General features: G+C 69.7%; 54 protein-coding genes and 2 pseudogenes (2 of these 56 only partly in view). 26 read left to right on the forward strand and 30 right to left on the reverse strand.

Annotation, left to right across the window (positions count from 1 at the left end):
- Both ACFVYR_RS08835 and ACFVYR_RS08840 read left to right on the forward strand, forming a co-directional pair.
- Positions 1-731, forward strand: the 3' portion of a protein-coding gene (locus ACFVYR_RS08835) for an MBL fold metallo-hydrolase (RefSeq protein WP_384252824.1). 214 nt of this gene lie to the left of the window's left edge; 731 of the gene's 945 nt are visible here — the last part of the coding sequence; its start codon lies beyond the left edge, outside the window; the stop codon is at positions 729-731.
- 100 nt (positions 732-831) lie between these two features.
- Positions 832-1,401 (forward strand): XRE family transcriptional regulator, encoded by a 570-nt coding sequence (locus tag ACFVYR_RS08840; protein ID WP_389611547.1) that lies wholly within the window; start codon positions 832-834, stop codon positions 1,399-1,401.
- Positions 1,402-1,429: 28 nt separating this feature from the next.
- Here ACFVYR_RS08840 and ACFVYR_RS08845 read toward each other — a convergent pair whose 3' ends face one another.
- The 3 genes from ACFVYR_RS08845 to ACFVYR_RS08855 all read right to left on the reverse strand — a co-directional run bounded on the left by ACFVYR_RS08845 (position 1,430) and on the right by ACFVYR_RS08855 (position 3,972).
- Positions 1,430-2,509, reverse strand: coding sequence for an aromatic acid exporter family protein (locus ACFVYR_RS08845; protein ID WP_384252818.1), 1,080 nt, complete (start codon positions 2,507-2,509; stop codon positions 1,430-1,432).
- A 286-nt stretch (positions 2,510-2,795) separates the two neighbouring features.
- Positions 2,796-3,659: a SigB/SigF/SigG family RNA polymerase sigma factor gene (locus ACFVYR_RS08850; RefSeq protein ID WP_384252815.1), complete on the reverse strand. Its 864-nt coding sequence runs from the start codon at positions 3,657-3,659 to the stop codon at positions 2,796-2,798.
- Positions 3,660-3,795: 136 nt separating this feature from the next.
- Positions 3,796-3,972, reverse strand: a complete 177-nt coding sequence (locus tag ACFVYR_RS08855; RefSeq protein WP_384252812.1) for a hypothetical protein — start codon at positions 3,970-3,972, stop codon at positions 3,796-3,798.
- A 197-nt stretch (positions 3,973-4,169) separates the two neighbouring features.
- Here ACFVYR_RS08855 and ACFVYR_RS08860 point away from each other — a divergent pair, with 197 nt between their 5' ends.
- A complete protein-coding gene (locus tag ACFVYR_RS08860; protein ID WP_384252809.1) occupies positions 4,170-8,147 on the forward strand; it encodes a hypothetical protein in 3,978 nt (1,325 codons plus the stop codon).
- A gap of 61 nt (positions 8,148-8,208) precedes the next feature.
- Here the strand turns inward: ACFVYR_RS08860 and ACFVYR_RS08865 are convergent, their stop codons facing one another.
- On the reverse strand, positions 8,209-9,537 hold the full coding sequence (locus ACFVYR_RS08865) for an amidohydrolase family protein (RefSeq protein WP_384253017.1): 1,329 nt from the start codon (positions 9,535-9,537) through the stop codon (positions 8,209-8,211).
- Between the two features lie 732 nt (positions 9,538-10,269).
- On the opposite strand from ACFVYR_RS08865, the gene ACFVYR_RS08870 reads away from it, so the two are divergent.
- The 3 genes from ACFVYR_RS08870 to ACFVYR_RS08880 all read left to right on the forward strand — a co-directional run bounded on the left by ACFVYR_RS08870 (position 10,270) and on the right by ACFVYR_RS08880 (position 13,391).
- Entirely contained in the window at positions 10,270-11,052 is a 783-nt protein-coding gene (locus ACFVYR_RS08870; protein WP_384252806.1) for a GntR family transcriptional regulator, read from the forward strand.
- Positions 11,049-12,644, forward strand: a complete 1,596-nt coding sequence (locus ACFVYR_RS08875; protein WP_384252804.1) for an MFS transporter — start codon at positions 11,049-11,051, stop codon at positions 12,642-12,644. The genes ACFVYR_RS08870 and ACFVYR_RS08875 overlap by 4 nt, the downstream gene beginning before the upstream one ends.
- Before the next feature lie 117 nt (positions 12,645-12,761).
- Entirely contained in the window at positions 12,762-13,391 is a 630-nt protein-coding gene (locus ACFVYR_RS08880) for an SUKH-4 family immunity protein (protein ID WP_384252801.1), read from the forward strand.
- Positions 13,392-13,465: 74 nt separating this feature from the next.
- Here the strand turns inward: ACFVYR_RS08880 and ACFVYR_RS08885 are convergent, their stop codons facing one another.
- Both ACFVYR_RS08885 and ACFVYR_RS08890 read right to left on the reverse strand, forming a co-directional pair.
- Positions 13,466-15,781 (reverse strand): glycosyl hydrolase family 18 protein, encoded by a 2,316-nt coding sequence (locus tag ACFVYR_RS08885; protein ID WP_384252798.1) that lies wholly within the window; start codon positions 15,779-15,781, stop codon positions 13,466-13,468.
- A gap of 282 nt (positions 15,782-16,063) precedes the next feature.
- Positions 16,064-17,107, reverse strand: a complete 1,044-nt coding sequence (locus tag ACFVYR_RS08890) for an isopenicillin N synthase family dioxygenase (protein WP_384252795.1) — start codon at positions 17,105-17,107, stop codon at positions 16,064-16,066.
- 123 nt (positions 17,108-17,230) lie between these two features.
- Between ACFVYR_RS08890 and ACFVYR_RS08895 the strand changes: the two genes are divergently transcribed.
- Both ACFVYR_RS08895 and ACFVYR_RS08900 read left to right on the forward strand, forming a co-directional pair.
- On the forward strand, positions 17,231-18,193 hold the full coding sequence (locus ACFVYR_RS08895) for an Lrp/AsnC family transcriptional regulator (protein ID WP_384252792.1): 963 nt from the start codon (positions 17,231-17,233) through the stop codon (positions 18,191-18,193).
- 145 nt (positions 18,194-18,338) lie between these two features.
- Positions 18,339-19,841, forward strand: a complete 1,503-nt coding sequence (locus tag ACFVYR_RS08900; protein ID WP_384252789.1) for a M28 family metallopeptidase — start codon at positions 18,339-18,341, stop codon at positions 19,839-19,841.
- A 71-nt stretch (positions 19,842-19,912) separates the two neighbouring features.
- Here the strand turns inward: ACFVYR_RS08900 and ACFVYR_RS08905 are convergent, their stop codons facing one another.
- Complete coding sequence (locus tag ACFVYR_RS08905; protein ID WP_384252786.1) at positions 19,913-20,542, reverse strand: TetR/AcrR family transcriptional regulator; 630 nt, start codon at positions 20,540-20,542, stop codon at positions 19,913-19,915.
- A gap of 100 nt (positions 20,543-20,642) precedes the next feature.
- On the opposite strand from ACFVYR_RS08905, the gene ACFVYR_RS08910 reads away from it, so the two are divergent.
- Positions 20,643-21,626: a zinc-binding dehydrogenase gene (locus ACFVYR_RS08910; protein WP_384252783.1), complete on the forward strand. Its 984-nt coding sequence runs from the start codon at positions 20,643-20,645 to the stop codon at positions 21,624-21,626.
- Between the two features lie 521 nt (positions 21,627-22,147).
- Positions 22,148-22,780, forward strand: coding sequence for a hypothetical protein (locus ACFVYR_RS08915; protein ID WP_384252780.1), 633 nt, complete (start codon positions 22,148-22,150; stop codon positions 22,778-22,780).
- A 236-nt stretch (positions 22,781-23,016) separates the two neighbouring features.
- On the opposite strand, the gene ACFVYR_RS08920 is transcribed toward ACFVYR_RS08915, so the two are convergent.
- Positions 23,017-23,301, reverse strand: coding sequence for a hypothetical protein (locus ACFVYR_RS08920; RefSeq protein ID WP_384252777.1), 285 nt, complete (start codon positions 23,299-23,301; stop codon positions 23,017-23,019).
- Between the two features lie 738 nt (positions 23,302-24,039).
- Here ACFVYR_RS08920 and ACFVYR_RS08925 point away from each other — a divergent pair.
- The gene (locus tag ACFVYR_RS08925) at positions 24,040-24,693 is read left to right on the forward strand and encodes a TetR/AcrR family transcriptional regulator (RefSeq protein ID WP_384252774.1); all 654 of its coding nucleotides are present in this window, start codon (positions 24,040-24,042) and stop codon (positions 24,691-24,693) included.
- Positions 24,694-24,917: 224 nt separating this feature from the next.
- Positions 24,918-25,250, forward strand: coding sequence for a hypothetical protein (locus ACFVYR_RS08930; RefSeq protein ID WP_384252771.1), 333 nt, complete (start codon positions 24,918-24,920; stop codon positions 25,248-25,250).
- Positions 25,251-25,401: 151 nt separating this feature from the next.
- Here the strand turns inward: ACFVYR_RS08930 and ACFVYR_RS08935 are convergent.
- Positions 25,402-25,626 (reverse strand): annotated as a pseudogene (locus ACFVYR_RS08935) (winged helix-turn-helix transcriptional regulator); the annotation flags it as partial.
- A gap of 101 nt (positions 25,627-25,727) precedes the next feature.
- Between ACFVYR_RS08935 and ACFVYR_RS08940 the strand changes: the two are divergent.
- Entirely contained in the window at positions 25,728-26,129 is a 402-nt protein-coding gene (locus ACFVYR_RS08940; protein WP_384252768.1) for a RidA family protein, read from the forward strand.
- 151 nt (positions 26,130-26,280) lie between these two features.
- Here the strand turns inward: ACFVYR_RS08940 and ACFVYR_RS08945 are convergent, their stop codons facing one another.
- From ACFVYR_RS08945 to ACFVYR_RS08975, 7 genes and pseudogenes are all read right to left on the reverse strand, one after another.
- Positions 26,281-26,832, reverse strand: coding sequence for a hypothetical protein (locus ACFVYR_RS08945; protein WP_384252765.1), 552 nt, complete (start codon positions 26,830-26,832; stop codon positions 26,281-26,283).
- Between the two features lie 183 nt (positions 26,833-27,015).
- Positions 27,016-27,807: an ABC transporter permease gene (locus tag ACFVYR_RS08950; RefSeq protein ID WP_384252762.1), complete on the reverse strand. Its 792-nt coding sequence runs from the start codon at positions 27,805-27,807 to the stop codon at positions 27,016-27,018.
- Positions 27,804-28,808 carry an ATP-binding cassette domain-containing protein gene (locus ACFVYR_RS08955; protein WP_384252759.1) on the reverse strand — a complete coding sequence of 335 codons (1,005 nt, stop codon included), beginning with the start codon at positions 28,806-28,808 and terminating at the stop codon, positions 27,804-27,806. The genes ACFVYR_RS08950 and ACFVYR_RS08955 overlap by 4 nt, the downstream gene beginning before the upstream one ends.
- 128 nt (positions 28,809-28,936) lie before the next feature.
- Positions 28,937-29,263 carry a DUF1048 domain-containing protein gene (locus ACFVYR_RS08960; protein ID WP_384252756.1) on the reverse strand — a complete coding sequence of 109 codons (327 nt, stop codon included), beginning with the start codon at positions 29,261-29,263 and terminating at the stop codon, positions 28,937-28,939.
- Between the two features lies 1 nt (position 29,264).
- Positions 29,265-29,621, reverse strand: coding sequence for a DUF1048 domain-containing protein (locus ACFVYR_RS08965; RefSeq protein WP_384252753.1), 357 nt, complete (start codon positions 29,619-29,621; stop codon positions 29,265-29,267).
- The gene (locus tag ACFVYR_RS08970) at positions 29,618-29,944 is read right to left on the reverse strand and encodes a PadR family transcriptional regulator (RefSeq protein WP_384252750.1); all 327 of its coding nucleotides are present in this window, start codon (positions 29,942-29,944) and stop codon (positions 29,618-29,620) included. The genes ACFVYR_RS08965 and ACFVYR_RS08970 overlap by 4 nt, the downstream gene beginning before the upstream one ends.
- 234 nt (positions 29,945-30,178) lie before the next feature.
- Positions 30,179-30,528 (reverse strand): annotated as a pseudogene (locus tag ACFVYR_RS08975) (hypothetical protein).
- A gap of 106 nt (positions 30,529-30,634) precedes the next feature.
- Here ACFVYR_RS08975 and ACFVYR_RS08980 point away from each other — a divergent pair.
- From ACFVYR_RS08980 to ACFVYR_RS08995, 4 genes are all read left to right on the forward strand, one after another.
- Positions 30,635-31,729, forward strand: coding sequence for an alanine racemase (locus ACFVYR_RS08980; protein WP_384252747.1), 1,095 nt, complete (start codon positions 30,635-30,637; stop codon positions 31,727-31,729).
- Positions 31,730-31,859: 130 nt separating this feature from the next.
- Positions 31,860-32,435, forward strand: a complete 576-nt coding sequence (locus tag ACFVYR_RS08985; protein WP_384252745.1) for an integrase — start codon at positions 31,860-31,862, stop codon at positions 32,433-32,435.
- Between the two features lie 42 nt (positions 32,436-32,477).
- A complete protein-coding gene (locus ACFVYR_RS08990) occupies positions 32,478-32,840 on the forward strand; it encodes a hypothetical protein (protein ID WP_384252742.1) in 363 nt (120 codons plus the stop codon).
- Between the two features lie 71 nt (positions 32,841-32,911).
- Entirely contained in the window at positions 32,912-33,388 is a 477-nt protein-coding gene (locus tag ACFVYR_RS08995; RefSeq protein ID WP_384252739.1) for a hypothetical protein, read from the forward strand.
- Between the two features lie 403 nt (positions 33,389-33,791).
- Here ACFVYR_RS08995 and ACFVYR_RS09000 read toward each other — a convergent pair whose 3' ends face one another.
- From ACFVYR_RS09000 to ACFVYR_RS09010, 3 genes are all read right to left on the reverse strand, one after another.
- Positions 33,792-34,727 (reverse strand): hypothetical protein, encoded by a 936-nt coding sequence (locus ACFVYR_RS09000; RefSeq protein ID WP_384252737.1) that lies wholly within the window; start codon positions 34,725-34,727, stop codon positions 33,792-33,794.
- A 369-nt stretch (positions 34,728-35,096) separates the two neighbouring features.
- Positions 35,097-35,987: a MerR family transcriptional regulator gene (locus ACFVYR_RS09005; protein ID WP_384252734.1), complete on the reverse strand. Its 891-nt coding sequence runs from the start codon at positions 35,985-35,987 to the stop codon at positions 35,097-35,099.
- 132 nt (positions 35,988-36,119) lie between these two features.
- Complete coding sequence (locus ACFVYR_RS09010) at positions 36,120-36,674, reverse strand: hypothetical protein (protein ID WP_384252732.1); 555 nt, start codon at positions 36,672-36,674, stop codon at positions 36,120-36,122.
- A 414-nt stretch (positions 36,675-37,088) separates the two neighbouring features.
- On the opposite strand from ACFVYR_RS09010, the gene ACFVYR_RS09015 reads away from it, so the two are divergent.
- Positions 37,089-37,550: a Crp/Fnr family transcriptional regulator gene (locus ACFVYR_RS09015; RefSeq protein WP_384252730.1), complete on the forward strand. Its 462-nt coding sequence runs from the start codon at positions 37,089-37,091 to the stop codon at positions 37,548-37,550.
- A gap of 216 nt (positions 37,551-37,766) precedes the next feature.
- Here the strand turns inward: ACFVYR_RS09015 and ACFVYR_RS09020 are convergent, their stop codons facing one another.
- The 3 genes from ACFVYR_RS09020 to ACFVYR_RS09030 form a co-directional block, all read right to left on the reverse strand.
- Complete coding sequence (locus ACFVYR_RS09020) at positions 37,767-38,108, reverse strand: hypothetical protein (RefSeq protein ID WP_384252727.1); 342 nt, start codon at positions 38,106-38,108, stop codon at positions 37,767-37,769.
- A 280-nt stretch (positions 38,109-38,388) separates the two neighbouring features.
- Entirely contained in the window at positions 38,389-39,546 is a 1,158-nt protein-coding gene (locus ACFVYR_RS09025; protein WP_384252725.1) for a helix-turn-helix transcriptional regulator, read from the reverse strand.
- Between the two features lie 288 nt (positions 39,547-39,834).
- Positions 39,835-40,419 carry a TetR/AcrR family transcriptional regulator gene (locus ACFVYR_RS09030; RefSeq protein ID WP_384252723.1) on the reverse strand — a complete coding sequence of 195 codons (585 nt, stop codon included), beginning with the start codon at positions 40,417-40,419 and terminating at the stop codon, positions 39,835-39,837.
- Between the two features lie 216 nt (positions 40,420-40,635).
- Here ACFVYR_RS09030 and ACFVYR_RS09035 point away from each other — a divergent pair, with 216 nt between their 5' ends.
- On the forward strand, positions 40,636-41,631 hold the full coding sequence (locus tag ACFVYR_RS09035) for an alpha/beta fold hydrolase (protein WP_384252720.1): 996 nt from the start codon (positions 40,636-40,638) through the stop codon (positions 41,629-41,631).
- A gap of 118 nt (positions 41,632-41,749) precedes the next feature.
- A complete protein-coding gene (locus tag ACFVYR_RS09040; protein ID WP_384252718.1) occupies positions 41,750-43,393 on the forward strand; it encodes an alpha/beta hydrolase in 1,644 nt (547 codons plus the stop codon).
- Between the two features lie 57 nt (positions 43,394-43,450).
- Here the strand turns inward: ACFVYR_RS09040 and ACFVYR_RS09045 are convergent, their stop codons facing one another.
- Complete coding sequence (locus tag ACFVYR_RS09045; protein WP_384253014.1) at positions 43,451-44,482, reverse strand: NAD-dependent epimerase/dehydratase family protein; 1,032 nt, start codon at positions 44,480-44,482, stop codon at positions 43,451-43,453.
- Positions 44,483-44,554: 72 nt separating this feature from the next.
- Complete coding sequence (locus ACFVYR_RS09050; protein ID WP_384252716.1) at positions 44,555-45,289, reverse strand: lysophospholipid acyltransferase family protein; 735 nt, start codon at positions 45,287-45,289, stop codon at positions 44,555-44,557.
- Positions 45,290-45,562: 273 nt separating this feature from the next.
- Here ACFVYR_RS09050 and ACFVYR_RS09055 point away from each other — a divergent pair, with 273 nt between their 5' ends.
- A complete protein-coding gene (locus ACFVYR_RS09055; RefSeq protein WP_384252713.1) occupies positions 45,563-45,952 on the forward strand; it encodes an SSI family serine proteinase inhibitor in 390 nt (129 codons plus the stop codon).
- A 24-nt stretch (positions 45,953-45,976) separates the two neighbouring features.
- Here the strand turns inward: ACFVYR_RS09055 and ACFVYR_RS09060 are convergent, their stop codons facing one another.
- The 5 genes from ACFVYR_RS09060 to ACFVYR_RS09080 all read right to left on the reverse strand — a co-directional run bounded on the left by ACFVYR_RS09060 (position 45,977) and on the right by ACFVYR_RS09080 (position 50,469).
- Positions 45,977-46,138: a hypothetical protein gene (locus ACFVYR_RS09060; RefSeq protein WP_384252711.1), complete on the reverse strand. Its 162-nt coding sequence runs from the start codon at positions 46,136-46,138 to the stop codon at positions 45,977-45,979.
- Between the two features lie 87 nt (positions 46,139-46,225).
- Positions 46,226-47,176, reverse strand: a complete 951-nt coding sequence (locus tag ACFVYR_RS09065; protein WP_384252708.1) for a cytochrome c oxidase assembly protein — start codon at positions 47,174-47,176, stop codon at positions 46,226-46,228.
- 108 nt (positions 47,177-47,284) lie between these two features.
- Positions 47,285-48,310, reverse strand: coding sequence for a 6-phosphofructokinase (locus tag ACFVYR_RS09070; RefSeq protein ID WP_384252706.1), 1,026 nt, complete (start codon positions 48,308-48,310; stop codon positions 47,285-47,287).
- Positions 48,311-48,478: 168 nt separating this feature from the next.
- A complete protein-coding gene (locus tag ACFVYR_RS09075) occupies positions 48,479-49,207 on the reverse strand; it encodes a type 1 glutamine amidotransferase (protein ID WP_384252703.1) in 729 nt (242 codons plus the stop codon).
- Positions 49,208-49,230: 23 nt separating this feature from the next.
- The gene (locus tag ACFVYR_RS09080) at positions 49,231-50,469 is read right to left on the reverse strand and encodes a MurT ligase domain-containing protein (protein WP_384252701.1); all 1,239 of its coding nucleotides are present in this window, start codon (positions 50,467-50,469) and stop codon (positions 49,231-49,233) included.
- 151 nt (positions 50,470-50,620) lie between these two features.
- Here ACFVYR_RS09080 and def point away from each other — a divergent pair, with 151 nt between their 5' ends.
- Positions 50,621-51,178, forward strand: a complete 558-nt coding sequence (gene def / locus ACFVYR_RS09085) for a peptide deformylase (protein ID WP_384252699.1) — start codon at positions 50,621-50,623, stop codon at positions 51,176-51,178.
- Between the two features lie 5 nt (positions 51,179-51,183).
- On the opposite strand, the gene ACFVYR_RS09090 is transcribed toward def, so the two are convergent.
- Positions 51,184-51,828: a TetR family transcriptional regulator gene (locus tag ACFVYR_RS09090; protein ID WP_384252696.1), complete on the reverse strand. Its 645-nt coding sequence runs from the start codon at positions 51,826-51,828 to the stop codon at positions 51,184-51,186.
- Positions 51,829-51,992: 164 nt separating this feature from the next.
- Between ACFVYR_RS09090 and ACFVYR_RS09095 the strand changes: the two genes are divergently transcribed.
- The 4 genes from ACFVYR_RS09095 to ACFVYR_RS09110 all read left to right on the forward strand — a co-directional run.
- Positions 51,993-53,219: an acyl-CoA dehydrogenase family protein gene (locus ACFVYR_RS09095; RefSeq protein WP_384252693.1), complete on the forward strand. Its 1,227-nt coding sequence runs from the start codon at positions 51,993-51,995 to the stop codon at positions 53,217-53,219.
- Between the two features lie 97 nt (positions 53,220-53,316).
- Positions 53,317-53,760 carry a MarR family winged helix-turn-helix transcriptional regulator gene (locus ACFVYR_RS09100; protein ID WP_384252691.1) on the forward strand — a complete coding sequence of 148 codons (444 nt, stop codon included), beginning with the start codon at positions 53,317-53,319 and terminating at the stop codon, positions 53,758-53,760.
- A gap of 140 nt (positions 53,761-53,900) precedes the next feature.
- Positions 53,901-55,292, forward strand: a complete 1,392-nt coding sequence (locus ACFVYR_RS09105) for an MFS transporter (RefSeq protein WP_384253012.1) — start codon at positions 53,901-53,903, stop codon at positions 55,290-55,292.
- Positions 55,273-55,656, forward strand: partial view of an isochorismatase family protein gene (locus tag ACFVYR_RS09110; protein ID WP_384252689.1) — the 5' portion only. It continues 165 nt past the right edge of the window; only the first 384 of its 549 coding nucleotides appear in the window; its start codon is at positions 55,273-55,275; its stop codon lies off the right edge, out of view. The genes ACFVYR_RS09105 and ACFVYR_RS09110 overlap by 20 nt, the downstream gene beginning before the upstream one ends.

A 55,656-nucleotide genomic window follows, 5' to 3' on the forward strand; every position in this document is an offset into this window, starting at 1 on the left:
TGGTCAACACCCATGCGAACGGTGACCACACCTTCGGCAACTTCCTGTTCCCCGACGCGGAGATCATCGCCACCCGTGCGGGCCTCGAACACCTCCATCACGAGCCGACCCCGCAGGAGATGGACGCACTCGTCCACCGTTCGCCGGCCGACGGACCCCTGGGCCAGTACCTGCGGGAGCACTTCGGCGTCTTCGACTTCGCTTCGGCGCGGTTGGCGGCCCCCACCAAGACCTTCTCCGGCCGGTACGCGTTCACCGTGGGCGACGCGGAGGTGGAGCTGTACGAGGTCGGTCCCGCCCACCACGTCGGCGACCTGGTGGCCCGCATCGGGGATGTGGTCTGCACCGGCGACGTCTTCTTCCACGGTGACCACCCTCCGCACTGGGCGGGCCCGCTGCAGAACATCATCAACGCGTGCGAGCTCGTCCTCGGTTTCGACCCGCGGGTCATCATCCCCGGGCACGGACGGCCGACCGACCAGGCCGGTCTCGAGGACCACCTGGTCTACCTCCGCACGGTGCAGCGTGAGGTGCGGCTGCGTCACGAGGCGGGCATGACCGCGGAGAAGGCGATGGAGGACTTGGTCCAACGCGGGTTCTATTCCCACCTGGGGATGACGGAGCGTCTCATGATCGTGATCTCGGTCGAGTACAGCCATCTCGACGGCGGATCCACACCTCCCACCGTCATGGAACTCGCGGGCCGGGCAGCGGCCTGGGCGTACCGGTAAGCCCCCCTTGTGCCGGGGTCCCGGAAGCCTGGCTTCCGTTGCTGGCTAGGCTTGGCACACGAGCTGTGACGCGCTGAGACCTATGAGTGACGCGACAGGGATGGGATGGCAAGTGCAACTGGGCAGGCGGGACTTAGAAGGACGAGCGCCGATATACGAGGCCTGGCGGACCGTCGTCGAAGGGGTCACGGGCGCGATGGCTTACATCGCCGACAGGCACTGGGACGTCGTGGCCTGCAACGCCGAGTTCCGGGCCCTCTTCCCCGACGGCCGGGCGCCGGCGAACATCATGCGATGGATGCTGCTGGACGACCGGGCCCGTGAGGGGACGCTGCTCAACTGGGCCGAGGACTGGGCGTGGGGAGCCTGCCCGGCCGTCCGGCGGGCCGTGACGAACGACCCGGCCGACCCCGAACTGGTGAACCTGGCCCACGACGTCCGGCACGATCCCGTCGCGGGCCCCATCTACCTGGCGACCGCGGCGGCGCACGCCCTGCACCCCGACGGCGCCGTGCGCCGGATCAACCACGCGGTGAGGGGGCCGGGCTGGGTGATCGCGACCGCCGCCAACCCGCTCCCCGAGATCGCCGCCCAGTTCGTGATGATGCAGTACCGGCCGGGACCGACCCGCCCCCACCAGCCCCCACCCCTGCGAAAGCGCGCCGGCTGACGGACGACGGGGGTACAGAGACAGGCTTTCAGTCGTCGGCCGTGTCCTTGAGTACGTCGCAGGCGTTCTGGAACTCCTCCATCAGACGGGTGGCCTCGACGACGAGGACCCCGTACGGGCGGGAGGCGTTGGCCAGCGGCAGCTCGTACTCCTGCGCCGCGGTGAGCACCTCCTGCAGCTGCTCCTGAGCGGCGGTGGCCAGTTTGCGCATCTCCTCGGCCTGGTCGGTGAGGACGTCGCTGTCGAGCTGCGTGGCGACATGAGCCATGTCACGCAGTCGCAGGGCGAAGTCCGCGTACGACTGGAGGAAGGGTGCGTAGTTGTAGGTGTCCTCCGTCTCGCGCCACCGGCTGAGACTGCGGGTGAGTGAGGACAACTGATAGCCCGCACGCTCCATGGCGTCCAGCGCCTGGCGGTAGCGGCCGAAGCTGAGGTAGGCCCGGTGCGCGGGCAGCAGCCGACGAGGGTTGAACGGCACGCTGTTCTCCGCCGTGTCAAGACCGGCGCGCGCCTGTCCGACGGCGTTCACGACCCGTTCCCCCGACGTGCGCCACTGCTCGGCACGCTCTGCGTCGACCTCCCCGCTGCACAGGCCGTCGGCCATGTCGGCCAGCAGGGTCTTCATCTCGGCGGCCAGGACGTGCAGGCCCTGCTCCGCGCTGCGGTAGCGCAGCGGGGGAGCGACGCACATGTTCACGAGCAGCCCGATGCCGCAGCCGACGGCGACGAGAAGGATGATCTGCCCGAGCTGGAGGGCCCTGTCGGCGTTCGTGGTGGCCGTCGTATAGGTGGAGAAGGCGAAGAACGCCGCCGTGGCGACCTGGGACCGCTGCTCGCCCAGGGCGGGCCACTGGCCCACCACCAGCGCGATCACCGCGACCATGACAAACGCGAACAGGTCGGGTCCTGCCGTGAAACCGATGGCCGACTGCACCGCCACCCCGACGATGACCGCGGCGATGTAGCGCAGCGTCTGCCACAACGACTTGTAGATCGTGACGTTCATGGTCAGCGTCGCGGAGAACGGCGCGAACGCCGGTGACGTCGCGTGCAGCAGATCGTGCGCGACCCACCACGCCAGCGTCGCCGCCAGCACACTCTTGCCCACCAGCAGGCTCGTGCTGCGCTCATGCCCGGACGAACTCCACGCGCGTGTCACCCACGCCCAACCGCTCCGCACCCGACCCACCACGCGCTCTGTTCTTCCTCTCCACACCGGGCCCAGCCAGTCAAGGGCCGGAACAGGACAGGTAACCACAGCGAGGACGGTGAAACGGGGAGGAGCCGCCCTGCCGGTTTTTCGCGGCACCGACTTTGACCAGCACAGACGCTGCCCCCGTGCGTCATTGCGCACGGGGGCAGCGGCTGGCTGATAAAGTGGGGGAGGGCCTTGCTTACTCGCTCGTCAGCAGGCCGGCGCGGAGCTTGGCCACCACGCGGCTGATGAGGCGCGAGACGTGCATCTGCGAGCAGCCCAGCGCGTCGGCGATCTGCTGCTGGGTCTGCTCCTCGACGAAGCGGAGGTGGATCAGGGTGCGGTCCCGCTCGTCGAGGTCCGCGATGAGCGGGGCGAGGGAGTGGAAGTTCTCGACGAGTTCGAAGGAGTACTCGTCGACCCCGATGAAGTCGGCCAGCGCCGTGTCGGACTCGTCGTCGGCGCTGTTGACGGCCGCGTCCAGGGAGACCGCGTTGTAGCCGTTGGACGCCTTCTGCGCCTCCGTGACCTCGGCGGGCTCCAGCTGCATCAGCTCCGCGAGCTCCGCCGTGGACGGCATGCGGCCCAGCCGGGTGCGCAGCTCCTCCGTGGCCTTGGAAAGCTCGATGCGCGCCTCCTGCAGTCGGCGCGGCACATGCACGGCCCAGGACGTGTCGCGGAAGAACCGCTTGATCTCGCCCGTGATGTACGGAACGGCGAAGGACGTGAACTCGACCTCACGCGTCAGTTCGAACCGGTCGATCGCCTTGATCAGGCCGATGGTGCCGACCTGGACGATGTCCTCCATCTCCTGCTGCCCACGGTGCTTGAACCGCGAGGCCGCGTACTGCACGAGTGAGAGGTTCACCTCGATCAGGCAATTGCGCACGTACTGGTATTCGCTCGTGCCCTCTTCGAGCTGGGTCAGGCGGTCGAACAACCGCTTGCCGACCTCACGCGCGTCCCTCGGCGCGATGGAAGAAGGGTCCGTGTACGCGCGCTCCACGAGGTCTGTCTCGGTCTGAGTCCCCTGGGCCTGATCCTGCGCCGCCACGGTGATCATTGAGTCCCACCCTTTCGCATTCGGACTTGTTGCTGGCCTCCCCGTAGCGGCGCGGTTACCCGTGAAACCGAGAGGTATACCTGCAACTTGCAGTGACTTTTTCGGCGCCGCCGGATCCGCTGTCGCGGACTGCTCCTCAGCGGGCCGGGCGGCGCACGAGAATCGCGAGCGTCTGGCGCGCGTCCCGGCGCCGCTCCGGGCTGCGGGAGAAGACCGAGGTGGCGGCGGTGACGGCCACGCACCCGGTGTAGAGGACGCCGGCGGCGCCGGCGAGCTGGGTGCCGGTGAAGAGCAGTGCGGGGAGCGTGGACATGGGCTGCGTACCTCCTGGGGTGAGCCACCGGCGCTCGTCTTCGCCGAGTGGTCGTGGCCCCGTTCTCCGCCGTCCGGCGGGTTTCCGGCGATTCCGTGCCGTGCGGGATCATGCCCAGTAGCCTGGCCAGTCCACGTCTACGGGCCTTTCCGGGGGGTTTACGGGCGCCGAGCCCCGGACGGGGGAGGAGGGCGGAATTGACCACCGCTCGGTCGGATCTTCAGGAGTTCCAGGGTGCGCTGCAGCGCCTGTGGGAGGCGGCGGGCAAGCCTCCGTACAGTGCGCTTCTGCGGCTCGATGACCGGGAGTTCGGCGTTCAGACGGTCAGTTCCCAGAGCCTGAGCGACTGGTTCACCGGCAAGAGCGCCCCGTCCGAGCAGCGAACGAAGTACGCCCACGCTCTGATACGTCACCTGGCCGCCCGCGCACCGCGATGGGGCCCCGAGGGCAGGCAGCAGCTGGGCATACGTCAGATGGAGTCGCTGCTGGCGAGGGCGCAGGCCGAGCGGAGACGGAACCGCGGCGGGCGCCCGCGCACGGCGGCCCGGCCCGAGGGACGCGCCCCGACGCGTGCCCCGATGCGTGCCCCTGTGCGGACGGAGAACGACCCGGCTCCGGCGGGACCGGACGGCGCGGGCCGGCAGGACGTATCGCGGGAGCGCCTCGCGGTGGCCGGGCGCGGGGTCGGCCACGCGGGCGAGCCCGGCGACTACTTCGTCGGCCGGACCACCGCCCTCACGTCGCTCGTCTCCTGGCTGAACCAGGAGCACGACCGCAAGGCCCGGGTGGTCACCGGCTCGCCGGGCATGGGCAAGTCCGCCCTGCTGGGCCGGCTGCTCGCTCTCACCGATCCGGCGACCGCCGTGCCGGACACCACGACCGCGGACACGGCCGACGAACGGGCCCCAGACGTGACCGACGACACGGCCGACCCCGACGCCGACCCCACCGCCGTCCTGCGGCCCCGGCCGGTCACCGTGGTCCTCGACGCACACCACACCACCCTCGACGCGCTCACCGGCGACCTGGCCGAGGCCGTCTCGGGCCGACGCGAGACGTCCCCCGACGCCCTCCTGCGGCACCTGCGGACACGGACCGAACCGGTCACGATCCTGGTCGACGCGCTGGACGAGGCGGGGCCCGCGGGCGGTGGCCAGGAGGCCGTCCGCATCGCACACGAACTCCTGCGGCCGCTGTCCGCGATGCGCGGCGTACGTCTCGTCGTCGGCACGCGCCGCCCCCTCGTCGACGCCCTGGGCCCCGCCGTGACCGTGCTCGACCTGGACGAGGAGCGGTGGGCCGACCCGCGGGACATCGCCGACTACGCCGCCCGTCTCCTCCTCGACCGCGCCGACCCGGACAGCCGCTCGCCCTACCGCGACCGCCCCGGGCTCGCCCGGACGGTCGCCGACGGAATCGCCGCACGGGCCGGCCGCTGCTTCCTGGTGGCGCGGATGACGGCCCGCTACCTGGTCGATGGCCAGCTGGCCATCGACACCGAACGGCCGGGCTGGCGGGACGAGTTGCCGTCCGACGTCGGGCAGGCCTTCGCCGCGTACCTGCGTCGCTTCGGGCCGGACGAGCAGCGGGTGCGGCGCCTCCTCACCGCCCTCGCCCATGCCCAGGGCGCAGGCCTGCCCGAGTCCCTGTGGGCGCCGGTCGCCGAGGAACTCTCCGGCAGGCCGTGCGCACACGAGGACATCGACTGGGCCCGACGGGAGCACGCGTCCGCCTACGTCTACGTCACGGCGACCGCGTCCGGGCCGGTCTTCCGGCTCTTCCACGAAGCTCTCGCGGAATACCTGCGCGGGTCCCGCGGGGACCGCGCGGCTCATGTGAGGATCACCGGGGCGCTGCGTCGTCTCGTGCCCGCTCCCGCACAGGGCGCCGCCCGCGACTGGCCCGGCGCCGATCCCTACATCCTGCGCCACCTCGCCGCACACGCCGTCGCGGCCGGGCAGCTGGACGACCTCCTGGGGGACGCCGAGTACCTCGTGCACGCCGACCCGCGCGGCCTCACCCCGCATCTGCACCGCGCGGACACCGCGTCGGGCCGGCTGGTGGCGGCGGTCTACCGCACCTCCGTCCACCTCCACGCGGACGCCTCACCCGGCCCGCGCCGCCAGATCCTCGCCCTCGACGCCGCACGCGCGGGCGCCACCTCCCTGCAACGGCAACTCAACGAACGTATTCCGGCAGGAAATTGGGTCCCCCGGTGGGCCACCGGAGCCGACATCTCTCCCACGCTGCGCCACACCTTCACCGAGCACACCGACATGGCGGACGCCGTGGCGTGCACCGTTCTCGACGGGCGCCCCGTCGCGGTGACGGGAGGCCGCGACGGCACGGTGCTGGTGTGGGACCTGGCCTCGGCGAACCTCGTCCACCCGCCCCTGACCGGGCACACCGACCGGGTGCAGGCCGTCGCCTGTACGGACCTCGACGGCAGGCCCGTCGCCGTGTCCGCGGGCCGGGACCTGACGCTGCGGGTCTGGGACCTCGCCTCCGGCGGACTCCTCGGCGCACCCATGACGGGGAACAGGGACTGGGTGCAGGCGATGGCGTGCGTGGACTGGGACGGCAGCCCCCTCGCGGTGACCGGGGGATACGACGGAACCGTACTGGTGTGGGATCTGGCGACCGGTGCGCTGATCGACCCGCCCCTGACGGGGCACACGGGTCCGGTCAACGCCGTGGCGTGCACGACGCTCGACGGCACGCCCGTCGCGGTGACCGCCGGCACCGACATGACGGTACGCACCTGGAACCTGGCCACCGGCACACCGTTGGGCCCACCCCTGCAGGGGAAGCCCGAGAGTGTCGATGCCGTGGCGTGCACGTTCCTTGACGCCCGGCCCGTCGCCGTGGCCTGCGCGGGCGGCACCCTGCAGGTGTGGGACCTGGCCACCCACGCCCCGCTGGGCGATCCCATGACGGTGCACAAGTACAGGGCGGACGCGGTGGCGTGCTCGACGCTCGACGGCATGCCCGTCGCGGTGGTCGCCAGTGCATACGACGGGCGGGCGCAGATATGGGACCTGACGACCCGGAGCCTGCTCGGCCGACCCGTGACCGGGCATACGCGCCAGGTGCACGCGGTGGCTTGCGCGGTGCTCGACGGGCGTCCCGTCGGTGTGACCGGCGGCGACGACAGGACGGTGCGGGTCTGGGATCTCGCGGTCGCCCCGCCGGCCGGCCGACTCGCAGGTGGCGACAGCGGCACGGTGAAAGCGGTCGCGTGCACCGTTCTGAACGACAGACACGTCGCGGTCTCCGGCGACGACCACGGCGTGGTGCGGGTCCGGGACGTGGCCACCGGCGCGCCGGTCGGACCGCCCGTGACCGACGGGATGACCGACGTTCAGTCCGTGGCGTGCATGGATCTCGACGGCAGGCCGGTCGTCGTGACCGGCGGCACGGAGCGGCGGGGCTTCGCCGAAGAGGGGCATGTACGGGTGCGGGATCTGGCCTCCGGCGCACCTCTCGGCCCGCCCGTGCCCGTAAGAGGTTTCACGGTGGACGCGGTGACGTGTACCCGCCTCGACGGAGTGCCCGTCGCCGTGACCTGCGTGGGGTGGGGCCGGATAAGCATGTTCGGCCTGGTTTCCGGCAGACAGGTCGGCCCGGCCGCCGACCGGATCGGCGCGAGCCGCATCCCCTATGAGTTCATGCAGAGGATGGATTGCACGGACATCGACGGCAGACCGGTCATCGTGACCGGTGGCGACGGAGAAACGGTACGGGTGCGGGACCTGGCATCCAGCGCGCTGGTCGGCCGGACCCGGGGCGGCCCCGAGGGCTCGGTGAGCAAGTACTCGATAACCGCGCTGGTCTGCATGACCCGCGCCGGTCGGCCCGTGGCCGTCACCGGAAGCAGCGGTGGCACAGTACGGCTCTGGTACCTGACGGGTCGCGTCCTGCCCGGCCGGACGCTGGGCGCGGACATCGGCCGTGTGCAGGCGATGGCGTGCGCCGATGTCGAGGGCACGCCGGTCGTCGCGGCGGTCGGCGGGCACGAGACGGTGCACGTCTGGGACTTGGCACGGTGCGAGCTCATGGGCCGCATCGGCGCGAAGGGCGTCCGCTGCGTCACGGTCACCACGGACGGGCACATCGTCCTCGGCATGGGGCGCGATGTCGCGGTGTTCACGTGGCGGCCCCGGCCCGCGCATTGAGCGTCGTACCCGCCCCGACGGCCTGGACGGGGCAGCCGGGACAGGGCCGGTCGGGATGGGATCAGGGGTGCGGCCGCCGCGGGTGGCGGGCGGTGCCGTCGGGGTCCGGGTCCACCCGGACGATGCGGGCACGCCGCACGACCTTCGGCCCCACCTCGGCTGCCTCGCGTACCAGCGCGCGCCCGTCCCACGTGGTGGGCCATCCCTGCCACAGCCGCAGCTTTCCGTCCACGAAGACCGCGCTGATCTGGTCGCGGTCGGCCAGCCGGACCAGCTCCCACGTCAGATCGTAGGACGGGGTGAGTTCGGGCACTTGGAGGTCGACGAGCAGGAAGTCGGCCGCCTTGCCGACGGCGATCTCGCCCGTCACCTTGCCGAGGCCGACGGCGTCGGCGCTCAGGGCGGTGGCGTGGGCGAGCCACACGTTGCCCGCGCCGCACGAGGAGTCGCCGGACGGCAGGCCGTGGGCCAGGCGCTGGGCGCTCTCCGCGGCGTCGACCAGACGGAAACCGCCGCCGCGGGTGCCGTCCGTGCCGGTGCCGAAACGGATGCCCATGGCCTGCCACATCAGGGCGTGCGCGACGGCGTTGCCCTTCCAGGCGCTGGCCACCGGGTTGTAGCTGACCGCGGCGCCGGTGTCGGCGAGCATGCGCATCTCGTCCGGGGTGAGCAGGGTGGCGTGAGCGCCGAGGGTGTGGGCGTTGAGGGCGCCGATGTGATGCAGGTAGGACACCGGGCGGCGGCCCACGCTCTTGAGCGAGCGTTCGACGGCGGCCAGGTGCTCGTTGACGTGGACCTGGAAGACGGCGTCGGCGTCAGCGCACAGCTCGGCGGTCCTCTTCAGCACCTCTGCGGTGGCGTCCTCGGGAACGGGTATCGCCAGCGAAGGATGGATCAGCCGGGAAGTCCGGAAGCGCTCCAGGTGCTCTTTGCCGCCCTTGCCGTCGGAGACGACCTTCGACAGTACGCAGCGCAGCCCGGCCTCCTCGGCGGCCTTGGCGATGACGCCCACGTCGACGGGCGCGCGGGTCCCGGCGTCGGCGGCGGTGGTGAACCCGCCGCGCAGCGCCTCCAGGGCGGCGAGCTTCGCCGAGAGGTGGGCGCTCTCCTCGTCCAGAGCGTGTTCCAGCGGCTCCCAGACGGTCTTGAAGATCTCCGAGGGCTGCCCGAACGCCTGCGCCTTGCCGAAGCTCTGCGTCAGGTGGTGGTGGGCGTCCACGAAGCCCGGCATGAGCAGGTGGCCCTTCAGCCGCACCGTGCGGGCGCCCCGGTGCGCGTCGGTGAGCTCGCGGACAGGACCGACGGCCCGGAACGCACCGTCCTGGACGAGCACCGCGCGGTCCTTGACCGGTCCTCCGGGCAGCAGGACGACGTCCGGTACGAGCAGCAGCCGCTCGGCGCGGAAATCCTCCGGGCCGAAGGAGCCGTGACTGTCATGACTGCCGTGAGCGCCGTGAGCGCCGTGAGCGCCGTGAGCGCCGTGAGGGCCGTGAGGGCCGTGAGTGCTGTTGTCGCTGTGACTGCTGTGACTGCCGCTGTCGGCGGCGGACGCCTGCGTCGTCCCGGTGGCGCCGAGCAGCCCGCCGGTCCCGGCGACACCGGCCCCGACGACGAAGCTGCGACGCCCCACGCCGCGCGCCCGGCCCTGCCGTTCCACAGCACGCGGCCCTCGGCTCTCACGTCCCGTGTCCGCGTCCGTGTCTGTGTTTCGCCCGCCGATGCCGTGCCCGTCGCCCTCGCCCGACGACCCGTCCTGCCACGCCTGCTGCACCACCGCACGCTCCTTCGTGTTCGCACAGGGAAAGCCCGGCCGCGCGGGGCGGCCGGGCCGGGGCGCCGACCCTAGGCGAGCCCGGAGAGCGGAACAAGAGTTTCGACAGACGGAAACGGAGGGCGCGCCTCGGACCGGCGCGCCGACCGGCCCCAGTCGTCCGCACCGTCGCGGTTGCCAGGTGGCACAACGGCTTCGCACACCCTGCCGCGCCGCACGTCACGGGCGTTGTCGCAGGTCAGCGTAGGTGGCGTAACGTGCAGGAAACGTGCGCGCCCTAGGTTGAGCGGGTGCCGAACGGGCACGGCCCACGGTCGATGGCCCCCCGGCTCCGACGCGTAGGGAGGCCCCATGAACGCCACACCCACCGACCCCGCGCCCCCGGGCAGCCCAGTGCCGAGGAGCGGGCGGCGGACCCGGGCGGACCGGGCCCGGCAGGTCGCCGAAGTGCTGCGCCGCCAGATCGCCTCCGGGGCGTTCGTGACGGGTGTGCTGCCCGACGAGCGGGTGTTGATGGCCGACTTCGCGGTGTCCCGCAACACCGTCCGCGAGGCGCTGGGCGTGCTGCGCGACGAAGGGGTGGTCGAGCGGCGCCAGGGCGTGGGCACGGTGATCGTGCGGCGGCCCTACGAACACACTTTGGACCGGCTGACCGGCCTGGCCGAGACGCTGCGTACGCACGGCGAGGTGATCAATCAGGTACGGGTCGCGGACGTGGTGCGCCCGCCCGGCGAGGTGGCGCGCAAGCTGCGCGTACCCGACGGCGGACGGGTGGTCCACATCGAACGGCTGCGGCTGCTGGACGGCGTACCGCTGTCCCTGGACCTGACCTATCTGACGGCGGACATCGGGGAGCCGCTGCTCGCCGCCGACCTGGCGGGACAGGACCTGTTCGGACTCATCGAGGAGTCCACCGGCGGCCCGCTCGGCTCGGCGAGCGTCACCGTGCACGCGGTCGGCGGCGATCCGCACACGTGCGCCCTGCTCGACATCCCGGCCGGTTCCGCCCTGTTCACCGTCGAGCGGCTGACCAGAATGCCCGACGGGCGCCCGGTCGACCTGGAATTCCTGCGCATCCGCGGCGACCGGCTGGCGTTCCGTGCCGAACTCGTCCGCACAGGAGGCGAACGGTGAACCAGGACCCCAGGACCACGGACAGGACGGCGCTCGGCCCCCGGGACCTGCGCGACCAGGACCCCGGGCTCGGGTTCCAGGACCCCGGCGACCAAGGCCTCCCAGGCGAAGCTCAAGGCCCCGGTCCGCTGACCGTCGCGGTGATGTGTCTGTGCGTCACCTTGGTGGTGGGCATGGTCTCCGCCGTGAACCTCGCCATCCCCGCGCTGTCGCGCAGCGCGCTGCGCCCGTCGGCCGAGGCGGTGATGTGGGTCGTCGACGGTTACGTGCTGTTCTTCGCCTGCCTGCTCATTCCGGGCGGCGCGCTCGCCGACCGGCTCGGCCGCAAGCGGGTGCTGACCGCGGGCATGGGCCTGTTCACCGCCGGTTGCGTGCTGTGTGCCGTGGCGCCCGGCATCGGCGCGGTGATCGCGGGCCGGGTGGTCAGCGGCGTCGGCGCCGCCGCGGTGCTGCCGACGACGCTGGCCCTGATGGTGGGCGGCGCGCCGGCGCACCGCAGGCCGCGGCTGGTGGCGGTGTGGGCGTCGATGACGGGCCTGGCAGCCGTGCTTGGCAACGTCGGCGGGGGCGCGGCGCTGCAGACCGGTTCGTGGCGCGCGCTGTTCTGGTGCGTGGTGCCGCTGGCGCTGGCGGCACTCGTCTTGGTGGTGGCGTTCTCCCCGGCGCCGCCGCGGCACGACCGGCCGGTGTCGATGGTCTCCGCGGGTCTGCTGACGGCCGGTTTCCTGGCGCTGCTGTCGGGCATCGTCTCCGGCCCGCAGGCAGGCTGGGGCAGCGCGCGGGTGCTGGGCGGGTTCGGCGCGGCGGCGGTGCTGCTGGCGGCCTGGACCGGCTCGGAGCTGCGGCGCGCGCATCCGATGCTGGACCCCCGGCTGTTCACCGTGCCGGTGGTGCGGGCAGGGGCGGTCGGCATGGCGCTGGTGTTCGTCGGGATGTTCGGCCTGTTCTACGTCAACGGGCAGTACCTGCAATACGCCAAGGGCTACTCCCCACTGGGGGCGGGGCTGCGGTTGCTGCCGATGGCGGGCGCGCTGCTGCTCGCGCCGCGCTGCGCCGTGGCCCTGGAGCGGCGTACCGGTCCGCGGGCGACGCTCGGCATCGGTCTCGCGGTACTCGCGGCCGGTCTGGGCACGGTCTCGCTGGTCGGCCCGGACACCCCGTACGGCCTGTACGCGCTCGGGGCGACGCTCACCGCGGCAGGGTGCGGCCTGACCACACCGCTCCTGTCGCACGGCATGATGTCCGCGCTGCCGGCGCACCGGGCCGGGGTGGGCTCGGGTCTGCAGAGCCTGGCGCGGGAGTTGGGCAGCGCGCTGGGCGTGGCGGTCAGCGGCAGTGTGGTGACCGCGGTGTTCACCACGGGGCTCCCCGCGCCGCTGCGCGGGCCCGACGCGCCGACCACCGTCCCCGCCGCCGAACAGCGCCTGGCCGACCAGGGACTGACCGCACCGGAACTGCGGCACGCCGTCGTCACGGACTTCACCGCCTCCCTCGACACCGCGATGCGGGTGCTCGCCGTACTGGTGGTGGCGGTCGGCGCGCTGGTGGTCGCCTGGTACCCGCGCCGCGCGCCGGAGATGAGGTCGAAGTGAGAGCCTGTCTTTGAAAGTCGCCGTAAGTGCCTCGATCTGCGAGGCTGCCCCGGTGACCGATTCGGTCACCCAGAGTCCCGCGGCGCCCGTGTCGCCGCCGAGTTCGGAGTTCCGGCAGTGCTTTTCGACGTCACCCGCAGCGAGCTGACCGCCATCTTCGGCGAGGACCGGCTCGCGGACCTGCCCGCCACCGCCTTCCCGCCCTCCGTCGCGGACACCGAGGGCGCCCGCCTGCTGCGGACCGTCGGCGTCCCCACCGGAACGTTGTCGCTGCGCGAGTCCGACGAGGACGAGGGCCGGCTGCCGCTGGTCCAGGACGTCGTAGACGTCGAGGGCGTCCCGCAGGACGCGGGCGCATGGCCCGTCATCGGCTGGCTGCTCAACGCCCACCTCGCCCTCGACCCCGCTTCCGGCAAGGTGTACGCCTTCGACACCGACGAGGAGATCGTGCGGGAACTCCACACGGACGTCTCCTCACTCATACAGGTCACCGCCCGGTTCCAGCGTCTGCTGGAGGAGTTCACCTTCGACGGCGACGGCGACGGCGACGGCGACGGTGACGGCGATGAGGAGGCCGCATTCGAGTGCCTGGAGCGCGAGGTGGAGCGCATCCGCCGGGAGACGAGCAGCATCGACCCGCTCCCCTTCCGGGACGACGACACCGTCTGGTCGGTGGTCGGCGAGGAGGTCGCCATGGGCCGGCGCTTCAGCGGGAACAGCCCGGGAGCGCGTTCGCTCTACGGGTGACCGCGCGATGTCGAGGCGGCCCCGCCGACCCGCCACCCCGGACGAGCGGGTGACGGGCGGCGTTCACAGCGGTCCTACTTCAGGCCGCGGTCCAGGGTGTTGAACAGGGTGCTGTCCGAGGTGTCTCCGGACATCTCCCAGATCATCCCGCCGAGCAGGCCCTTGGCCTTGATGTACTGGGTCTTCTTCCCGATGGACCAGGCGTCGTCGAACGACCACCACTGGCCGTTCGCCCCGGTGTAGCCGTACGTCGAGATGGACTGTTCGTCGTGGTAGACGGTGAGGTTCGGGAAAGCGGCGACGAGGTTGTCGTAGCCGCGGGTGCCCGCCTCCTCCTGGAACTGCCCCGGCGCGGCGCCGTTCGCGCTCTGCCACTCGCCGTGCGCGCCGCCGTCGGCGACCTGCTGCCAGCCGCGCCCGTAGAACGGGAAGCCGATGGTCAGCTTGCGCGGCTTGACGCCCTGATCGGTGTACGCCTTCACGGCGTCGTCGACGCTGAAGTCGTTGGCGTACGGACTCTGCGCGTCCTTGTACAGATTGGCCTGGTGGCCGGTGCGGTTGGGTTCCCAGGAGTTGTCGCTGCCGGCGCCGTGGAAGTCGTACCCCTGGACGTTGCCGAAGTCCAGGTGCTTGAAGACCTCCTTGAGGTCCCAGCCGTCGTTGATCTTCTTGGGGTCGGCCGGGGTGAAGGCGGTGAGCAGCCGGTGGCTGCCGCCGAGCTCGTCGAGCTGCTTGCGGAACTCGGCGATCAGCGCGGTGTTGTTGGCCTTGTCGTCCGTGCTCCAGTGGTTTCCCGGGTGACCGTCCGGCGAGCCCGGCCACTCCCAGTCCAGGTCGAAGCCGTCGAAGATCCCGGCGGCGACGCCGTCACCGCCCGCGCCGTTGTACGCGGGCAGATTGCCCTTGATGTACATGTCGATGCAGGACTTGACGAACTTCTGCCGCGAGGCGTCCGTCTTGGCGACGTCGGAGAAGTACTTGGAGTAGGTCCAACCGCCGAGCGAGACGACCACCTTGAGGTTCGGGTGCTTGGCCTTGAGCTTCTTCAGCTGGTTGAAGTTGCCGCGCAGCTTGCCCCAGCCGTCGTCGGCGACGCCGTCCACGGACTGCCCGGCGGGGAAGGCCCGGCCGTAATCGGCCTCGGCGTCACCGGCCCCGTCGCCCTGATTCGGGTCCTGGGGGTTCTGGGTGGTGCCCTTGGTGACGCCGTTGAGGCAGGTGAGGTTCTTGGGGTCGACGTTGGCGAAGGCGTAGTTGATGACGTCGAGCTTGCCCGCGGCACCGGACGTCTCCAGGTCCCGCACGAAGTACTGTCGGCCGTAGATGCCCCACTGCACGAAGTAGCCGACCTTGGCGTAACCGCCCTGGCCGACCGCCTCCTTGGTGGTGACGGACAGGGTGTTGCTCGCGGGCGACGCGTTGTCGGCGGCGTCCCGCGCCCGGACGGTGAAGGAGTACTCCGTGTCGGGCGTGAGGCCGGTCACGGTGCTGGTGAGGGTGTCGGCGGGCAGGCTCTCCACGAGTGCCGTGCCGCGGTAGACGTCGTACGCGGCGACGCGCTGGTTGTCGGTGGCCGCGTCCCAGGCGAGCTTCACGGTGCTCGAAGTGATGTCGCCGACGCGGAGGTTGCGGGGCGCGGTGGGCGGCACGGTGTCGGTCGCCGGGTCCACGGTGGTCGCGGTGACGGGAGCGCCGGCCTCACCGGTGTTGCCGCGCGTGTCCTTGGCCCGGACGCTGAACTGGTAGGCGGTCGCCGGTTGCAGGTCGCGGACCGTGGCCTGGGTGGTGGCACTGGCTGCCACGACGGTGGTGCCGCGCAGCACCTCGTACGAGGCGACGGGGAAGTCGCCCTGTGCGGCCGCCGCCCATTTGAGGCTCACCGTACGGGCGGTGGCGTCGGCGACGCTCAGCCCCGTGGGGGCCTTCGGCGGTACGGCCGCGGTGCCGTCACACTTGTCGCCGTTGATGAGACAACCGGTCGGAGGCTTGAGCTGGCCGCTGCCGCGGAAGGTGTAGCTGTACGGCTCGGTGTCACGGCCCGCCGGGACGCGGGCGTTGTAGTACGCGGGCGTCACGACCACGTGTTTGCCCTTGACCTCGGCGGTGCCGTGGGTGTGGTCGCTGATGGTGACGCCGTCGGGCAGGTCGAACTCCAGGGACCAGGTGTCGACGGCGGTGTCGCCGCTGTTCTTCACCACGAACTTGCCGGTCCAGGACGAGCCGCTGCCCTCGCTGACGAAGGTGGCGGTGAGTTTGGCGGCCGCGCTGGCGGGGGCCGCGAACGAGGTGAGTCCGGCCAGCGCCAGTGCGAGCACGGCGAGGACCGCGACGAGACGCCGGGGGGCGGCCAGGGCCGGGTGGGCCCTGGCTGTGGATCTGAGTGGGGACACGGCTCTCCTTGGGGGGAGGTGAGGCGTCCGTCCGTGCCGGGCCTGCCGGGTGTACGAGAACAGGGGTGGATGCGGGATCGGGTCCGATGGGACGGGGGCGGACGCGCTTGCCTGTGGTACAGACCTATTAGGGAACCACCGCCCGTGAGCATGTCAACGCGGGCGGAGAGGGCTCGGGCCGTACCAATCCACGGCCCTGAACCCTTCGTCCGCGCTCTGGCGTCCGGAAAGGACTGGACCAACTCGCCGAGATTTTACGCCGGCTTGACCCGAGCCCATGGGTTACGCGTACGTAGCTGCCATCATCTTCCGGTACCAACGCCCCGGTGTCGTGAAGGGCATGTCCGGTCCCGTCGACGCGGAGCCCCGGAAACGCGTGAGCGGCTCGACCCGGGTGTCGTGGTTCGGCATGAAGAAGTACGGAAGGGACAAGCGTGAACGCCCGTCGCCCTGGGGCGGGTTGACGACCCGGTGCAGGGTCGACGCCCAATGGCCGCCGGTCCAGAACCGCATCATGTCCCCGATGTTGATGACGAAGCTGCCCGGGACGAAGGGCACGTCGCGCCAGCCGTGGCCTCCCGTGCTCCGATGGCCTTCGTCAGTGTCATGACGCACTTGAAGGCCGCCCGCCGCGTCCTGGTAGAGGATGGTCACGGTGCCCCAGTCGCTGTGCGCACCTTTGCGCATCTGGCCGGGCAGCGGCGGTTCGGTCTGCGGGTGGTAGTAGTTGGCGACGATCGTCGAGATGTGCCGGTCGACCTTGTCGGCGAAGAAGTCCGCGCCGAGGTCCAGCGCGAGCGCGAACAACTCCATCAGCTGCCTGCCCAGGCGCTCCATCGCCCCCATGTAGGCGAGCCAGGTGTCCTTGAACTCCACCGGGGCGGCGGGCCACAGGTTGGCCCGGGCCCAGGGCGCCGAAGCGTCGCCACCGCCCTCGGCGCGCCGCCGCTCCGTGTCGAATTCCCCCAGAGCGTTGGCGGTGAAGACGTCGCACAGGTCCGGCGGTGCTTGCAGGCCCATGCTCTTGGCCGCGCTGCCCGCCGAGGGGCGCAGCCCGCAGGTGTCCGGCCCGCCGAGAACCTTCTCCCGCTCCCGCCGGGGGAGCACGAACAGGTCCTTGGTCGTCGCGTACATGCGGTCGATCAGATCCTGGGGCACTCCGTGCCCCACGACGACGAAGAACCCGGACGTCTCGCAGGCCCGGCCGATGGCCCCGGCTACGGCCGCACGGCCCGGCCGCGCGCCGGCCGCGGCCAGGTCGATGACGGGAACGTATCCGTCCACGACGGTGACGTGGCGGTGCGGGCCGCCGGCATCCGTATCCATGTTCATCACGCTCTCCTGAGGAGGGGAAGGGTGGGTGCCGGACCACCTTCCACGCGCTGCCCCGACCGCCCCAAGCCATACCCTGGTCCATGCAATCAACCGGCCTCAGAAGGGGATGTGACGGTGGATTCCGGCGCACCGTACGGCAGCGACATCGATGACCTCGAGCAGCGCCTCCTCCACCTCCTCCAGCTCGACGGCCGGATTCCGCTGAGCCGCGCCGCACGCCGACTCGGTGTGTCCGAGCGCACGGTGACCCGCCGCTACCAGCGCCTGCGCGCCCTCGGGTTGCGTCTCGTCGGCCGCCCGGTGCCCTCCCGGCTCGACCTGACCCACTGGCTGCTGTGTCTGCGCTGTACGCCCGGCACGGCGGTCGCGACCGCCAGGGCACTGGCCCGCCGACCGGACATCAGCTGGGTGACGGTCGACTCCGGCGGCACGGAGGTCTGCTGCGCTCTGAACACCCGTACCGCCGCCGACCGTGACGCACTGCTGCAGAAGCTGCCCCACACCCCGCACGTCGTCTCCGCCAGTGCGCACTGCGTGCTGCGGACCTTCGTCGGCGACACCACCACGTGGCACGCCAGCCGGTTCCGGACCGGCGGGGCATCCCTTGCCGTGGATTCCGGCGGTCGCCGGGCCCCGTTGCCCCTGGACGGCGCCGACCGTGCCCTGTTCGCGGAGTTGGCCCGGGACGGCAGGGCGCCCCTGCCCGAGCTTGCCGCGGCCACCGACCGCTCGCCGTCCAGCGTTCAGCGACGCCTCCAACGCCTGCGCGGCGAGGGGGCGTTGGCGTTCGCCGTCGATTTCGACCCGCGGCTTCTCGGCTACCACATGAGCACCCGCCTGTGGCTGCGTGTGACCCCGGCCCATCTGCGTACGGTCGGCGAGGTCCTCGCCACGCACCCCGAAATCCCCTTTGCGGCGGCCGTCACCGGCACCTGCAACGTGGTGGCGAGCGGCATCTTCCAGAGCCCCTACGACCTGTACGAGTACATCGACCGGCGCGTCGGGCCGCTGCCCGGCATTCAGGACATCCAGACCACCGCACCCTTGCGGGAGGTCAAACGCCTTGCCGACCCGTGAGTATTGCGTTCCGTGACAACTGCGTGAAGGCGTGGTTGCGAACCCGGCGAAACCATCTGATCTGATAATGCATCGGGTTACGGTCCTTCCGCACTCGCCGGTGATCATCGGCGGGTCTCACCGACCACGCAAGGAAGGACCTCCGTTGCGCGCATCCCGCAGTCGGACGACGGTCGCTCTGCTCTCCGCCGTCGTCGCCGCCCCCGTCCTGTTCGCCGCGGCATCCCCCGCAGGCGCGCAGGACGCCGCCCGGCACGATGGGCACCGGACGACGCAGGCCGACAAGGCCCAACGACTGGCCGAGAGACTGGTGAAGAAGACCACCGGCAAGAGTGCCTACCGTCATCTGGAGAAGTTCCAACAGATAGCCGACGCCCACGGCGGCAACCGCGCCGCGGGCACATCGGGCCACAAGGCATCCACCGCGTACGTGTACGACCGGCTGAAGAAGGCCGGTTACAAGGTCGCGTACCAGGACTTCACCCTCTACGAGTCCCGCACGCTGCGGGAGGGCGCCAGCGTCCTGTCTCCCGAGGCACGCAAGCTGAACGCCCGGGCGTTCGCCTTCAGCAAGTCCACGCCCCAGGGCGGCCTCCGCGCTTCCCTCGCCGCGGCCCGCGTCGACGACACCCCGGGCTGCGAGGCGGACGACTACACCTCGGGCACCTTCACCGGAAAGATCGCGCTGGTCAAGCGTGGCGCCTGCACCTTCGCCGAGAAGGAGGCCGCCGCGGCCAAGGCGGGCGCCGTCGGACTCGTGCTCTACAACCACTCCGGCGACCAGCCCGTCAAGGGCGACCTGGAGTCCCCGGAGAACGCGCACATTCCCGCCGTCGGCATCACCAGGGCCGAGGGCGAGAAGCTGGCCGGGCAGGTCGCCGAGGGGCAGGTGCAGCTCTCCCTTGACGTCGCCACCGAGGCCGTCCCGCACAAGACCCGCAACGTCATCGCGGAGACCCGCGGCGGCCGCGCCGACCGCGTGGTGGCGCTCGGCGCGCACCTGGACTCCGTACCCGAGGGCCCGGGCATCAACGACAACGGCTCAGGCTCGGCCGGTCTCATCGAGGTCGCCGAGAAGCTCGCCAAGGCGACCAAGGGCGGCAAGGAACTCGCCAACAAGGTCCGCTTCGGCTGGTGGTCGGCCGAGGAGCTGGGCCTGCTCGGCTCGGACCACTACGTGAAGACCCTGAGCGCCAAGCAGAAGAAGAACATCAAGCTCTACCTGAACTTCGACATGATCGCCTCGCCCAACGCGGCCGAACTCGTCTACGACGGCGACGACTCCGACAAGACGGGCTCGGGTGCGGGACCGGCCGGTTCCGCCCAGATCGAGAAGTTGATCAACGGCTTCCTGGACAAGAAGAAGGTGCCGCACTGGGGCACCGACTTCGACGGCCGCTCCGACTACGGGCCGTTCATCGACGCCGGTATCCCGGCCGGTGGCACCTTCACCGGCGCCGAGGGCCTCAAGACCGAGGAGCAGGCGCTGAAGGCGGGCGGGAAGGCCGGTCAGCCCTACGACCCGAACTACCACGCCAAGGGTGACGACATCACGAACATCGACCGTAAGGCGTTCGACCTGAACATCGACGTCATCGCGAAGGCGGTGGGCACGTACGCGCAGGACCTGAGCTCGCTCAGGCGCTGATCTCAGGGCCCGGCCCCCGGTGGGCGGTGGGCCGGGCCCAGAAGATCCAGCCTCCGGGCACCTGAGGGTAGCTATGTGAGCCGCAGGCGCGGTGCCGGCGGCAGGGGCGCAGGCGCATCCACCGGATCCGGTGCGGCGCGGAACGCCTCGATCACATAGGCGGCGAAGCGGCGGGAGGCCGCGACCCGGGCGGCGCGCGGCGTGTCCTGGAGGCCCCGGTGGGCCATGAGCACGAGGATCAGGTCGTCGACGACGAAGTCGGGGCGCAGCCGGCCGGTCTCCCTGGCGCGGCGAGCCAGTTCGCCGACCGCGCGCAGCGTCTGCTCCCGGTCGGCGGCGAAGTCCATGGCCTCGGGGAAGGCCGTCATGAAGGCGTCGGCGAACCCCCGGCTGTGCGCGTGCAGTTCGCAGATCCGCTCGACCAGACTCTGGAATCCGTGCCACGGGTCCGGGTCCGCGAGGGCGTCGTGGACGGCGGCGTGGCAGGCCCGCCGCTGCTCGGCGAAGGTCTCCACGATCAGCGCCTGCTTGGTCGGGAAGTGCCGGTACAGCGTGGCGGGGCCGACCCCCGCGTGCCGGGCGACCTCGCGCATGGGCGCCGTCAGGCCCTGCTCGGCGAACACCGACCGGGCGGCGCCCAGGATGCGGAGCCGGTTGTCCCGGGCGTCGGAGCGCACGGTCTGAGGCAGATGGTCCTTCATGGTTTCTCACTTTAGCCAAACGGACGGGGGCGTCCGTTACGGTCCGATGGCGGTGGTGCCGTCCCCTTGCGGCATCCCTTCACCGAGCCGAGGAGCAGAGATGAAAGCCGTCGTGATCAGGACGTTCGGAGCCCCCGATGGCCTGGAGGTCGTCGATGTGCCCGCGCCCGTTGCCGCCCCGGGACAGGTGCGGATCACCGTGGAGGCGATCGGGGTGGGCGGCGTGGACGCCGTGATCCGTCGGAGAACGCTTGTCGTACCCGGCATCCAAGAGGGCCACCTCCTCGGCAGCGAGGTCGCGGGGAGGGTCACCGCGGTGGGGGAGGGCGTGGACGCGTCATGGGTCGGGCGGCGGGTGTGGGCGTTCACCGGCCTCTCCGGCGGGTACGCCGAGCAGGCAGTCGCCGCGGTCGAGGACATCCTCGCTCTGCCCGACGGCCTGACCGGCGAGGACGCGGTCACCCTCGGCGGCTCAGGCGTGACCGCCCACTTCGCCCTGGAGCGGGCCCGTTTCGCGCCCGGTGAGAGGGTGCTCGTGCGCGGTGCGGCGGGCAGCATCGGCATCACGGCGGTCCAGCTCGCGGCAAGGGCCGGGGCCGGCGCGGTGGCAGTCACCACGTCGTCGGCGGAGCGGGGCGCCCGCCTGCGGGACCTCGGCGCGACCCATGTCCTTGACCGCTCCGGCGCGGGCGGCCCGGACGCGCCGACGGGTTTCGACGTGGTGATCGATATCGTGGGCGGACCCCATCTCCCGCATTTCCTCGACCGATTGAACCCCAACGGACGGTATGTGGCCGTCGGGGTGATCGGTGGGCAGCCGCCGGCGGACTTCGGCATGCGGTTGATGGACGCGTTCCGCAAGTCGTTGTCGTTCGCCACGTTCAGCTCGGACACCGTGCCCGGCCCCGACCGCCAGGCCGTGCGGACCTCCCAGTTCGCCGACGCCGCGCAGGGGAGCCTGCGCACGGTCGTCCACGAGGTGCTGCCCCTGGAACAGGCGGCGTCGGCCCACCGCGCGATGGACGCGGGGGAGGTGTTCGGCAGGCTGGTGCTGACGCCGGGTCCCGGCCGTCTCGGTAGCTGAGTGGCCGGGCTCCGCGAAGCCATACGCGGTCCGTGCAGACGATCAGCGGCTTGTGGTGGCCGCGTGCATTCAGGAGGACCGGCTCGAACTTGAGCCCGCTGCTTCCAGGCAGGGATCAGCTCTCTCTGGAGCTCTGCGAGCACGCTGAGCATCCCGAACATGGCTCGGCCTTCCATGGTGGAGGTGTCGATGCCCTGCTCGATGACGTGCAGCCTGCAGGACGAGATCGAGCTTGGGCGGGAGGCTTTCGCGCGGCTGGCGACGTCGATGTTGTCGCGGTCGACGCCGCTGCGGAGAGGTGCGTCGATCTGGTGGTTGGGGCTCTGATCGGCCGTCGAAGTCCGGCAGTAGCCAAGAAGCATGGTCGGAAACCAATCCGACGACCGTTTCCGACGTGGATTTCCGGGCGACCGTAGCGTTGACAGCGTCGAGGGGCCTCTGACGAACTTGTTCAGGTGAAGGGCTTGGACAGTCGCACGGGTGTGGCTACTGGCAGCCTCACGTCGGCGGATTGGAGGGGTATGACCGATACCGGCGCGCTGTACGGACTGCTCGGCGCTGTGGGGGGAGCTGCCGTTGCCGGCCTCGCGGCTGTCTATGGCCCCCTGCGTCTGCATCGGCGGCAAGTCGAGCAGAAGGCGAGTGAGGAGCAGGCTAGCCAAAGTGAGATCGAGATCGCTCGGCTGCTGAAAATGCGAACCACGGGTCGGGCGTGGATCGATGCGCTGGAGCGGTTCGTCCAGGATTTGCAGGCACACCATCCTGTGGGCGTCGACCGATTCGACGAGATCATGCTCCAAGCCAGCCGAGAGGCCACCGAAGCCGGACACGCGCTGGCGCACAGCGGCCTCTGGCTCGAATCACAGGACACACCACCGCACGGCACTCCGCTGGTCCCAGCCCTGGGCGGGGCGCGACCAGACGACGCGGACGGATCAGCGCTCATCGCCCTCTCCCAGCTCCTGGGCCGCTTGCGAGAGGCGACCCGCGAAGTCCGTGCTGATGTCCTGCAACGTCCCTTGCCGCGGGAGGGCCCCGTGCGTAGTGAGGTCCTGGAGGCTCTGGAGCGAGTCAGGGCTGCGCGGGCACAGCTGAATGCAGCCCTTCTCGATCAGATCGGCCAGATCAATGGAGGCCATACACGCCGTCTATAGGACCGGGGCGATGGTCGCGCAGCGGCTCGCGTTGGTGTGGGGCAGGTTGAAGACCAGGGCGAGTTGCAGCGGGTCGGCGCCGACGGTCAGGGTTTCATGCAGGACCCGGTCGCTGCGGATGTGCTCGAGGTAGACGCCTTGGTGCAGTGGGTGCCGCTTAAGGTATTCGGCACTGACGGGCCAGTGCCGAGGGCGGTCATCGCGTTGATCAGGACGTGGCGGTTGGGGGTCTTCGGTCAGGTGGTGCGGCGTTGGTCGAGCCGGGCCCGCAGTGTTTGGTGGGTCAGTTCCCCGAGCCGTTGGGTGTGTCCGGCGATGGTGATGCGCCGGTTGGGTATGTCGATGTCGTCCAGGGTGCGGCAGCGGATAGCTGTGGTGCGGGCGGCGTGGACGGCCGCCAGGGCGACGATCAGCCGTTGCACCGGGGTGGCGGCGATCCGTTCGACGGCGAGCACGTCGGCGGCGAAGCCGGCAGGTAATTGGCCGGTGCGGAGGTCGATCCAGGAGCGGATCGCCGGCAAAGGCGTCGGCGGTCGCCCGAGCGCAAGAACCGTCCCGGTTCTTGCGCTCGGAGGGGAACAGCGGGGCACCAGGTCGGGTGTGGTCAGTGTCGAAGTGGCCCCAGACACCCTCGATGAACCACCGAAGGTTGCGGTCGGTGCCGTTGACCAGCGGCACCAGCAGCGGCTTCGGCCCCCGTCGCAGGGAGCCCACGCCGTGGCGGACGTTGAGCGGCCGAACCGGCCCAGTTCCGACCGGACGTCGTCCCGGTCGAGCATCCGTGCCTCGTTGATCCTCAGTCCCACGTCGGCCGCCAGCCGGGCGACCGCGTAGGTGCGAGCGGCCGGGGCCGAACTTGCGGCAGGAGATGAGTTCCCTCGCCATCCGGTGCACAGTTCCTCGATCCCGGCTTCGCTGGGCGGGATGCGCAGCTGCGGCTCCACCGAGGCTCGCGGCCGGTTCATCTCGTCCAGCGGGCACTCGACCATGCGGCCGGTGAGGTTGTGCAGCTCGACCTCGTGCCGCAGCTCAAGGAACTGGAAGACCACCGCCAGGGCCCCTGCCCGGCCGGTCCGGGGCGAGAGCTTGGCGTCGCGGAGCACTGACGCGACGCGGGACCGAGTTTCGCCATGACAGCCCGAGCCATGCTGTGCATTTCGCGGCTTATGCCCTGTAAGCGGTTATGGTGCCGGGGGAAGTAGGTATGCAGGCGCCAACAGGCGCTGCACCCGCCGCGAGCCGGGCAGAGCGGAGAAAGCGTGCACGAGGAACAGGACGCGTACGCCGGCGGGCGAGACCCTCAGCGTGAGACGGGCGAGCAGCCGGGTGACGAGCGGTTGCTGTGGGCCGTGGCGTCGGCGATGCGAGAACTCGGGCCCCGCGCGACCATGGCGCAACTCGCCCGGGAGGTAGGGGAGGAACCGGCGGTCCTCTACCGTCGTTTTCCCACCATCGACGTTCTTCGGGAGTCTCTGGCCGCCGCCTTCTACGATCGTCTCTTCCACCATGTCCAGCGAGCGCAGAACCTGCCGGTCGATCAGCAGCTTGAGTACTTCCTGCGCACCGTGGGACTTCACCTGGCCGCCAGTCGCGGCGTGCTGCCGGACGAGTTCGGGCAGATGGCCAGCCGCCCCCAGCGTGAACGCGTCTATGCTCTCACCGCGGACCTCCTGGCGACGGCACAGCAGGCCGGCCTCGTGCCCGAGACTGTCTCCCTCTCCGACCTCGCCGCCGTCATCTGGGCACTTCGGGGAATCATCGCCATGACCGAGACGATCGAAGCCGACGCATGGGAACGGCATCTGGACCTGGTGCTCGCCGGCCTGAAGAGCGAAGAGCTGACCTTCACGCGCCCGCCCATGGGCGCCGCGTCTCTTGATGCGGTCATCAATAGACGACGTAACGAACGCTGAGGGCGGGGCACACGCAGGACGGCCTTCGCTCTCCGCCCACCCTCCTCAGCGACTCTTCGCAGCGAGTGCGGCTGGTCAGGGCTGACGGTGGCTCGAAACGGTGAATGTCACTCATTCGGGTACTCACGCGCCAGAAGCCTTCAGACTAACCCAAAAGAGGTAGACCATTTCCTGCATAGGCGCGGTGTCACGCGCCTCGCCGGAAGGGCAGGAGGCTCCTCCTTATGTACGCACTCAAGCGAACGATCCGAGCGGTTCTGATCACTGGTGCGGCCGCCGCGCTGGGCACCGGCCTGGCCACGAGCAGCGCCCAGGCCGCCACGGGCACGTTCTTCTACACGCGGGCGGACAACGGAAGGGAGACGACACTGAACGTCCCGACACCCAACGGCCAGTGCATCGCCGTCAGCGGTGGCGCACGTAACGCCCACAACGACACGGACACCGATGCCAGCATGTACACGAACAGCACCTGCACGGTGTTCGCCGGGTTCGTCGGCTCCAGGAATTTCGAGACGTTCTCGGCTCCCTTCCCGACCTTCGTGAAGTTCGGGTAGGCCCGAGCGAGGTGCCTGCGCCGGGCAGCCGTGCGGCGTCGTCGCGAGTGGGCTGCCCGGCCTCAACCTGTGGCACGGGATGGCTCGTAGCCCGATCACGTGAGACCGATCAAAGGAATCGCGCAACGCGCGAGGGTCTCGCTGCGTGCGGCATGCGCAGGTTCTGGGTGAGCGTCTTGTGGCTGACGCCCTCGACCTCGTTCCGCAACTCGCTGAAGCGCAGGGTGCGCTCGCCGAGCGCCTCGACGATCAGGAGCGCCCACTTGCTGGCGACGTCCGAGAAGACCTCCCGCGCCAGGGAGTCTGCGCGCCGCAGGTCAGCGTCCTCGGGCAGGCCCTTGGTTGAGCCTTGGCGGAGCAGTTTCTCGGTCACCATGAGGTTCCTCAGTCACCGAAAAGTGCGTTCTTCCGGGTCAGTCGTCACTCTCCTACAGTTCCCGAGTAACCACACGAGAGCTATCCGGAAGGGCGAGCAACATGGCCACCATTGATGCCTTCAACTACAACGTGCCGGCCGAGAGCGACTTCGGCTATTCACAGGCGATCAAGTCCGGCGAGCTGATCCACGTCTCCGGACAGCTCTCATTTGATGAGGCAGGCGAGTTCCTCTACGCGGGCGACTTCGCCGCCCAGCTCAAGCAGACCTACGCCAACATGGACAAGGTCCTGGACCACTACGGCGCCACCCGGAACCAGGTCGTCTCGCAGACCCTGTACGTGGTGAACCTGCGGCAGAATGCCGCGGTGACGGCGGAGGGCAACCTCGGGTACTTCGGCGACCACCGCCCGGCCAGCACGGTCTTGGGCATTACTGAGCTGACCTTGCCCGGCCAGGTCATCGAAATCAGCTTCGTCATCGACACGAAACTGCCCGCTTGAGGTCTCCTCCTCATCCGCCACTCTTCGTGCTGTTCCGTCATCCTGGTTCCAGGGTGAGGTTGTTACGGCCATTCCACCTGGCCGTGCTCTCCCGGCCCGGCCCTCGCTCGCTAGCCAAGGGGCTGGGCTGCGCCGCAGCGGAAACGCAGCTCTAAGACCCGGCACATCCGTCTTCGTCCGCCCTGGACAGCGCTTCGGTGACCATGCGGGTGGCGAAGTCGGGGTTGTCCGTGAGGCGGTTGATGTGCTCCGCGAGCAGCAAGGTGGTCGCTTCGAGGGGGGTCAGCTCTTCCTCGGTCCAGTCTCCGTACTGTTGGCGCCACAGATTCGGGCTCAGGCCGGTCCCCGCGGCGACGACCAGGCCGACCATGGTGGGGATGGCCTCGGGGCGGGCGCTCTTGGGCATCATGCGCATCGAGGCAACGAGGTTGGGGACCACGTACTCGATGACGTCCTTGTCGTGGTCCTCATAGGCCGTCCGCAGCCACTGCATGAACAGATAGATGAGCGTGCACGTGCCATCCAGCAGGTCATCGGCCCCGCCGGGGCCCAGGGACGCGATGTACTGGTCGATCATCGCCTGTTGGTCGGGGCCGGTCTCGGTCCTGCCGTCCCGGATCTGTTTGAGCCGTGAGTCGACCATCATGAGCGCTGCGCCCACATCGCCGGCAGGAGCATGCTGGGGGTCACAGGGTGATGGCACAGAATTCCTCCTCGGGCGACCGCGGTGGGAGGCGCGGCGTCTCGGCACCGTAGACCGCCGATGAGGCGGGCGTGTGGCGCGTCCCAGCCCACTCTGGACGATCTTGGGCGAGGGGCGCCCGGGTTCGCTGACGGATGCCTCGATCGGGTGACAGAGCGACCGACTTCGCCACCCCGCCCACCTCTACTTCGGGTCGCGGTTGAACTGCGCCGTTGCCCAGCGGTAGCCGAGCGCGGTCAGGGCGACGCACCAGGCGATCGCGATCCAGCCGTTGTTGCCGATTCCGGAGCCGAGGAGCAGGCCACGGAGGGTTTCGATGGCGGGGGTGAAGGGCTGGTACTCGGCGATCGGCTGAAACCAGCCCGGCATCGTTTCGGCCGGGATGAAGGCGCTGGAGATGAGCGGCAGGAGAATCAGCGGCATGGCCATGTTGCCGGCCGCCTCGGGGTTCGGACTGGCCGCGCCCATGCCGACCGCGACCCAGGTGAGTGCCAGGGCGAACAAGGTGATCAGCCCGAACGCCGCGATCCACTCCAGCGGGGTGGCATCCGTGGAGCGGAAACCCATCGCCACCCCCACAGCGCCGACAAGAACCACGCTCATCACGCACTGCAGCACGCCGCCGACGACGTGCCCGACCAGCAGCGATCCCCGGTAGATCGCCATCGTGCGGAAGCGAGCGGTGAGGCCCTGGGTCATGTCCACGCAGACGGACACCGCGGCCCCGATCACGGTACTGCCGATGGTCATGAGCAGCAGGCCGGGAACGATATAGGCGATGTAGTCGGAGCGGTCCGCGCTGCCGTCACCGATACCGGCACTCATCACGTCGCCGAAGATGTAGACGAAGAGCAGCAGCATCATGATCGGCGTGAGCAGCAGGTTCAGAGTCCCGGACGGGTAGCGCCAGGCGTGCAGCAGGTTGCGGCGCAACATCGTGTGCGAGTCGCGTACGGCGAGAGAGAGGGAGCTCATCGGGCCGTCTCCTTCGGCTGGTTGGGGACGGTGGGCGGGCCGGTCAGGGCGAAGAACACGTCATCGAGGTCGGGGGTGTGGACGGTCAACTCGTCCGCCTCGATACCGGCGGAGTCGAGCCAGTCGAGGAGGGAGCGCAGTTCGCGCTGACTGCCGTCGCTGGGGATGGACAGCGACAGCGCCTCGTCGTCCCGGGCGACGACCTCGCGCAGGGTGTCAGCGGCCGACTGGTACGCGACCGGGTCGGTGAAGCGGAGCCGGATGTGCCCGCCGGGGATCAGCCGCTTCAGTTCCTCCGCGGTGCCCTGCGCCACGATCCTGCCGTCGTTGAGGACGGCGATCCGGTCGGCGAGTTCGTCGGCCTCGTCCAGGTACTGGGTGGTGAGGAAGACGGTCACACCGCCCGTGACCAGCTCCCGGATGATCTGCCACATGTTGTGCCGGGACCGTGGGTCGAGGCCGGTGGTCGGCTCGTCGAGGAAGATGATCCGCGGGTCGCCGACCAGGGTCATGGCGATGTCCAGGCGGCGCTTCATGCCGCCGGAGTAGTTCGAGGCCGGCTTCTTCGCCGCCTCCACCAGGTCGAAGCGCTCCAGGAGTTCGGCGGCGACCCGTCGCCCCTCGCTCTTGGGCAGGTGGTGCAGGTCCGCCATCAGGAGCATGTTCTCCTCACCGGTGATGAGGCCGTCGACGGCGGAGAACTGGCCGGTGACGCCGATCGCTGCGCGTACCGCCTGCGGGTCGGCGGCGAGGTCGTGGCCGCCGACGTGCAGGTCTCCGGCGTCGGGAGTGATCAGCGTGGACAAGATCTTGACGGCGGTGGTCTTGCCTGCGCCGTTCGGGCCGAGCAGCGCGAACACGGACCCGGCGGGGATGTGCAGATCGATACCGTCAAGGACGAGCTTGTCTCCGTAAGACTTGCGTAACCCGGTGGCGGAGATGGCGGTCGGCGACGGATGACCGTCACGGTGACTGGATGTGGGCATGACAGATGGAGGCATGTCTGCTTCCCTTCGGAGGCTGGAGGACTGGCGGCGACCGGTCGGCTTGTGCACGGTCGGCGCTGTGCCGAGGCGAACGAGCCGCGGCGTGCGGGTTGCTGCGCCCGCCGGTATGGGGCGCGCGGGTGCTACTTCTCGGCCTTACCGGCTTCCTTGCTGAGGGACTCCTGGTAGACGTCCGCATAGGTGCGCGAGTCCTTGATCAGGCCATCGCAGAAGGCGGCGACATCGCTCCCGATGAGTTCCAAGACTCCCTTGCCGTCGGCGGCGCCTTCCTCGAAGAAGTCGACGATTCCGGGGAGCAGGGGCCCGTTGAGCAGGTCGATAGGACCGACCTTGAACAGGTACTTCTGCATCTCCTTGTAGACGATCTGGTAGTCCGGCGGGAGCGCCTTGACCCGAGCCAGGTGGGCCCGCCACTGCTTCTTGCCCTCGATGATGTCCTGGATGCTCACGTCAGCCTCCCAGCCGGTTCAGTTTCCTTGCGACGTTCCTGTTCAACTGCTCGCGCCACCGGTCGCGATAGGTGCGGGCCCCTTCCCCGCCGGCCAGCGCCGCACAAAAGCCTGGGATGTCGTCGCCGAGCACCTCGTGGATGCTCTGCCCGTCCGCCGCTGTTTCCTCGAGCAGCCCAAGGCCAGCGTCGAGGATCGGCATCAGGTTGCGGCCGGTGAAGTCCCCATGGGGGAGGAGGTGGACTTTGATCTGGTCCCATGCCGCTCGATGGTCGTCCGGCAGGGCCTCCGCCCTGGCCTCGAACGCTTTCCAATCCCTGGTGAGATCGCTGCCTGTGATGGTCTCCCAGAAGCTCATCTCCCGCCCTCCCTTAGCTTGTCGATGCGTGATGACACGTACTGCCATTTCGTCCAGAACTTCGCGAGTTCTTCGCGTCCGGCGTCATTGAGCGCGTAGAACTTGCGCGGCGGTCCGACCCCGGACGGTCGTTTCGTCACCTGGACGAGCTTGTTCCTCTCCAGCCGCAGCAAGATGGTGTAGACCGTGCCCTCGACCACGTCGGTGAAGCCGAGCTCGTTCAGCTGGCGAGTGATGGCGTACCCGTACGTTTCCTCGCTGCTGATGATTTCGAGCACGCACCCTTCGAGCGTGCCCTTGAGCATCTCCGTCAGATCGTCCATCGCGAGTCCTCCTCGGCCCTAGCGGTACTGCGTAGTACCGAGTACCGCTACACAGTACCACTAAGTAGTGCCCGTGATCGGAGCGCGGCGAAATCGGGCGGCTGTCCGGACCTTGGACCCGGCTCATGCGGCAGCGGGGGGCAAGGCCAGTGCATCGATCGCGAGGTCCTCGTCCGGCAGGTCGCCCGCGGGGAAGCGCCACTCAGGGCGTGATCGAGCGGGAGCGGCCCGGCTTCAGAGCCACCGCTGTGCCGCCTCGACGCTGTCCCCGCCGCTGGTGTTGAACGCGATGGCGGCCTGGGGCGATGGCGCCGGATCAGGTTCACGATCTGTTCGAAGAGCGGGAGCAGCGGCTCGGTCTTGCGGATCCCGCCGCCGACGACCACGACGTCCCACGGATGCCTGGTCAACGATGCGACGAGGGTGGGTTCTGCCGATTCGTCGCACACGATCAGAGCCATGGCCGCGTCGATGCCGTGCTCACCGAACCGGGCCGGCTCCGCGTCGAGCGCCAGACGAAGAGCCTCTCCGTCGACGCCAGGTATCGCTTGCGGGTCGTAGCCGACAACAAGTGCAGAAGGCATGCGGCCAACCTGCTGAACTTGTCGCCAGGGATCCGTGTCTCATGTGTCCTTGACGGGAACCACGCATGATCGTCTGTGCGTGATCTTCCGGTGGAGGTGCATGTATATGAGCACAGATCTTCCTGAAGGTATGGACACACCCGCGTTGTTGGTCGACGTAGAGGTGATGGAACGGAACATCACCCGGATGGCAGCCGCGGCCGGGGCAGGCGGTTTTGCGCTACGTCCTCACGCGAAGGCGCACAAGTGCCTGGAGATCGCCGACCGGCAGATCGGCGCGGGGGCAGTGGGTCTGACGGTGGCCACCGTTGCTGAGGCGGAGGTGTTCGCCCGAGGCGGTGCCACTGATCTGTTCATCGCCTACCCGTTGTGGGTCGACGACGGCAAGGCTCGGCGGTTGCGTCGACTGGCGGAGACCGCGGCCCTGCGGGTCGGCGCCGACTCTGTGGAGGGTGTTCAGCGTCTGGGGCGGGCAGTTCGGGGGGCCGCGTGCCCGGTCGAAGTGGTGGTCGAGGTCGACAGCGGTCACCACCGCACCGGAGTCCTCCCGGCCGATGCCGCCGCGGTGGGCAAGGCGGCCGCCGATGCCGGGTTCGACGTCGCAGGGGTATTCACCTTCCCCGGACACGGCTACGGCTACGACCCGCAGGCCCGGGAAAATGCGGCGCGCGAGGAGGAGCTGGCGCTCGGCGAGGCGGTCGAAGCCCTGAAGGCCGTAGGTCTGTCTGCGCGGGTCGTCAGCGGGGGATCGACGCCGACGGCCGGGCGGTGGCAGCCCGGCGCGGTCAACGAGCTGCGGCCCGGCGTGTATGTCTTCAACGACGCGACCCAGCTGGCCATCGGGACCTGCACCTCAACCGACCTGGCCCTGTACGCCATCGCGACCGTGGTGAGCGTACCGGCCACCGGACGCTTCGTGCTGGACGTCGGCAGTAAGGTACTGGGCTCCGACAGGTCACCGTGGGTCACTGGCCACGGGTACCTGCCCGCCTTTCCGGGCGCGTCCCTCACGTCACTGTCGGAGCATCACGCCACAGTGGTGCTTCCTGAGGGCATGAAGGCCCCATCGCTGGGCACCGTGGTGGCAGTCGTCCCCAACCACGTGTGCACACCGGTGAACCTGGCCGATGAGCTGGTCATCGTGCAGGGCGATCAGGTCGTGGACCGCTGGGCGGTGGCGGCCCGAGGGGCCAACACCTGACGGGCGAGCTGCGACACCAACCAGGCGTGATCGCCCCTGTGGTCGGTGCCGCCGACCGTCGCACAGGCGCGACGTGTCATGAGGCGGAGAACCGCTCGTCTTCTCCCCGCACGACTTCCGCAGGATCTTCGTGACCGAAGCCATCATGAACGGCCTGCCACCGCACATCGCGCAAGTGCTCTGCGGGCATCGGAGTCTTGATACGACGATGGGCTACAAGGCGATCTACCCGGCCGAGACCATCGAGGCCCACCGCGCTTTCATCGCCCGTCGCCGGGCCAGCCGACCCAGCGAAGAGTATCGGACGCCGACCGAGGAGGAATGGGACGCTTTCCTCGCACACTTCGAGAAGCGCAAGGTCTCCATCGGCACCTGCGGTCGCGCCTTTTCAACCCCTTGTGTTCATGAACACGCTTGTGTTCGTTGTTCGCTTCTCCGGCCGGACCCGGCTCAGCGCGGCCGGTTGGAGGAGATCCGCGAGAACCTCGTCGCCCGCATCGCCGAGGCCGAGCGTGAAGGATGGCTCGGAGAAGTCGAAGGGCTCCGGGTCAGCCTGGCTGGCGCCGAAGACAAGCTCGCTCACATGGACCGACAAACTTCCGGCGGTACGGCGATCGACCTCGGCATGCCACACATAGTCCCAGCTCAATTTACCCAGGTGGAGGGAACGGCTTCGCTGGCACAATCACTGGATGACCAGCAATGACATCCGGTTCGACTGCGGCAGCGTGGCGACGGCGGCCCGCTCGTGATCGTTGCCCGCATCGACGGAGCACCACTCACCGAGCTGATCGACGGGTTCGAGATCGCGGCCGGGATGCAGCCCGCAGGCGACGCCTACGGCGGTCTGATCCCGGAGTTCTTCCACTTCGGCCCGATGCTGGAGCACTTCCCCGGACGGTCCACCAACGCGATGGGGCCGAAGACACCGGTTCTGGGTTGTGAATGCGGCGAGTGGGGATGCTGGCCGCTCATGGTCCGCATCACCGCGACAGCCGACCTCGTGATCTGGGATGCTTTCGAGCAGCCCCACCGCACAACGGCGACTACACGGCGTTCGGTCCGTTCCATTTCGACCGCCACCAATACGACGACGCCTTGCGCACTCTGAGCGCGACAATCAGCTCCGCCAAAAGGTGAGTTAACCCGCGCCGTCCCATCATGTTCAGCAGGAGTCGCCGCATGGATCCGGCAGACAGCCACACGGACGAAATCGCTCTGAGCGCTGAAGAGTACGACGCCGTCAGGGCAGCCCTCGCCCGTGTCATCAGCACCGGAGGTGGAGCACAAGCCCACTCCCTCAACTCCCTCCTCGCACAGTGGAGCGCTTTGGTGGACGAGGTGGAGGAGGGCTACTCGTGGTGCGCGCCGGAGCTCGACAACGATCTCTCATGCCGGAACGCACTCGCGGGAGTCTGGCCGTTGCTGCCCTCACGTGTTCGCGCGATCAGGCAACCGGAACTCGATTGCATCGATGTTCGCTATCGCCGCGCGACGATTCCGTGGCCTGACCGCCCCGAAGAAGGTGCTCGATGGTGGACATGGCGTGTTCCCCGGCGCCTTGAGGTCGAGGCCGCAGAGCAACGAGATCCGGACTGGCCCTTGGGATGGGAAATGATGCCGTTCCCCCGACCCGCTTCCGTGGAAGTCGTCACTTGACAGTACGTGCCGATCAGACCCTCAACCAAGCGAATGTAGTTCAGAGAAGCACGAGTGCTCGTGCTGGTACGGGGTTAAGGTCGTGCGCAGTCGCCGAGTTCCAGCTTGCGGGTGTGAAAGTGTTCCTGGAACTCGCGCCATTCGTCGGTCGTGGGTTCACGATATTCCTCTATGGGCCGTGTGGCTCGCCGTTGGTCCGGGAAGGCCCGGTAGGAGCGGATCAGGTCCTCTTGGAAGACGGCGACGTACTCCTCAGTGGTGCTTGTACTGCCATCCGCCGACCGGGAGCTGCCGTGCTCCCCTGCCCGTACTGCCGGTGGCACGGGAGACATTTGGCCCGGTCCCATGGTTCGCCACCGGATGCTCCTGGCCGCCCTTGCTGCGCGGCAGCACTGGCGGACGGTTATCCCTGTACGGGGTCTCGCGGCCCGGCCGCCGGATCCGTTGCGTCCTTTGTCAGGGCGGCCAGCGGGATGGCTGCGATGTCCTCGGCCGGCCGGGACAGGTGCAGTGCGGTGTGGAAGTACCCGTCGGTCTCCTTGCCCTCGGGGCCCTCGTGGGCTGCCGCCACCGCGTCGATGGCGGATTGCTGTTCTTGGGGGCTGGTGAACCGGCGCTGCGGGTAGGTCCGTGCGACGTCCTTTTCGGTGACCAGGCCGAAGGACTCCAGCTCGTGGGAGATGGTCTGGTAGGAGCCGGTACGCAACACAAAGGCGGCCACCCACGGCGGTTTACCGACATCGGCCAGAAAGGGTCGGAAGCTGCGGGGCGAGAGAAAGCTGACCCCGCCGGTGACGGTGATCAGGCGGGTGGCGCTGGTGGCGCTCAGCAGGGCTGCGGAGGGCGGTGTGGTCTCCAGGTTCTCGCAGAAACCCGCGTCCAGGAGTCCGACTGCGCAGGCGTAATCGACGGCGTGGTGGGCCACGTCGAGGCCGATCACGCGGGCCGCTCCGGGGCGGCGGCGGGCCGCGTAGTAGGCGCGGTCGCGTGCAATCAGTTCGGCGGTAGTCAGCCGGGCCACCGCCGGATCCGTGTAGTGCGCGTACAGATCCTGCAGGGTGAGGTCGTGGTTGAGGAGAGCTGCGTTGATTCCGTACGAGCAGCAAATGTCGAGCACGGTGACGGCTCGGTCGCCACGTGCCCCGTCCGCGGCGAGGACGTCCACCAGACGCCGGAAAAACGGCTGGGCGTGATGAGGGGTCTGGTACTGCCACGCGCCCAGCGCGCGGAAGAAGGCCCGGGGGTCGGGAAGGTCGTAGATGTCGTCGAACCGTGTCATGGGCGGGCGCGGGCCGCTCGCGGACGTCGTGGCCTCCGTGCCGCCAGGATGAGCGCTCATGCGTCGTCTCTCCTCTTCCTGTTCGCGCGCACCGGCCAGGCCTTGCGGATGTCTGGCGCGGGGTGATGTCGAAAGACCAGGGACTGCAGTGGCTCCGTCACACGAGTTGAGCCAGGCGGTACGGAAGAGGGGGGCCATGCATCTGACGGTTCGGGGGCCGGTGTGAGCTGGATCGGTGCCGTCGGCGTAGTTTCACACGGCGAGGCGGCCGTCTTCCAGGAGGGTGTCAGCGGCCAGTTCGGAATCCCCACGTACGGCCAGTTGTGCTGTCACCTTTGGTTACGGCCTGGGCTCGACGTCTGACCCGATCGGTCACACGCGGATGAACGCGACCGGTTGTCGGGCCACGCCAGTGCCAGGCACAGGCGATCAGCTGTCCGCGGAGTGTGCGTCGGCAAGGGCCTCGCCGAAGAGCCGTCCGGCGAGTTCCACGCAGCGCATCCGGGCAGGAGAGAAGTCGTAAGGCATCTTGGTCATCGCTGCGGCGGCACTCATCTCTGTGCCCTCCTCCCCTTGCAAATCGGCGTCGTAGATCTCGAAGATCTCCTCATCGGCCGCGTCGAGACCAGCTGCCTCGATGGCCTGATTGAGGGCCATTTGGTGAGCGCATCGCTGTACGGCGAGCTCTTCGACGCGCGGGTCGTCGGGTTCGACGCCGTCGTCGAGGGCGGCCTCGGCCGCCTCAAGACGGTCCTCCTCGGCCCGCAGGTCGGGGCGGCTGGCCAGCACGATGAACGTGCCGGCCTGGATGGCGGCGCCCAGCGGCCCGAAGATCCGTTCCGTGACCAGCAGGGCGTCCAGATCGGAGGGACGCAGCGCGTCCGGGGGCAGGTGGCTGAGTCGGTCCGTGACCAGTTCGGAGAGCAGCCCCAGTGGGCTGCCCACCGCCTGCAGGCGCTGGACAGCCGCGCGCCGACGTTTGATGGCGGCCTCCTGCGCCGCCAAGGTTTCCTCCAGCCTGCTCAGGACCGACTCGATATCCGGGGCTTGGTCCAGGGCTTCGTCTCCACCTTCATCCCGGGCTTCGCCGAAGGCGGCCCGCATGTCGTCCAGGCTGATACCGGCATCAGCCATCTTGCGGATCCATAGCAGGCGGGTCATGTCGTCATAGCCGTAGCGGCGGCGGCCGTCCCCGCCGCGCTCGGGCTCTGGCAGCAGACCGATCTCGTGGTAATGGCGGATGGCGCGTGGGGTGATCCCGGCGAACGCAGCGGCATCACCGATCTTGACCTGCCGGGGAGGCGTGAGGGAGGGGTACATCGCAGACAGAGCCCTTCGTGCTGTGGTGCCCCGACCCCACCACATGCCGCTACGGCATGTGCAACAACCCCATCCAGGCGCCACCGGAGCCAGGTCCTAGGGCTGATCGAGCCCGGAACGTTGTAGTTGGAGCTACTTCCACAAGGTCCTGATCGGGGCAAGAACCACATCCGCACTTTTGCTTGCGGCGAAATATATCATCCATGGCCCTTTATGTTTCTGAATGGGAGATCCCACTGCGTAACCCAGAGTGTTCTCTTCTCCATCTACGCACAGCCAGCTTATCCGCTTCCCGGCGATGTCTCCGGTGGCCCCCCCCATGGTGATGCAGTGCATGTAATTCCTCGGGCTGTCCGGATTCTGAACTTCCAGTGCCCACGGCTGTATTTGTTCGTGCGCTTTGGGGGAGAGGGTCGGCATGGACTTCGGTTTGACGAGTGTGGCTTCGCGGCTCCATGGCGTGCCGGGGCACACTGCGTCCTTCTCCCGGGCCCAGCAGGGATCCAGCACTTGCGAATGCGAGAAACATCGCAGCGTGGACGGATCGCTGCTCAGGAACCCGTCGATGCACTCACCGGAGGCGCGTTTCGTGCTGGCGTATATGGGCTTCAGCTTCTCGTCGATTTCAAAGGGGCGGAAATATCGAATGTTCGTCTCTTCGATCTTTGGCGGCTTGTCCCTGTCCATCCATGTGTTGACCACCCGATCCGCAACGCCTGTAACGATCGTTGTCAGGAGTGCAACGGCGACTGAAGCGACAGAAGCGACCCAGATGGCTATTCGCGACTGGCGAGGTGGGTGTGGCCTGACTTCTCTGCTGCGCGTAGGGCGGCGGGGCACAGCGCCATCTTTCCGCATTGTTCCCCGGAAGGAAATGACGTTGCCAAGTGGCCGCCTGGACCATGCCGGTGCAGCAGCGCTGAACGCACGCGACACTTCGGCCTGAGCGGCCCCGAATATGGCCGCTTGGCCCCTGACCCGCCTCCGCCCGGGCCCCGAGCCTGGGAACGTAGGCAATGACCCCTCGGCCCGGGAGAACGACATGACGACCGGTGCAACCACGGCAGTGCGGAGCGAGGCGGCGGACAAGGAGACACGGCGATGAGCAGTACGACCACGCTGAGCGCTCTTCCCGCCGAGCACCGCGAGCGTTTGATGCGCATCGCGCGTGACGCGTCGTTCCCGGCAGGGACCCGCATTTTCGATGAGGGTGGTCGCGCCGACCGGTTCTGGATCATCCGCACCGGATCCGTCGTCCTCGACATGCACGTACCCGGCCACCGGCTCACGTCGATCGAGACGCTGGGGCGCGATGAGCTCCTCGGCTGGTCCTGGCTGTTCCCGCCCTATATCTGGCAGCTCGGCGCGGTCGCCCAGAGCCCCGTGCGGGCGGCCGAGTTCGACGCCCCGGCGGTGCGCCTCATGTGCGAGGACGACCCGGCCCTCGGCACGGTCGTCGGCCACTGGGTGGGCCGGGTCCTGGCTCACCGCCTCCGGGTGGCCAGGGTCCGCCTCCTCGACCTGTACGCACCGGACGACCGCGAAGGCGGTGCGGGAGATTGACGGGCCTCCCGGTTCCGTACCGGGTCGCCGCTCGCCACTCGCCACTCGCCACTCGCCGCTTGCCACTCGCCGCTCGCCGGGCGCAGTCGCCGGACCCGGCAGCGCTTCGCCCGGAGCCGGTCGGTGAGCTCGCGTCTCCCTTCGCGCCGGGAGTGTGGGAAGAACGCGGGCGCGGGTGGTACGCCCATGAAGGGAATGCCCCCCGGCCCGCAGCCGTCAGGCCAGATAGACGCTGGCGCGAAGGAGAAGGTCCTCGTCCCAGTCGACCTCCCCACGGAGCATCATGTAGCCGTTGAAAGGAACGACGTTGTAGGTGTGCACGGTTGCGTCCCCCAGGAACGGGGTGTTGCTGCCGGGCGAGCACTCGGTGAGGGACACGAACAGCAGGCTCCCGGGTACGACAGGAATGTCGATCCGCTTGTTGAAGATGCGGCTCGCCCTGAAGAAGGCCGTCCACCACGCTCCCGAGGCGGAGACCTCCGCCTCGGGGACCCGCTCCGCCTTGATCGCGGTCACCGCATCGGTCCCGGTCACCTGTTCCGGCCTTTTGGATGTCATCTCGCTCTTCTCCTTCAGGGCATAACCGCCCATGGTCCGCGGCGCGTTGGTGTGCACGCCATGCGGCGTACGTGCGCCTTGTGACCGAGAGTGGGCCAGGCGACGGAGCGGGAGTACCCCTGACATTGGGGGATTGCGGGAGGGCCCAAGCCGCACGCCGCACGCCGCACGCCGCACGCCGCGCGCCGGGCGCCGGGCGCCGGGCGGCTGTCCGCAGGCCGCTCGGAGCAATCAGGTCGGATGACGGTGTCGCATGCCGGGGCCCAGGGGGACCCGGGGGTCACAGCGAGTGGTTCAGAAGGGCCATGAGTTCGTCTCGCCCACGAACTCGCGTCTTGCGGAAGATCGTCTTCAGGTAGTCGTTGACGGTGAAGGGGCTGATGCCCAGCTCCGCGGCCACCTGCCGGCAGGTGCGGGCCTGTGCGAAGTGCTCGACGACTTGACGTTCGCGGGGAGTGAGCCCGTACCAGGCGGCGAACGCGGGCATCAGGAGGCCACCGGTGGCGGCCTGAACGACAACAGCCGTTCCGTCGCCGCTCCCGGGCGCCTGCTTCGGCATCGGTTCCGCCCCCCGGCCACGGGGGCCTGACCGCTCCCGGCGCGGTTCGGTGCCGTACGGGCCGAGAGACTGTGCGTGCAGCGCGACCCAGCGTCCGGCATGCGTCGCAGGTACGCAGACCACCGGCCGCTCACGGGGCCGGGCACTCACGGCTGAGCCCCCCTCACTGGCCAGGGCGACCGCCGACCAGTCAGGAGAGGACAGCCATTCGGACACGCCCGCTGCCCTCAACTCCCCGAGCCACTCCCGGGCCTCGGCGGTGATGCCGCGCACCGTGTGGTCGGCGCCCACCAGGATGACGCCGGGCCGCGGGGGCGGCTTCGCCGGCAGTGACCGGCCTGCCTGTACGTAGGAGCGAAGTCCGGCGATGAGCGCCGGTGCGAGCGCCATGAGCCGGTCCGCGTCCTGGGCTGCGAAGGGACGCCTGCCGCTTTCGCGGAACAGGCACAGCACGCCCCAGGTGTACCGGCGATCGCGCAGCAGCAGCCGCAACTCGCAACCGGCGCCGTGCTCCCGGAGGATCCCACGTGTGCGCACCGCTGCGGTCGGCACGATGGAGGAGCCTTCCGGTACGCACTCCGGGGCAGCGCATGCCATCGCGATCGGTACTCGCTGCCGGGCGAGGTCCACCGGGCGCATCGGATCGTCGCCCCAGTAGCAGTTGAGCATGACCGCGCGGGCCAGATCGGGCGGATAGCGGTGCCAGAAGCCGAAGGAAATCGTTCCGGTGCAGGGGTTGAGCCCCACCAAGTTCATCGCCTCGTGCGGTACGGACGAGGCGACCTCACGGGAGATCAGTTCCCCCACGGCGTCCCGGTCCAACGGCTCCCGTACGGCGGCCGCGAGACGACGTGAGACTTGGTCCGGATACCTGACCACGACCTCAAGCGTAGAACTCGCTCAGCACGCGCGCAGCCACTCCGGCTGACGGCGGCGTTGGTCACCGGACCGGGACGCCCGTCAGGCCAGGTGGACCTGTTCGTGCAGCGGTGGTTCACCGGGGCGTACAGCGAAGCGGTCGACCCGAAGGTTGCACACCTGATGGGCAAGAGGCGCTGCCGTCCACGCGGCAACGTCCACGCGGCGATGCCCACGCGGTGACGCTCAGGCGAGGAGTGTCGGCGCACGCTGTGGGTCAAGAGGAGGAGCAGGTCACATGCCAGCTCGCTACGCGCGCAATGCCTGCGACAGTGCGTCAACGCTCACGCCCACGACGGCCCGGAGCTGCGCCGGGCTCGCCCCGGCCCTGCTCATGACGGCGAGCGACTGGTTCACAGCCGCCACGTGTACGGCGAAGGCCTCGGCGTCCTGGTCGGTCAGCCGGCCGGTCTTCAACGCGGCGCACAGGCGCAGGCGCTGGAAGCCGAGCGCCTGCTTGGTGTGCGCTGCGACGCGCGGGCTCAGCACCGGAATTGCCATGGCTGACTGGGCGATCAGGCATCCATCAGGCAGTTCGGGATCGGCGATGCGCTCGAGGGTGACGTCGAAGAACGCACGGACGGCGGCAACGGGATCCGAGGCCGCGGACGTCAGGGCGGCGTCGTACATCTCGCCGTAGCGTGCGGCGTAGAGATCCAGGCAGCGCAGGAAGAGCGTGTCCTTGCCGCCGAGGGAGGAGTAGATGGAACTGCGGTTCAGGCCGGTCGCCCGGGACAAATCGTCCAGTGAGGTGTCGGCGTAACCGGCGCGCCAGAACTGGATCATCGCGGCGTCGAGCACCGTGTCCATGTCGAACTGCTTCTTGCCTGCCACGCGGCTACTTCCTTGCCGATGCGTCGATGGTTCGGACTGTGGTCCGCACTATTCCATCTTGAACTGATCAGTTCAAGATGTGTTAGCCTCCGAGCGCGGTCATGGCCAGGGCTGTCGCGTGCTTCGCGGCCGAGCGAGAAGCGCACCGCCTGGTCGCAGTCACCGCCGTCAGCTGCACCCTCCCAACCGCACGCCTGAGACCGACGGAGGATCCCCGTGACCGGCCCGACAACCAGCACTCCGCACATCTCCGAGAACAACCCCATCCGCGACCTCCCCCTGCAGCATCTGGCCGGATTCACTCACCGCTGGGTCGACGCGGACGGCGTCCGCCTGCATGCCGTCGAAGGCGGACAGCCGAACGGCCCGGCCGTCGTCCTGCTCGCCGGATTCCCGCAGACCTGGTGGGCCTGGCGAAAGGTGATGCCCAGCCTCACCCACCGGTTCCGCGTCATCGCGATCGACCTGCCGGGTCAGGGCCACTCCGAGCGTTCGGAGTGCGGCTACGACACGCACACGGTCGCCGCGCACGTCCACGTCGCCGTGCAGGCTCTCGGAGTGTCGACCTACACCCTGATCGCCCACGACATCGGCGCCTGGGTCGCCTTCTCCCTCGCCCTCAACTTCGAGAGCCATCTGCGCGGGGTCGCTCTGCTCGACGCCGGAATTCCGGGTATCACGCTCCCGGAGGTGATTCCCACCGACCCGGACCGAGCGTGGAAGACCTGGCATTTCGCGTTCCACACCGTGCCCGAGCTGCCCGAGACGCTGCTTGCCGGCCGCGAACGCGAGTATGTCGGCTGGTTTTTGAAGGCGAAGGCCCTGTCTCCCGACACGTTCGACGCCGCGGAGCTCGACCACTACGCGGCGGCCTTCGCCGTCGACGGCGGCCTGCGCGCTTCCCTCGCGTACTACCGAGACGCCGCGGAGTCGGCGCGCAAGAACCGCGAGGCGCTCGAGCGGCGGCACCTGAGCGTGCCCATCCTCGGAATCTCCAGCAGCCACGGCTCCATTCCGGACATGGCCGCCTCCCTCAGCCCATGGGCCGACCACACCACCGGAGTCGTCGTGCCCGACGCCGGCCACTTCATCCCTGACGAGCAGCCCGACGCTGTCGTTGCCGCGATAACGGACTTCATCGGGGCCGTGGCTACTCAGTCGGACACGCAACGAGTGCCGGTGGACCGGGATGAGGCCCCCGACCTGCCGTAACCGATGACCGGTATCACCCGCACCGTTTATCGGATTGGCAAAGATCTTCCATCGCGTCTGTTCTCCGCACCCCCGCAAGCGCAAGGATCCCTCGTACTGATCGAATCTGCTCGAATCGATGTACGGGAGGCCCCACTTGCGAAGGACCCCAGGGACCAGACGGACGGCGGTGCTCGGATCTGCGGGTGCCCTCGTCACGGTGACGCTCATAGCCGGTGCCGTCGCGGCTCCCACGGCGAACGCCGATGCCAAGGCGGGCGCGCAGAGCGCCGCCGCCTCCCGCTCCGGGAAGGACCGTGAGGCCCGCGGTGCCGCTCTCGCCGCCCAGCGCGCCGCGCGGGCCGGCATCGACTGGCGGGACTGCCCCGCCGACTGGGGCCTGGAGAAGCCCATCCAGTGCGGATGGGTGACCGTACCCCTCGACTACGCCAAGCCGAACGGCAAGAAGATCAAGCTCGCAGTCGACCGCATCGGCAACACCGGTGGGAAGAGCGAGCGGCAGGGCGCCCTCGTCTACAACCCGGGCGGCCCCGGCGGCTCAGGCCTGCGCTTCCCGCGCCGCGTGACCACCAAGAACGAGCTGTGGAAGAAGACCGCGAAGGCGTACGACTTCGTCGGCTTCGAGCCCCGCGGCGTCGGCCACTCCGCGCCCGTGTCCTGTGTGGACCCGCAGGAGTTCGTCAAGGCGCCGAAGCTCGACCCGGTCCCCGACAGCGAGGCCGACAAGCGTGCCCAGCGCAAGCTCGCCGCCGAGTACGCGGACGGCTGCCAGGAGCGCAGCGGCCACCTCCTGCCGCACATGACGACGCCCAACACCGCCCGCGACCTGGACGTGATCCGCGCCGCGCTCGGCGAGAAGAAGCTGAACTTCCTCGGCGTCTCCTACGGCACCTACCTCGGCGCCGTCTACAGCACCCTCTTCCCCGCCCATGTGCGCCGCATGGTCTTCGACTCCGTGGTGAACCCCTCGACGGACAAGATCTGGTACGAGGTCAACCTCGACCAGGACGTGGCCTTCGAGAAGCGCCTGGTCGACTGGATGACGTGGGTCGCGAAGAACGACACCGCCTTCCACCTCGGCACGACGTACGGCGAAGTCCGCGCCCAGTGGGACAAGCTGCGGGCCACCGCGAAGAAGCAGCCCCTGGACGGCGTGGTCGGCCCCGCCGAGCTGCAGACGTACTTCCAGAGCGCGCCCTACTACGACTCCTCCTGGGTCGAGATCGCCACGAACTGGAGCAAGTACGTCGCCGGGGACCCGAAGCCCCTCATCCAGGCGGCCGCTCCCGACATGGCCGACAAGGCGGGCAACGCCGCCTCGGAGAACAGCAACGCCGTCTACACGGCCGTCGAGTGCGCGGACGCCAAGTGGCCGCGCAGCTGGCAGAAGTGGGACCGCGACAACACCCGCATCCACAAGTCGAGCCCCTTCATGACCTGGGGCAACGCCTGGATGAACCTGCCTTGCGCGACCTGGTCGAGCAAGCAGCAGCGCCCGCTGGAGGTCGGCACCCACAAGGGGCTGCCGAAGACGCTGATCGTCCAGTCCACCCGTGACGCGGCCACGCCGTACCCCGGCGCCGTCGAACTGCACAAGCGTCTCAAGGGCTCCCGCCTGGTCACGGAGAAGGGATCCGGCTCGCACGGCGTCACCGGTCTCATCAATCCGTGCGTCAACAAGCGCGTCGACAGCTACCTGTTGACCGGCAAGGTGGACGCCTCGGACGTGACGTGCGGACCGCACGCGGTGCCGAAGCCGTAACGACGACGGGGAGGCCGCCATCGGGTGATCCCGGTGGCGGCCGTCCGTCTGTGGGCCTCAGGAATTCCGGCCCGCGAGCCAGGCGTCCTCCGCCGCGTAGTCGAAGAGGTCGACCGAGGGGCCGTAGTTCGCGGCCATCTTCGGGAACGCCTCGCGCCAGTCGCGGCCCTCCAGCCGCCGAGCCAGCCAGTGCACGGTTTCCTCCAGCGAATCCTCGTACGTGGTCACCGCGCGGTACCCCAATTCCCGCTCCGCCGCCGACATGTCGTACACCACCGGGTGCGCCGTGGACCAAGGCGTCACGCCGACGTTCGGGGCCGGAGCCTCGCCCGGCACCGTCACCGTCCCGCTCTCGAACCCCATCACCGAATCGATCGCCGCGCCGATCTCCGCCACCGTGGGAGCCCCCGGATCGCCCGCGTTCAGCAGCCGGGAGCCGGGGCGTGCGCCGGCCAGCCGGATGAGCTCCGCGAGGTTGTGGACGCTCACCGGGTGGAAGCGGCTGAGCCCTCCGTGCGTGAGCACGCGAGTGCGCCGTCCGTCCAGGTTCCGCTTCACGAAGTACAGCTCGCGCGGCGCGCCGCAGTACGGCCCGTGGATCGCACCGGCGCGCAGAAGGGTCACCGGCAGCCGCTCGCCGAGCGCGAGCAGCTCGCGCTCCAGCTCGATCTTGCGGGTGCCGTACGTCGAGTCGCCGGGCGCCACCGTCCGCTGGCTCTCCGGGATCGGCACGGGGTACCGAGGGAAGCCGTCGGGCTCGTCCTGGGTGTCGAAGCTGCGGCCCTTCTCGTCCTCGTACACCGCGCCGCTCGAGACCACCACCGCCGACCCGATCCGGTCGGCGAGACCGGCGTACTGCCGGGCGTGCGCGGCGGTGAACGCCACCATGTCGACCACGAGGTCCATGCCCTCGCCGAGCGCGTCGGCCAGCGCCGCGTCGTCCTCCCGGTCCAGGCGTACGGCCCGTACATCCTCCGGCCACCGCTCGTCCCTGCCCGCTCCCCGCGACGCCGCCGTCACCGCCCAGCCGTCCTCGGCGAGCGCCCGCACCGCCACCCGCCCGATCTGTCCCGTCGCACCGATCACCATTGCCTTCTTCATGATCGGACCGTATGTCCCGGCAGGCGGCCGAGGGGAGGGAATCTGCTCCTGGCAGAGGCGTCAGCTCAGCGGCATTCTCGGGAACTTCCGCTGCTCCCTGCTGCTCGCCTCGGCCCGCTCCGCCTCCTCGGCCTTCACGACCGCCGCGTACCTGTCGACGTACTCCTGGCCGGAGAGCCCGAGGATCGCGTACATGATCTCGTCGGTGACGGCCCGCAGGACCGCCTTCTCGTTGTCCATGCCGACGTAACGGGAGAAGTCGAGAGGTGCCCCGAAGCGGATCGTCACGCGCTTGAGGTTCGGCACCTTCTGGCCGGGCGGCTGCGCCTCGAACGTGCCGATCATGGCGCACGGGACCACCGGCACCTGAGCCTTGAGCGCCATCGCCGCGACGCCGACCTTCCCCTTGTACAGCCGTCCGTCGTGCGAGCGGGTGCCCTCCGGGTAGATGCCGAGCAGCTCACCCTTGCGCAGCACGCCGAGGCCTTCGCGGATCGCGGCCCGGCCCGCCTCCTTGCCGGACCGGTCGACGGGGATCTGCCCGGCGCTGCGGAAGAACACGGCGGTCAGCCGGCCCTTGATGCCGGGCCCCGTGAAGTACTCGGCCTTCGCGAGGAAGGTGATACGGCGCTTGATGATCGCAGGCATCAAGAAGTGGTCGGAGAACGACAGGTGGTTGCCCGCGACGATCGCCGCGCCGTTGTCCGGCACATGTTCCAATCCCTCGATCCTGGGCCGGAACATCAGCCGGAGCAGCGGGCCGAGGATCACATGCTTGAGCAGTAGGTAGAACATGACTGCAGCCTTCCCCCTGGTCCAGGTGCCGACGCACAGTAGCCAATCGACAGCGCGGATGCGAGAGCCCGTTCGGGCCCTTGCGTGCCGCCTTGCGGGGGACCGGCCGGCGCGGCGCCTGGACGCGTGGTGGGGGCGACGGATGCCGTGGGCTGTGCCCGGCGTCCCGACGCCACCGCACCCGCGTCCCCGAACGCCATCGAATCCCGCGTCCCGACGCCACCGAACGTCACCGCCACCGTCGCTCTCCGACGTCACACTCCGGAGGTCCCCATGCGCCCGTTCCGTCTCACGGCCGCCGCCCTGATCACCCTCGGCGCGGCCCTGCCGGCCCATGCCGCGCAAGAAGCGCCCACCCCGGACCGAGGGCTCCTCCTCACCGTCTCGGGCGACGAGAACACCTGGGTCCGCGGCGTGCTGCTGCGCTGTGCACCCGACCCTTCCGGGCATCATCCGCGGGCGGCCGAGGCGTGTGCGGCGATCGCTCAGGCGCGGGGGGACTTCGATGCGCTGGCGAAGGACCCGCACGCGTGTACGAAGGAGTTCGAGCCGGTCACGGCGACCGCCACCGGCACCTACCGGGGCCGGACGGTCGGCTGGCACAAGACGTACCCGAACGCCTGCGCCCTGGACGCCGACACCGGTCACGTCTTCCGCTTCTGACCGGTACCGGGCGTCGCGAGGTCCTCAGGGCGTGCCGCGCGACAGGACCATGGCCAGCGTGAGCAGGCCGACCACGACCCAGCCGAACCACAGCCAGCCGTTGCTTCCGAGCGCCGCCGTGTAGGCGGTCACCATGACCAGGCCCCCGATGGTGAACCCACCCATGGTCTTCGTGGAACTGGGCATCGCTCAGCCTCCTCCCGGCAGCCTGCGGCGACGGTGCGCCCAGACCGCGGTCCAAAGACCATCGTCACCCGGGAGGACCTTCTCGCGCTAGCGTCCGCGAGCCGCCAGTGAGGCCAGATAGGCGTTGTACTCCTCGAGCTCCTTGTCGCCGTTCCGGTCCGCGGCACGGTCCTTGCGCCGTGCCTCACGGTCCTCAGAGCGCCGCCACTGGAAGAGCAGGGCCACCAGGACCACCACGGACGGGATCTCGCTGAAGGCCCAGGCGATGCCGCCCGCCGCCTCCTGGTCGGAGAGGGCGTCGATGCCCAGGGAGGCGGGCGGATGCATGTAGGTGCCGATCATCGGCTGCGTCGCCATCATCAGCGCGATGCCGAAGAACGCGTGGAACGGCATGCCCGCGAACAGCTCCAGCATCCGGAAGATGTGGCCGGGCCGGTGCGGTCCCGGGTCGACGCCCATGATCGGCCAGAAGAAGACCAGGCCGACGGCGAGGAAGTGCACCATCATCCCGATGTGGCCCGCCTTGGAGCTCATCAAGGTGTCGAAGAGCGGCGTGAAGTAGAGCGCGTACAGGCTCGCGATGAAGAGCGGGATGGTGAACGCGGGGTGCGTGATGATCTTGACGTACCGGCTCTGCAGCAGCCAGAGGAGCCACTCGCGCGGACCCTTGCTGCCGCGCGCCGCCACCGGCAGCGCCCGCAGCGCCAGCGTGATCGGCGCGCCGAGCAGCAGCAGGATCGGCGACAGCATGCTGATCACCATGTGCTGGGACATGTGCACGCTGAACATGACCATGCCGTAGTCGTTGAGCTTGGTGCACATGACGAGCAGCACGGTCAGGATGCCGATCACGAACGAGACCGTGCGGCCCGCAGGCCACTTGTCGCCGCGTCGCACGAGCCGCGCCACGCCCCAGCCGTACAGGGCGAGGGCCACCAGGCAGCTGATGAGGAAGAAGGGGTCGGTGGAGAGTTCCAGGCCTCGCCCCAGCGTGAACGGCGGCAGATCCATGTTCATGCCGTGCCCGCTGTGATCCATCCAGTGGCTCCTGATTCGTGCGGATTGTGCGACGTGTGTCGGCACCAGAGTAGAACTGCCCCCGGCCGTTGACACGACCGGGGGCGAGTAGTGCGCGGGACGGCCTGGCTAGAGCACGCACTCCGCCTCGGCGTAGCGCTCCTCGGGGACGGTCTTCAGCGTCTCGACCGCCTCCGCGAGCGGCACCATGGTGATGTCCGTGCCGCGCAGCGCCGTCATCATGCCGAACTCGCCGCGGTGCACCGCCTCCACCGCGTGCCAGCCGAAGCGGGTCGCGAGCACGCGGTCGTACGCGGTGGGGGTGCCGCCGCGCTGGACGTGGCCGAGGATGACCGGCCGGGCCTCCTTGCCGAGGCGGTGCTCCAGTTCGAGGGACAGCTGCCGGGCGATGCCCGCGAACCGCTCGTGGCCGTAGATGTCCTTGGCGCCCTCGTCGAACTCCATGGAGCCCTCCCGGGGCTTGGCGCCCTCGGCGGCCACGACGATGGCGAACTTCTTGCCCGCGGAGAAGCGTTCGCCGACCTTCTTCGCCAGCTCCTCGATGTCGAAGGGGCGCTCAGGGACGACGATGGCGTGCGCGCCGGCTGCCATGCCCGAGTGCAGGGCGATCCAGCCGGTGTGCCGGCCCATGACCTCCACGATCAGGACGCGCTGGTGCGATTCCGCGGTCGTCTTGAGGCGGTCCAGGGCCTCGGTGGCGACGCCGACGGCCGTGTCGAAGCCGAAGGTGACGTCGGTGACGGCGATGTCGTTGTCGATGGTCTTGGGCACGCCCACGATGGGCAGGCCCGCGTCGGAGAGGAGCCGGGCCGCCTTCAGCGTGCCCTCGCCGCCGATCGGGATGATCGCGTCGAGGCCGAGTTCGGCGACGTGGCCCTTGGCGCGCTCCACGCCGTCACGCAGGTGGGCGGGTTGTACGCGGGAGGAGCCGAGGATCGTTCCGCCGCGGGCGAGGATGCCGCCCACCGCGTCGAGGTCCAGCTTGCGGTAGTCGCATTCCAGGAGGCCTTTCCAGCCGTCGTGGAAGCCGATGACCTCGTCGCCGTGGTCCGCCACCGCGCGGTGCACGACGGAACGGATGACGGCGTTCAGGCCGGGGCAGTCGCCGCCGGAGGTCAGGACACCAATGCGCATTGCACGGAATACCTTTGCAACGTGGGTCGATGACCGGACCACGTCGTCCGGCTGGATCCCCGCCACCCTATAGGCGCCGGGGGGCGGGGCCGCATCAGGCGTCCGAGGGCTGGACGGCCCCGCTCACATGTGCGGGCGGGGCGTCAGCCGGGCTCTGGGCCGGGGCGTTTACGCGGGCTGCTGGGCGGCGGCGATGCGCTCGTTGCGCAGCGCCTCGTACCACCGGTCATCCGTGGGCGGCAGCGCGTTCACATCGAGGGCCAGCTTCAGGAGCAGGTCCGCGATGAGCGGGTTGCGGGCGAGGACGGGGCCGTGCATGTACGTACCGAAGACGGTGCCGTTGTACGCGCCCTCGGTGCCGTCGCCCGTGCCGTTGCCCCGGCCGAGCGTGACGCGCGCCAGCGGTCGCGCGGAAGGGCCGATGTGCGTGATGCCCTGGTGGTTCTCGAAGCCGGTCAGCGGGGGCAGGCCCAGCTGCGGGTCGATGTCGCCGAGCACGTCACCGACGCACCGGTCGCCCTCGCCGCGGGTGGAGACCACGTCGAGCAGGCCGAGGCCCGGCTCGCGCTGGCCGAGGTCGTTGATGAACTCGTTGCCGAGGATCTGGTAGCCGGCGCAGACCGAGAAGACGATCGCGCCGTTGCCCACCGCCCGCTGCAGTCCGCCGTCGCGGCGCAGCCGCTCGGCCGCCAGGCGCTGGGGGCGGTCCTCACCGCCACCGATCAGGTAGATGTCGCCGGAGGTGGGTACCGGCTGGTCGCTGCGCACGTCGTAGCGCTCGACCTGGAGGCCGCGCTGGCGCGCCCGGCGCTCCACGACCAGGGCGTTGCCCTGGTCTCCGTACGTGCTCAGCAGGTCGGGGTAGATCCACACCAGCCGCAGGCTGTTGTCGCTCATGCTCATGTCCTTATCCGGGCGGGTCAGTTGCCGACGCGGCGGCGCAGGTCCTGGAAGGCGGTGTAGTTCGCGATGGTCTCGATACGTCCCGGCGGGGCGAGCTGCACCGCTTCGTCGAGGCTCTCGCAGACCCGGAAGTCGAGGTTCGCGACCTCCAGACGCACGGCCAGGTCCAGCTTGCGGTCGCCCAGCACGAAGATCGGGTGACCGGCGAGGCGGGTGTAGTCGACGTCCCAGAGCCAGGAGGTGTCCGTGCCGTCCGCGCCGCGCGCGTTCACGGAGAGGATCACCGGGGTCGGCGGCGGGTCGATCAGCGAGAACGTCTCGAGCCAGCCCGCGGGGTTCTTCGCGAGCAGCAGACGCAGATCGCGGCCCTGGAACTGCACGACGTCGTAGCGTCCGGCGACGGCCTGCACCTGGTACATGCGTTCAAGGGCGACCTGGGGCGGCACGCCGAAGACGGCGGCCACGGCGGCCGAGGAGGCAGCGTTGGCCTTGTTCGCCCGGCCGGGCAGCTGGAGGTGGATCGGCCAGGCCGAGCCGTGCGGGTCGAGGACGTGGTCGCCGGAGAGCACCCAGCTGGGCGCCGGGCGGCGGAAACCGCACTCGCCGCAGAACCAGTCGTCGCCGGGGCGCTGCATGACGCCACCGCAGGACGGGCACGACCAGGCGTCGTCCTTCCACTCCTGGCCCGCCGCCACCCACACCACGTTCGGCGAGGAGGAGGCCGCCCAGACGACCAGCGGGTCGTCGGCGTTGGCGATGACCACGGCCTTGGAGCCGGCCAGGCCCTCGCGCCAGTGCTCGGCGAGCATGCGGGTCTCGGCGGCGCGGTCGAGCTGGTCGCGCGAGAGGTTCAGCAGCGCGATCGCCTTCGGGTCGACGTCACGGGCGACGCCCGCGAGGTACTTCTCGTCGACCTCGATCACACCGAACCGTGCGTCGGAGCCGCCGGCGAGGGCCGAGGTGATTCCGGCGGGCATGTTCGCACCGAGCGCGTTCGAGACGACCGGGCCGCTGGCCCGCAGCGCCTCGGCGATCAGGCGCGTGGTGGTCGTCTTGCCGTTGGTGGCCGACACGAGGACGACGTCCAGGTGTGTGGCGAGCCGTCCGAGCAGTTCGGGGTCGAGCTTAAGCGCGACCTTGCCGCCGATCACCGATCCGCTGCCGCGGCCCGCTGCGCGTGACACCGCCGCGGCCGCCTTGCCCGCCGTCACGGCCAGCTTGGCCCGCGGCGACAGCGGGTCCGTGTTGCCTGACATCTGTCGAGATCCTCCTTGCGTACGGCGCCGCGCCTGCCCCCGGCATCGATTCGCTGCTCAGCCTATCGAGATCCACTGGCAAGCCCGAATCACGGCACCACCTCGGCACCTCCCGATGCCGCTCCGTCCCTTGGACCGTACTCTTGCCGCCATGCGACACGGCACGATCCCGGGCGCCTCGGGGCGCGTACGACCTCTGACCCTGCTCGGCGACCCCGTGCTGCACGCGGTGTGCGAGGACGTCACCGACTTCGGCCCCGAACTGGCGGCCCTCATCGAGGACATGTTCGCGACGATGTACGCCGCGCGGGGGGTGGGACTCGCCGCGAACCAGATCGGGGTGGGCCGACGGTTGTTCGTCTACGACTGCGAGGACGACGACGATGTCCGCCACCTCGGGCATGTGGTGAATCCGACGCTCGTCGAGGTGGACGGCGTGACGGTGCGCGGTCCGGAGGGCTGTCTGTCGCTGCCCGGCCTTGAGGCGGGGACGCCGCGCTTCGACCACGCCGTGGTCGAAGGTGTCGACATGCGCGGGGAGCCCGTGCGGGTGCACGGCACGGGCTGGTTCGCGCGCTGCCTCCAGCACGAGTACGACCACTTGGACGGCGGCGTCTACACCGACCGCCTCACCGGCTGGCGGCGCCGCAGGGTGCTGCGGGCCGCCGCCAGGGCCTCCTGGAACTCCGAGGCCCGCGGGAACTCCTGAGGCTCTCAGAACCCGGGGCCGCCCACCCGGTTGCCCGCCGCCGCGAGCCGTCCCCAGAGCAGATCGGCGAGGCTGCGCACCAACTGCGCGCGCGGGCAGGGGCGTTCGCCGAGCCACCAGTCGCCGGCGGCGTGCATCATGCCGACGATGCCGTGCCCCCAGACGCGGGCGAGCTCGGCGCTCTCCGGACCGAGGTCGACGCGCTCCTCGATGACCTCGGCGAGCTCCTCGCCGAGCCGGCGCAGCAGGGGAGCGGAGTGCAGGCCGACGTCGAAGCCCTGCTCCCCGGGCGAGGGGGCCTCCGACGGGTGCATGAGGAAGCGGTAGACCTGGGGGCGTGCCTCGATCGCCGCGAGGTAGGTGTCGAGCGTGGCCTCGACGCGCTCCCTGCGCTCGGCGGGGGCATCGAGCGCGGCGCGCAGGGCTTCGAGGAGCGCGTCGGTGTGCCGCTTGGCGAGCGCGGCGTACAGGCCGCCCTTGTCGCCGAAGTGGCGGTAGAGGATCGGCTTGGTGATGCCCGCCTCGGCGGCGATGGCGTTCATGGAGGCGCCGGGGCCGTCGCGGAGCACGACCCGGTCCGCGGCCTCGAGCAGTTCGCGCCGTCGGCGCTCCGCGGACCGCTGTTGATCGGTCCGCTGCGTGGTCTCCATCGTTTCTCCCCGCCCGTGCTGAATCGGTGACGCACGCGCAACGTAACACCCGCCGACCGGCCCGCATCGAACGGGCTGCCGGGAGTTGACAGGGGCTACTGGCCGGTAACAGACTGCTGTTACCGCAAGTAACGTCGCAGTTGATCGCAGGTCCTGGAGGGGTCATGGCCGAGTTCACCATGGAGCTCAACGACGAACAGAAGGAGGTCCGGGACTGGCTCCACGGGTTCGCCGCCGATGTGATCCGCCCCGCGGCCGCCGAGTGGGACGAGCGCGAGGAGACCCCGTGGCCCATCATCCAGGAAGCGGCGAAGCTGGGAATCTATTCACTCGATTTCTACGCACAGCAGTTCTTCGACCCCACGGGACTCGGCATCCCGATGGCCACCGAGGAGATCTTCTGGGGTGACGCGGGCATCGGCCTGTCCATCATGGGCACGGGTCTGGCCGCCGTCGGCGTGCTCGCGAACGGCACCGAGGAGCAGATCGGTACGTGGATCCCGCAGATGTACGGCGACGTGAACGACGTCAAGGTCGCCGCCTTCTGCTCCTCGGAGCCCGACGCCGGATCGGATGTGGCGGCCATGCGGACCCGTGCCGTCTACGACGAGGCCAAGGACGAGTGGGTCCTCAACGGCACGAAGACCTGGGCGACCAACGGCGGCATAGCCAACGTCCACGTCGTCGTGGCGGTCGTCGACCCCGAGCTCGGCTCCAAGGGTCACGCGTCCTTCATCGTCCCGCCGGCCACCCCGGGCCTGTCCCAGGGGCAGAAGTTCAAGAAGCACGGCATCCGCGCCTCGCACACCGCCGAGGTCGTCCTTGAGGACGTGCGGGTGCCGGGCCACTGTCTGCTCGGCGGCAAGGAGAAGCTGGACGAGCGCCTCGCCCGCGCCCGGGAGCGCGCGAGGACCGGCGGCGAGCGCGTCAAGAACGCCGCGATGGCCACCTTCGAGGCATCGCGCCCCGCGGTCGGCGCCATGGCCGTGGGCACGGCCCGCGCCGCGTACGAGGAGGCGCTGGAGTACGCCAAGACGCGTACGCAGTTCGGCCGCCCGATCATCGACAACCAGGGCGTCGCCTTCCAGCTCGCCGATATGCGCACCCAGATCGACGCGGCCCGCCTCCTGGTGTGGCGCGCCTCGTGGATGGCGAGCACCGGCAAGAAGTTCGAGTCGGCCGAGGGCTCCATGTCGAAGCTGTACGCGAGCGAGGTCGCCAAGAAGGTCACCGCGCAGGCGGTGCAGATCCTCGGCGGCAACGGCTTCACTCGCGAGTACCCGGTGGAGCGCATGCACCGCGACGCCGCGATCTACACGATCTTCGAGGGCACGAGCGAGATCCAGCGCCTGGTCATCGCGCGCACCCTGTCGGGGATGCCGATCCGGTAACCGGCCGCGCCGCCTCTGGGGGAGGGGAGGGGCTGAGATGACGAGGAATCGACAGGCGAGCTTGCAAGTTTGCCTGTCGACCTCGTACCGTCGAGGCATGAGCGGACACCTCGATGACCCCACGCCGGAGCAAGTCGCCGCCGACCTCACGAACGTCGTCGGACGGTTCGTGCGACGGCTGCGCGGAGCGTCCCCCGGGAGCGGCCTCAGTCCCTCGCAGCGTTCCGTGCTCTCCCGCATCGACCGCGAGGGGCCCGTGACCACGGCGGGCCTGGCGCGCGCGGAGCTCGTACGCCCCCAGTCGATGCGGATGACCGTGGGCGCGCTGGAGTCCATGGAGCTGATCGAGCGGGCCCCGGACCCGAACGACGGACGGCAGTCCGTGCTCTTCCTCACCGACAACGGCCGCCGCACCCTCGCCGAAGCGCGGGCCGCCAAACAGGGCTGGCTCTCGCTGGCCGTCGCCGAGGAGCTCGACCCGGCCGAGCGGCGCCAACTCGCCGAAGCGGTCGAGCTGTTGGAACGACTGATGCGCAAGTGAGGGCCACGTCTCGTGCGCGGGCGGAGCACACGGCGGCCACCGAGCACGGGGCCGACGCGGCGGACGAGCGCCCCGGCTTCGGCGCGCGGCTCACCGCACCCCTGCTTCTCGGCTCCCTGCTCAACCCGCTCAACACCACGATGATCTCCACAGGCCTGGTGGCGATCGGTCACGACTTCGGCGTCGGCGCCGCGGACACCGCATGGCTCGTCTCCGCGCTCTACCTCGCCAGCGCCGTCGCCCAGCCCGTCCTCGGCAGGCTCGCCGACAGCGTCGGGCCGCGCCGGGTCTTCCTCGGCGGCCTCCTGGTCGTCGTCGCCTCCGGCCTCGTGGGGGCGCTCGCCCCCGGCTTCGGCTGGCTGCTCGTCTCCCGGCTGTTGCTCGGCATCGGCACGTCGGCCGCGTACCCGGCGGCGATGGCGGTCCTGCGCGGCGAGTCCGCGCGCCTCGGCCGACCCACCCCGCGCACCGTCCTCGGCCGCCTCTCCTTCGCCGCGCTGGGCAGCGCGGCGATCGGGCCGACGCTCGGCGGACTCCTCGTCGCGAGCGCGGGCTGGCGCGGCATCTTCGCCGTCAACGTGCCGGTGGCGCTCCTCGCCTATGCCAGCGCTCTGCGCTGGGTCCCGAAGGACGGCCCGAGGGGCAAGGGCAAGGGCAGTGGTTCGGGGAGCAGCCCGGGCAGCGGCCTCGCCGCCGCGCTCGACCCGCTCGGGATACTGCTCTTCACCGGCGCGCTCAGCTGCCTCGTCGTCTTCCTTCTCGACCTGCGCCACCCGATGTGGTGGCTGCTCGCCCCCACCGTCCTGCTCTCCGCCGTCCTCACCTGGTGGCAGCTGCGCCACCCGCGCCCGTTCATCGACCTGCGCATGCTGGGCGCCAACCCCGCGCTCGCCCGCACGTACCTGCGGCACGGGCTCAGCTACCTCGTCGTGTACTGCGTGATGTACGGCTTCACCCAGTGGCTGGAGGAGGAGCGCGGCTACTCCTCGCTGCACACCGGACTCGTCATGCTGCCGATGTCCCTCGCCGCGCTGGCCTGTTCACTGATCGGGGCGCGCACGAAGGGCATTCGGGCCCCGCTCACCGTCGCCGCGGTGCTCCTGTCCGCGGGCAGCTCGCTGCTGCTCTTCACGACGGGTTCCACGCCGCTCGCCGTACTGCTCCTGGCCGGTGCCTGTTTCGGCATCCCGCAGGGGCTCATGGGCACCGGAAACCAGGCCGCCGTGCAGCAGTACGCGCCCGCCGATGCCATCGGCGCGGCGGCCGGACTCCAGCGCACCGCCCAGTACCTCGGCGCCATCACGGCCTCCGGGCTGATCGGCCTCGCCTACGGGCAGCGGGCCGACGACGGGGGGCTCCACCTGATGGCCGCGGTCGGCGGCGTCCTGGCGCTGGCCCTGATCGTCCTGACCTTCACGGACCGCGCGCTGCGGCCACGCAATCCAGCCGCAGCCACAGCCGACACGACAACAGACAGCACAGCCGCCCCAGGCACAGAAAGGCACAACTCCCATGACTGCCACCGTCCTTGACCCCACCACCGCCCTCGTCCTCGTCGACCTCCAGAAGGGCATCACCGCGCTGCCCACCGTTCACCCCTCGCAGCAGATCGTCGAACGGGCCGCCGCGCTGGCGGACGCCTTCCGCGGGCGCGGGCTCCCCGTGGTCCTTGTGCGGGTGACCGGCGGCGCCCCGGGCCGTACCGAAAGCCCCGCGCGCGGCGGTGACGTACCCGCGGACTGGGCGGAGCTCGTCCCCGAACTCGGGCGCGCGGAGGGTGACATCGTCATCACCAAGCAGCAGTGGGGCGCCTTCTACGGCACCGATCTCGACCTGCGGCTGCGCCGCGGGGGCGTCACCCAGATCGTGCTCGCCGGCATCGCGACGAGCATCGGA

Origin of the sequence: Streptomyces sp. NPDC058284 (assembly GCF_042881135.1) — a bacterium.
In the GTDB taxonomy this organism is placed as follows: Bacteria; Actinomycetota; Actinomycetes; order Streptomycetales; family Streptomycetaceae; genus Streptomyces.

What these genes read in the sequence shown, in the direction of transcription:
- ACFVYR_RS08840 (WP_389611547.1), top strand. Translation starts at nt 832, where the DNA reads ATGGGATGGCAAGTGCAACTGGGCAGGCGGGACTTAGAAGGACGAGCG.
- ACFVYR_RS08850 (WP_384252815.1), bottom strand. Translation starts at nt 3,659, where the DNA reads ATGATCACCGTGGCGGCGCAGGATCAGGCCCAGGGGACTCAGACCGAG.
- ACFVYR_RS08855 (WP_384252812.1), bottom strand. Translation starts at nt 3,972, where the DNA reads ATGTCCACGCTCCCCGCACTGCTCTTCACCGGCACCCAGCTCGCCGGC.
- ACFVYR_RS08870 (WP_384252806.1), top strand. Translation starts at nt 10,270, where the DNA reads ATGAACGCCACACCCACCGACCCCGCGCCCCCGGGCAGCCCAGTGCCG.
- ACFVYR_RS08890 (WP_384252795.1), bottom strand. Translation starts at nt 17,107, where the DNA reads ATGGATACGGATGCCGGCGGCCCGCACCGCCACGTCACCGTCGTGGAC.
- ACFVYR_RS08905 (WP_384252786.1), bottom strand. Translation starts at nt 20,542, where the DNA reads ATGAAGGACCATCTGCCTCAGACCGTGCGCTCCGACGCCCGGGACAAC.
- ACFVYR_RS08910 (WP_384252783.1), top strand. Translation starts at nt 20,643, where the DNA reads ATGAAAGCCGTCGTGATCAGGACGTTCGGAGCCCCCGATGGCCTGGAG.
- ACFVYR_RS08915 (WP_384252780.1), top strand. Translation starts at nt 22,148, where the DNA reads ATGACCGATACCGGCGCGCTGTACGGACTGCTCGGCGCTGTGGGGGGA.
- ACFVYR_RS08930 (WP_384252771.1), top strand. Translation starts at nt 24,918, where the DNA reads ATGTACGCACTCAAGCGAACGATCCGAGCGGTTCTGATCACTGGTGCG.
- ACFVYR_RS08940 (WP_384252768.1), top strand. Translation starts at nt 25,728, where the DNA reads ATGGCCACCATTGATGCCTTCAACTACAACGTGCCGGCCGAGAGCGAC.
- ACFVYR_RS08950 (WP_384252762.1), bottom strand. Translation starts at nt 27,807, where the DNA reads ATGAGCTCCCTCTCTCTCGCCGTACGCGACTCGCACACGATGTTGCGC.
- ACFVYR_RS08955 (WP_384252759.1), bottom strand. Translation starts at nt 28,808, where the DNA reads ATGCCTCCATCTGTCATGCCCACATCCAGTCACCGTGACGGTCATCCG.
- ACFVYR_RS08965 (WP_384252753.1), bottom strand. Translation starts at nt 29,621, where the DNA reads ATGAGCTTCTGGGAGACCATCACAGGCAGCGATCTCACCAGGGATTGG.
- ACFVYR_RS08970 (WP_384252750.1), bottom strand. Translation starts at nt 29,944, where the DNA reads ATGGACGATCTGACGGAGATGCTCAAGGGCACGCTCGAAGGGTGCGTG.
- ACFVYR_RS08980 (WP_384252747.1), top strand. Translation starts at nt 30,635, where the DNA reads ATGAGCACAGATCTTCCTGAAGGTATGGACACACCCGCGTTGTTGGTC.
- ACFVYR_RS08995 (WP_384252739.1), top strand. Translation starts at nt 32,912, where the DNA reads ATGGATCCGGCAGACAGCCACACGGACGAAATCGCTCTGAGCGCTGAA.
- ACFVYR_RS09000 (WP_384252737.1), bottom strand. Translation starts at nt 34,727, where the DNA reads ATGAGCGCTCATCCTGGCGGCACGGAGGCCACGACGTCCGCGAGCGGC.
- ACFVYR_RS09005 (WP_384252734.1), bottom strand. Translation starts at nt 35,987, where the DNA reads ATGTACCCCTCCCTCACGCCTCCCCGGCAGGTCAAGATCGGTGATGCC.
- ACFVYR_RS09010 (WP_384252732.1), bottom strand. Translation starts at nt 36,674, where the DNA reads ATGGACAGGGACAAGCCGCCAAAGATCGAAGAGACGAACATTCGATAT.
- ACFVYR_RS09015 (WP_384252730.1), top strand. Translation starts at nt 37,089, where the DNA reads ATGAGCAGTACGACCACGCTGAGCGCTCTTCCCGCCGAGCACCGCGAG.
- ACFVYR_RS09020 (WP_384252727.1), bottom strand. Translation starts at nt 38,108, where the DNA reads ATGACATCCAAAAGGCCGGAACAGGTGACCGGGACCGATGCGGTGACC.
- ACFVYR_RS09040 (WP_384252718.1), top strand. Translation starts at nt 41,750, where the DNA reads ATGTACGGGAGGCCCCACTTGCGAAGGACCCCAGGGACCAGACGGACG.
- ACFVYR_RS09045 (WP_384253014.1), bottom strand. Translation starts at nt 44,482, where the DNA reads ATGGTGATCGGTGCGACGGGACAGATCGGGCGGGTGGCGGTGCGGGCG.
- ACFVYR_RS09050 (WP_384252716.1), bottom strand. Translation starts at nt 45,289, where the DNA reads ATGTTCTACCTACTGCTCAAGCATGTGATCCTCGGCCCGCTGCTCCGG.
- ACFVYR_RS09055 (WP_384252713.1), top strand. Translation starts at nt 45,563, where the DNA reads ATGCGCCCGTTCCGTCTCACGGCCGCCGCCCTGATCACCCTCGGCGCG.
- ACFVYR_RS09060 (WP_384252711.1), bottom strand. Translation starts at nt 46,138, where the DNA reads ATGCCCAGTTCCACGAAGACCATGGGTGGGTTCACCATCGGGGGCCTG.
- ACFVYR_RS09065 (WP_384252708.1), bottom strand. Translation starts at nt 47,176, where the DNA reads ATGGATCACAGCGGGCACGGCATGAACATGGATCTGCCGCCGTTCACG.
- ACFVYR_RS09070 (WP_384252706.1), bottom strand. Translation starts at nt 48,310, where the DNA reads ATGCGCATTGGTGTCCTGACCTCCGGCGGCGACTGCCCCGGCCTGAAC.
- ACFVYR_RS09075 (WP_384252703.1), bottom strand. Translation starts at nt 49,207, where the DNA reads ATGAGCGACAACAGCCTGCGGCTGGTGTGGATCTACCCCGACCTGCTG.
- ACFVYR_RS09080 (WP_384252701.1), bottom strand. Translation starts at nt 50,469, where the DNA reads ATGTCAGGCAACACGGACCCGCTGTCGCCGCGGGCCAAGCTGGCCGTG.
- def (WP_384252699.1), top strand. Translation starts at nt 50,621, where the DNA reads ATGCGACACGGCACGATCCCGGGCGCCTCGGGGCGCGTACGACCTCTG.
- ACFVYR_RS09090 (WP_384252696.1), bottom strand. Translation starts at nt 51,828, where the DNA reads ATGGAGACCACGCAGCGGACCGATCAACAGCGGTCCGCGGAGCGCCGA.
- ACFVYR_RS09095 (WP_384252693.1), top strand. Translation starts at nt 51,993, where the DNA reads ATGGCCGAGTTCACCATGGAGCTCAACGACGAACAGAAGGAGGTCCGG.
- ACFVYR_RS09100 (WP_384252691.1), top strand. Translation starts at nt 53,317, where the DNA reads ATGAGCGGACACCTCGATGACCCCACGCCGGAGCAAGTCGCCGCCGAC.
- ACFVYR_RS09105 (WP_384253012.1), top strand. Translation starts at nt 53,901, where the DNA reads ATGATCTCCACAGGCCTGGTGGCGATCGGTCACGACTTCGGCGTCGGC.